The organism is Methanoregula sp. (assembly GCF_035543475.1).
In the GTDB taxonomy this organism is placed as follows: Archaea; Halobacteriota; Methanomicrobia; order Methanomicrobiales; family Methanospirillaceae; genus Methanoregula.
Map to the genome: position 1 here is coordinate 1 of NZ_DATKKA010000023.1, position 54,780 is coordinate 54,780.

Below are 54,780 nucleotides of genomic sequence, written 5' to 3' on the forward strand. Positions count from 1 at the left end.
CCAAGGGACGCACCCTTGCCGCCCACGGAGGCGATATCCTCCTTCCTGATCTCTTCGAGCCATAGAATATTGGGCACATCTTTCATGCTCGCACCACTTATGATCTCACCTCCCCCCTGTTTAAGTATTATCATCTGCCGGTACCCCTCCCGGTGACGCCAGCGGGGATCGTGGAACCGGAGTAAGAATAACCCTGATTAGGTAGTGCGCAGATATTGTATGGGTTTTTATGGCAAACGCGAGAGTGCTCGTCAGCGATCCGCTGGCGGAAGAAGGGCTTGCGATCCTGAGAGAGGCCTGCACAGTTGACGTCAAGACCGATCTCAAGGAGGACGAGCTCTGCAGGGTCATCGGGGAGTACGATGCCCTGATCGTGCGGAGCGGCACCGAGGTCACCGCAAAGGTGATCGCAGCCGGGAAGAATCTCAAATTTATCGGCCGTGCCGGTGTCGGCGTGGATAATGTAGACGTGGACGCTGCCACCCGGCAGGGAGTCATCGTGGCAAACGCCCCTGAGGGAAACACCCTCGCGGCGACCGAGCACACGATGGCGATGATGCTCTCGCTTGCAAGGAACATTCCCCAGGCCAATGCGAGCCTCAAAAAGAAGGAGTGGAAGCGCTCGAAGTTCATGGGCGTGGAGCTCAACGAGAAGACGCTGGGGATCGTTGGCTTCGGCCGGATCGGGCGCGAGGTGGCAAAACGGGCAAACGCCATGGACATGAAATGCGTTGCCTATGACCCGTTCATCTCGAAGGAACGTGCAGCCCAGCTCGGTGTCAGGGTGATGTCCCTCGATGAGCTCTTCACGGTTGCCGATGTGATCACGGTGCACACACCGCTGATCAAGGAGACAAAACACGTGATCAACGCGAAGAGCATTGCCACCATGAAGGACGGCGTTCGCATCATCAACTGTGCCCGTGGAGGGATTATTGACGAAGCGGCTCTGGTGGACGCGATCAAGAGCGGCAAGGTTGCCGGTGCTGCGCTCGATGTCTTCGAGAACGAGCCTCCCCTTGAATCGCCGCTGCTCTCGCTCGATAACGTGATCGTGACCCCGCATCTCGGGGCAAGTACTGTCGAGGCCCAGAAGAACGTGGCAATCCAGGTCGCAAAGCAGTGTGTCGAGGTCATGAACGGCGGTTCTGCAAAGTACGTGGTGAATGCACCGATCGTCCCGACCGAGCATGCCGAGGTGCTTGAGCCGTTTGCCGAGCTTGCCGAGAAGATGGGACGCTTTGCGATCCAGACCGTGGAAGGCCGTCTCGCCTCCGTTGAATGCATCTATGGCGGTGAGCTTGCTGCCTACGCGGGAAGTATGAAGTTTGTGACCCGCCTTGTCCTCAAAGGCCTGCTCGACCCGATCCTCCAGACGCCGGTCAATATCGTCAATGCCGAGTTTGTGGCAAAAGAACGCGGGATCACGATGAGCGAGACCGTGACCGAAGAGGCCCACGGCTTTAAGAACCTCATCACGATCAAGGTCAAGACCGACAAGACCGAAGAGACCGTATGCGGGACGGTGTTCGTGAAGGGCCGCAGCCGGATCGTCTCGGTTGACAAGTACACGATGGACCTGATCCCCGAGGGCTATGTCATTGTCTCCCGGCACCTGGACAGGCCTGGCGTGATCGGCAGGGCGTCGACAATTCTCGGGAAGTGCAATATCAACATTGCCGGCATGCAGGTCGGCCGGATCAACCCCGGTGAAGAGGCGCTCATGGTCCTGAACGTGGACAGTGCGGTGCCCGAAGACGTAATGAAGGAGATCCGCTCGATGCCGGGCATCTTCTCCGCAACGTTTGCCAGGATATCATCAAAGAAGATCTGAATTTCTGAAATATTTTTTCTGCTTTTTTAATGCCCGTCATGCCCAACACCTTCAGGTGTTTATTCCCTGGGAGAGAAAAAAGTGGATGATACCCCACTGACGGGGTGATGTCAGGGTGCCTGCAGTTCTTCTTCGAATATCCTGACCGTCACCGGCAGGATGCTGGGGCGCCTGTCATTGATGATGTAGACGTAATTCATCACATGGACAAGATACTCCAGGTAGCCTTTGGCGAAGTTGGAGAGACCCTCATGCCGCCTGGCAAGGATCAGAATGTGGAACCACTGGATAAACAGGCAGATGAAGGCAATAATCCCATAGATCCAGACAACAATTCCAATCAGGATCCAGTAAACAATACGGATGAGCAGTTCCAGACGGCTCGCATCATGTACGTAGGTAAAAAGCTGGGTTGGGGCGGGGTTCGTTCCATCGGTCATGATATACCAGACACCTTCTTTGAGACTGAGGCTGATAAACTGACCGGTCTTTTTGTGTGCCCCGTTCCGGGTCAGGGGGATAGGGCCGTGCCAGTATCCGGCAACGGGTACACTATTTTTTAATAATAGGATGACAGATGTTATAGAGCATCATCCCTTCGCGGGCTCGTGGTCTAGTTGGCTATGACGTCGCCTTGACATGGCGGAGATCCTGAGTTCGAATCTCAGCGGGCCCATCTCTCTGTTTTTTGGTTTTATGGTGCAGGGATTTATCCGGATCGCTGCGACAGGGGTACCACATCCCGTTTCCGTTCCTACCCGTGCAGGTTATCTGTTGTTTTTTCCGGTCTCTTCGTAGAGCAGCCAGAGGGCATAGAGCATCGAAGCACAGCCGGCAAGAAGGATAACCGCATTCAGGCGTGGAAGCCCGGAAGGATAGAAGACACGAAGACTGTCAAAGAGGGCAAAGAGGGCGAACGTGATTGCGATGAGCCAGCCGTAAGCCTTTCCGCGACAAGTCGCGAGCAGGATGGCAAGAACAAGAATGGTACATTCAATGAGAATACTGAGAACCGTGATCAGTTCGAAGAGATCCATGCTTCAGGATACGCTTCTCGGGGAATATCACTTTTACGGCAGGATTGCCTCATTTTCGTATCAAAAAAAAATTATGCCGTGTATCCGGCGTAGTTGGCGGCGATCTCTGATGTAGTCAGGGCCCGGTTGTACAATGCCGTGGATCCGATATACCCGTTGTAATAGAAGTCATTGCCGGGACTCGCTGCATTTTGTTCCCCGATATTTACATTATTATTATTATTCTCAAGGTTTACCGTCACTGGTCCGGACACCGGATTGCTATAAGGAACATTGCTATTGTCATAGACAAGGGGCTGGGCTACCCCATTATCATAGATTGTCAACTGGCCGCCTGAAACGGTTGCAGTAACGTAATTCCACTGGTTTGCCTGGACGGGGGTCGTGGTGGTGATGGCCTGGTAGTGCTGGCCGGTGACAGCATCGTTCCATTCAAATAACAACTGGTTTCCGAGCTGGAAGAGCTGGTAATTGTCGTTCTCATCTGAAGAACTGCTCCCGGCGCTGTTGGTCAGACCTTTCCCGATAAGCTGCTGCCATCCGGAGCCGCTCGAACTGTACGGAACAGCCTCGCTGGGATTAAACCACATGGAGATGGACATGTCCCCGGTAAAACCAAGCCCCGTGGAATCCGGGATGGTGATAGACGATGCTCCATTAAAATGGGTGACCGTCATGTTTCCGGGGCCGGTGTTTGATGTGGTCAGTGCCCCGTTGACAATCTCTGTTATGGGATTACAGTTCACGTCGTAAAACATTCCCGTACCACTGGTTAAAAATCCCCCGGCTACAGGGAGTGCCGTTGCACCATTCTTCACCTGGCCCGTATAGCTCCCGACAATCACGTTCACGGCCGGGTCGATCATCCTGACGGTCCAGGTACCCAGTGCCATGGGCCGGAGTGCTCCGGTCGGGGCACTGGTGGAGATCGCATAGTTACACTGGGTAGACGAGGGGGTGTTATTCGGGTAGATATAGAGGGTTTTCCCGTACAGCGTCCCGTTTAAGCTACTGGCATCCGGGTACAGCACCTGGCCCGTGGGGCTGATTGCCTGGAGCGTGACCTGCCTGCCGGTGGCTCCCGAGGTCTGCCCGGTCAGGTAGAAGAGGTCTCCTGCTTTTGGCAGGAAGGTGAGCACATCATCCGAAATTCCCCCGGACTGCGGAATGGTGGCTATCCCTGCGCTTCCCGCAACATATACGCTTTTCTTGGTGAAGAGGGGATTAAGCGCACCGCTGAATGCCCCATAGGCGATTGCGGCGATCACGAGCACGAGAAGGATGATCATGATCTCCGCGGAGATCTCGGAGATACCCCGAGTTGTCTTCGGATCCCGTTTGGTCATTGTTCTTTATGATTTGATTTTTCCATGATATGTTTCTATTTGTATGCACAACCGCGACCTGAACCATCGTGCTTCTCGTAATACTGCTGATGGTACTCCTCAGCCCGCCAGAAGACGGTAGCGGGAACGATCTCGGTGACAACCGGTCGTTTAAACCGGCCCGACCGTTCGAGTTCCTCTTTTGAACGGAGAGCTGTTTCTTTCTGCCCGGGATCACGGTAAAAGATCACCGAGCGGTAGTTGGTCCCGAGATCGGGCCCCTGCCGGTTTTTCTGTGTGGGGTCGTGGATCGACCAGAATATATCGAGCAGCGCCGGGTAGCTCACGACGTCCGGATCGAACAACAGCCTTACCGCTTCTGCGTGGCCGGTACGGCCGGTGCAGACCTCCTCGTACCGCGGGTTCCTGGTTGTTCCTCCCGCATAGCCGGCTTCGGTTGCCATGACGCCGGGAATCTTCCGGAATGCCGCCTCAACACCCCAGAAGCAACCGGCGCCGAACGTGGCAGTTTTAAGGTCGCCCATAGTATCCTCCTTTCCAACGGTATCCTCTTTGTAATACCCTTTAATATTTGCGGCTGGCCCGTACCATGGTCACGAGAGCAACCATCTTAATCGATTACAGCGCATCCTGTTCTGATATTAGAGGGGGCAGCGGGAGGTGCCGGGACCGGGTGCGGGTCTTCGTAAGCGCTTTCCGGATCCCGGCAAAGAGAACAGGCGCCGCCGGAGCCGGTTCTGTCTGTGGGGAAACGAGGGAACATGCGGATACTGTTTGTCGTTTGCGGGGAGGGGCTGGGGCACTCGTCCCGGTGTATCCATCTTGGCCATTACCTGGAGCAGCAGGGACACTCGGTCAGTTTTCTTGCGTACGGGAAATCCTTCGATTTCTTCCACGACCATGGGTGCGTTACGGTCTACCGGGGGGAACGTGAGGTCAGCCTCGAGGGTGAGAATGGTTTTTTCTCCCTGAAAAAGACCCTCTGGTGTTCACGGTGGATCGCCCTGAACATGGTCCGGTCAGGGCTGAAAGTCCGACGGTTGATCCGGGATAACGGGATCGATCTGGTGGTCTGTGATACGATGTACGCCGGGGTCATTGCAGCCCGGCTCCGGAAGGTCCCGGTGGTTTTTATCACCAACCAGAACCGGTTCACCGGTCCGGGGGGCGAAAAAAACCCGGTCTGGAGCGTGTTAAATTTCCTGATCCGCCGGTACCTGAAGCTGGCCGGGGCAGTGATCGTCCCCGATTACCCGTCCCCGGACACCGTCAGCGAGTACAACCTCCTCATCCCGGAAAAAGAGAAGCCGCACTATCATTTCACCGGGCCCTTCCTGGAGATCGATCCCAGCCGGTACCGGTTCTCGCAGGACACGATCTTTACCAGTTTCGGGGGTGAGCCCTACAAGCTCCCGCTCTACCGGCTGCTCCGGACCATCGCCGACAAGAGAAAGGATCTGATCTTTGATGTCTTCTATACGGGTGCAATCCTTCCCGAATCCTCGGACAATTATCTCTCCCACGGGTATGTGCCCAACCTCTACGAGCATCTGGCCGAGGCACGGATAGCCATTGTACACGGCGGCCTGACAACGCTCCACGAGGCGTTGCTTTTCAATAAGCCGGTGCTCATCATCATGGACCCCGGCCACCCGGAACAGCAGAATAATGCAAAGAAGATCGTTGACATGGGTGCGGGAATGTCCATCGACGGCCGGACCATCACCAAGGAGATCCTTGAACGTAAGATCGCGGAGACGCTTGCGCTCCCCCCTCGCACCAACGGACGTGCCCTGGCCGCAGTGAACGGCAGGAAGAACGCTGCAGCGGTCATCGAAGCTGTTGCCCGCAATGCGCTGAACCGGAAGGCTGAAGCTGCGTCATCAGAACAGGGGAAGTAACAGTCATGGGGATTTCCGCGGAGATTACACCGATAAAGCCGGGGGAGGACCTTCATGTCTGCCCGGCCTGCGGGTACGAGTACGGGTTCCATACTTCTTTTGTAAGGGTGAATGCCGCAAAGGACGGAAAGGTGAGCCCGGTGAAATCCACCCGGGATCTCTACCGGGTGATCCTGATCTGCCCGGAGTGCGGGGCACGGTTCGATGCAGGCTGGAGGATCTCGTTTGCCGATGAGGAGAGCCACGTTGTCCTGTCGACCACGTTCCTGCATTAAGGGACCTGCCGGTATACGATACCTGCCTGAAGTCCTGCACGGAGGGATCCCCGGATCGCGGAGAGTGGCCTGATGCAGTGTATCCAGTGCAAGGGAAAAGGGCTGTGCGGCCTGCCGCGGTGCCCGATTACGAGCAGGTTCCTTGCACAGGCCACCGTGAAACCGTCAGCAAGCTACCAGGGCAGCGCACCCTCGGTCTTTGTCGGGAGCTTCGGGTACCCGGACGTCCAGGGAGGCCCGCTCCTTATCGATGACAGCGACCATCCGCCGGACTGGCTGGCAAAGGATCTTGGGATCGAAGATGTCGTGGCCATCCGTGCCCGGACGATCCGCGGGCGCTCCCCGGCCCGGCAGGTAACGGGAGGGCTCCAGGAGATTGCCCTCTCGTCCCGGCCGCTTGACGTAGACGTTGCGTTCTCCCGACCTGTCTCCTTTGCGATGACATTTGACGGGACCGTGGCACCGGTGGGGTTCTCAGGAGAGATCCGGCGGCTTGACGTGGTAGGGAGTGCGAGTGTGGAGCGTCTCGTTGACCGGATCACCTCGGATACCGATCTTGGTGCAACTGAGGCCTGCGTGGAACTTTCGCGGGGAGGGAACGATGTATACAGCATCGCCAAACTCATGACCTCCGGACTTCTCGGGCGGCGCCGGCATTTTGTCCCTACCCGCTGGGCGATCACCGCAGTCGATGATACGCTGTCTGTGGCGCTCAAAAAAGAGATCGCACGGCTTCCCCCCATTGATGAGTTTCTTGTCTTCTCCGGAGAGGTCTTTGCCAACCGGATCGTCTGCATCCTTGCCCCGGGCGATTGGCGGTATGAGATGATCGAGGTCTGGGGAAAACAGACCCTCTGGGCCGGGGACACCGAGGCAATTGTGCAGGATCGCGAAGGGATAAAAAAGCAGGGTTATTCCCCGATTTCCGGGGCATATTACTCGGCCCGCCTTGCGGTCACGGAATACCTCACCGGCATACGGCGCTCGGCCCGGGTCATCGTGCTGCGCCATATTTCAAGCGATTACTGGGCACCGCTGGGAACCTGGGTGATCCGGGAAGCGGCAAGAAAGGCGATGGCATCCCCGCCGGTCTCCCGCGAATCGCTGGATGCTGCCGTAGCGGTCGCGTCGGCCCGGATCGGGTTTTCGCACTGGCAGGAGCACAGCACACTCCTCCCCGAGATGCGCACCCAGCGAACCCTCTTCTCTTTTTAACCATGTCATCCGGTATAGGCCTGCGCGGACTTTGACTGCCGCTGGTACCGTTCTTTGAGGCCGTCGAGGGTCTCGATCTCGGTTGTGTCCTTGTCATCCCGGATCCTGACAAACCGGGGGAACCGGAGGGCAAAACCGGCCCCGTAGGTGGGGCTGACCTGGAGTTCGGCATACCCGACCTCGAAGACCAGCTCCGGCTCGAAGCGCACCTCTTTTCCGGAGTGTGAGATCACCGTATCCTTAAGGAGATCGTACACCTCAGCCAGCTGTTCGTCAGAAAAGCCGGTGGCAACCCGGGAGAGAGGGACCAGTCTTCCCTGGTCCTGGCAGGCCACAAGGAATGACCCGAACACATGCGCCCGTTTTCCCTCGCCCCACTCTGCCCCGATAACGGCAAGGTCGAGCGTGTCCACATCAGGCTTGATCTTGATCCAGTTCTTCCCGCGCTGGCCCGGGGTATAGGTGGAATCGCGGACCTTGATCATGATCCCTTCGTGGCCGGCCGCGAGCGCGTCGTTGTAGGTTTTTTCAATCACGGCCGGATCGCCGCTTACCACCTGCGGCGCTACATACTGCGTGACTGTATCCGCAAGGATTGTACGGCGTTCGTGGAACGGGAGATCGATCAGGGTTTTGCCATCAAGGTACAGGATATCGAAGACATTGGGAACCATCCGGATCTCCTCCTGGGCCTCGGCCACATCGTGGCGCCGCCGGAACCGTCGGAGCACGGACTGGAACGGCATGGGCCTGCCCTCCTTGATGGCGATCACTTCACCATCGAGAATCACATCGTGTGTGGTTGCAGAAGAAAGAAGTGCGATCACGTCAGGGAGGGCCGCACTTACATCCTCCAGCCTGCGGGAATACATGCCGGTCCGGCTGCCCTGTTTATGAAACTGGAACCGGGAGCCGTCATACTTGAACTCTGCTGCCACCTCGCCGTGCTCCTGCACCATGCCGGCAATCGATCCCTGCTGGGCAAGCATCATCCTTACCGGGTGGAAGGGGGTGATCCTCACATCGCGAAGGGCTGCCTCACCGGCTTTTGCAAGCCTTGCCACCTCGCCAAGGTCGTTTATCGCCTGCATTGCGTGCTCCACGAGCGCCGGTTCGACAGAGAACGCTTTTGCAATCGCCTCCCGGACGCTCCCCTCGCCGACACCGATCCGGAGCTCTTCGAGCATGATCCGGGAGAGGTAGCGTCCTTCGAGCGGGGATGCGTCGCCCAAAAGCGACATAATTGTCCTGACTTTGACCTTCTGGGAGGTTGCCCCGCCCCGGGCAGCAATGCCGATGAGCTTTGTGTAGACTTCGGTGATCTCAAGATCCTGCTTTGAGAACGAGACCTGTGTCTTTTTTGCCAGCAGTTCCTCAATGGCAGACCCCACATCGCCGGTCCGGTTGATCCGGTCGACAACAACTTCCTTTTTTACCCCGGCGACCTGGGCGACTGCCTCGTAGAGAAGATTGGGTCCGATCCCCAGCTTCTGCGGGCTCCAGTCCGGGAAGATCCTGCCCATGACAAACCGGACAAAAATAGGCAGCTCTTCCTCTGACAGGCCCGGCAGCTCCCGGCTGATGATAGCGATCATATCGAGTCGGCCGGAGATGCCTTCGAGCTTTTCGCAGCACCGGGCGAAGTCCAGAAAGAGCATAAAATGTCTGTTTTTCCGTATGACGAGATGAGCATTAACAGTTTGCCTTTTTTGTCAGTAAAAGGGAGCGTTTTCCTTTCCGGTACAATGCTCCTGCCATCTGCCGTCAAAGGTAAAGGTTTTTTTAATGCCCTGCCGATAGTAGATGCAGTGCAGATCGCGGATTTTTATGGGTGACGAGTGGCAGCCCGAAGCAGTAGTAAGGGTCAGACTGGACCGGCTAAAGAAGGAGTTCAGCGACTACATCACGGTCAACAGCGAAAAGATTGATGCAAATATTCCGGTATTTTTCGGCCAGGTCATCGCCTCCCTGGATAAAACGCTTCCCGGCCTGAGCGACGAGCTCTTTGACCAGTTCATCGACGCCATGGCATTTGCGGTTCTTGAAACCTCGAAAAAATCCGAGGACATCCCCTTTGTCGAGAAACTCTTTGATTATGCCATGCGCAACAAGCGCGGAAGCCGGAACCGTGCCGTCTATGATATCCTTCTGGGCATGAAGATGATCAATACCGGCAAATACGCTGAAGGTGCCGAGCAGCTCAAGAAATACCGGTCCGTGGATATCATCATCTGCCCGGCGATTGCGTACTGCTATTTCGTCCTCTCCACCCAGCAGAACCCGATCGAAAGAAGCGGAGAGAACCAGCGGCTCAAGGACATGGCGCTTGCGGCACGAGAACAGATGATCGAGATGGTCCGGCTCAACCCCCCCATAAACCGGCTCCAGGATCTTGAGATCTCTGAAGACCCGCGGATCAACAAGATCTTCTGGTTCATGATCAAGCAGGCGATCGACTGGTTCCCCAGCGAGCGCGAGTTCCTTCGCATCGGGATCGAGAAGGCATCCAAGGACGGGAGACGCGACCTCAAAGAGGAGCTCCTCAACATTGCGATCGAACGGTTCTATAATGACATGTTCTTTTTACGGGAGCTCTATAAACTCAAGCTCGAGAACCGTGATGCCGGCGGGGTTGCCGGGGTTGTCAAGCAGATGACCCAGCAGTACCCCGACGAGATCGAGCCCATCTACTATGGCCTCAAGCTCTCGATTATCACCAGCCGGATGGATACGTATTTCCGGTTCCGGAAGCTTGCCGTTGGCAAGAATATCCCGCTGCAGGCCCTGCTCCTGCTGGATTACTCGTTCGAGGTGATGAGCGGAAAACAGGCCGATGCGGCTGCGTGCATGGATGAGATAAAAAAACGATTTGGCCCGCAGCACTTTTTTGTTACGCTGCTGGAGTACGTGGCCCATGATTATCACTCGGATGATCCAAAGAAAGTCAAACGATCAAAGAAGGCAATCTTTGATGCCGTCGATCAATATTGTATGAAACTGCTCAAGATTGAGGTATTATAATGGCAAGATTCCCCAAGGGATGCAAAAAGACCCCCTCATCATCCATGGTGCGAAAAACAGCCCATGATATAAACAACTCCCTTTCCTCGGCACTCGCGAATATCCAGCTTGCACGCCGGTCCTGTGCACATGAGGAAGGTGTGCGCCGGCATCTGGAAGAGGCTGAAAAAAGCATTCTGCGGGCACGCGACCACTCCGTCCAGCTGCTCGATCCCTTACAGGGCCGCGAGAAAACAGAAGCTGTGGTGCCAAAAGCAAAGCTGCCCCACGCTCATCCGCAGGGATTGCATGGTAGACAGAAAGGTTCCGCAGCCGGGTACAGGATCCTCCTGATGGATGATGAGGACGCAATTCTCTCGGCAACAAGTGACATGCTCTCGTTTTTAGGCCACACGGTCACGGCCGCAAAATGTGGAGAAGAATCCATTGAATTGTACAGGAAGGCACATGCAGCGGGTTCGCAGTTTGATGTTGTTATCCTTGATATTACGGTACCGGGTGGGATCGGTGCCGAGGAGACCCTTCCCCTGCTCAAAGAGATCGATCCGCAGGTGCGTGCGATCGTCTCCAGCGGGTATGCCACGCATCCCCTGCTGGTCAATTTTGCTGCAAGCGGGTTTACCGCAGCCCTGATCAAACCGTACGGGTTCAAGGAACTTGAAGAAGCCCTTGCGCAGGTGCCTGTCCCGAAGTGATTATAACCGGATCTCCTGCGGGGCGCCGGGGGTCCAGCCGTGCTGCGTTGCGACGATCAGGTTTTTTTCCTCAAAAAAGAGCCCCAGCCCGTCCCGTGCACTTGCGCGGGCACGTTCCGGCGTATTATTGATCTCGCTCAGGTGCGAGAGCACTACCTGGGGCACATCCCTTCCCAGTGCCTGGAGCACGGCAGCGGCAGCGGGATTTGAGAGATGCCCCCGGCTCGACCGTATCCGCCTTTTTAAGGATTCCGGATACGGGCCGTTTGCCAGCATATCAGGGCAGTGGTTGCTCTCCAGTACCACCCCGTCACATCCCCTGAGCAGGCTGAGGATGTGGGGGCCGACCACCCCGGTATCGGTGCAGTACCCAAGCCTTGTCCCGTTCTCCTGCAGGATAAAACCGCAGGGTTCTGCAGCGTCGTGGGAGGTGGCAAAGGGTGTGATGGTAAACCCTGCAACGGTGAAGGGATGGTCGTACCGGCAGGCGTGCGTTTCCAGTGATTTATCCGAGGTGCGCCGGTGGCCGCAAAAATCTGCCAGAGTTCCCCCGGTCCCGTAGACCGGGCAGGAAATCTTTCGTGCAAGAACATCCAGGCCCCTGATATGGTCCGTATGCTCGTGGGTAACGATAATCGCGGTGACGGATTCGGGATCACACCCGCTCTGTCTGAGGCGGAGGAAAGTCTCCTTTGCGCTCAGGCCTGCGTCGATGAGAAGGGCACCGTCGTCCCCGGAAACACAGGTACAGTTTCCTTTACTCCCGCTTGCAAGGATCGTGCATCGCATCGCACCGTACCATTGGTGCCGGTTGTATTAACCAGCTTTCTTTTGCGGTAACGGGAAAAACGGGATAAAAAGAGCGCTGTTATTTTTTAGCCTTTAATGTCTCGTATTCCGCGAGCACGGGGGCAATGGTCTTGGTGGATACGGACCGCCGGACAAGGACGGCGAGCTTCCGGCAGTACCGGATATGGGCGATCTGGAAACTGACGATCAGGCCGAAACAGAGGCATGTGACACCGATCAAGGAATAACTTACAATGTCAACCATACCGATCCCCTCATGTCTCCCGGGCCAGTTCGTCCACGAGCGGGACAACGGAGTCTGAATCGGAGCAGTTTTTTGCCAGGAGCATAAACCGCTTCGTGTAGTACATCGTCAGGCACTGATCCCCGATAACCATACCGATAACAAAGGTGATGATTCCAAAACCGATATAGATGAGAAGATCCGTCAGCAGGTCAGCCATGGTGAACCACATTGACTGTTACGGCGGGATGGTGATAAATATATTGAATGCCGTTTTTTCTGCCGGGCCGGAGCAAAAAAGCGATCAGAAAAGAGGGATCCCGCTCTTCCGGCCTCCGTTGACCTGACCGTAAGTTGCCGGGAGAATTTTTCAGCGGAAGAGGCCCGGATAACGAAACCTTAACAAACTATCCCGCCGATTTTTCCTGCTATGTGGAGCGCGGTCGATGTCGAAACATGGGTCTCCCGGCGCACGTCCCGGCTGGATGAGGTGCACGGAACCGTTCAGGAGATCATCGAAAAGGTGAGAACGGGAGGAGATGCGGCCCTCATCGAGCTCGCCGAAAAATTCGACAAGGTGCATCTGGATACGCTCGCTGTTGATGAAGACACCCGGGAGTCTGCCTACGAACTGGTCGATGCACAGATCACCGAATGCCTTGTGGAGGCAGAGGAGCGGATCAGCAGGTTTCACGAGCTCCAGAAGCCACGGGGCCTCTGGCTCTCCGAGATCGAGCCGGGCATCACGCTCGGGGTGAAAACCACCCCCCTTTCACGGATCGGGGCATATGTGCCCGGGGGACGGGCCGCGTATCCCTCCACCGCCCTCATGTGCACGGTTCCCGCACGGATCGCCGGCGTCCCCGAGATCTGCTGCTGTTCCCCCCCACCGATCCAGCCCCTCACCCTTGTGGCGCTTGACATTGCCGGTGTTTCCGAGATCTACCAGTGCGGCGGGGCCCAGGCCATTGCTGCCATGGCCCTCGGGACCGAGTCCATCGAGCCGGTGGAAAAGATCGTCGGGCCCGGGAACGTGTATGTTACCGCGGCAAAGATGATGCTGCGCGAGTATGCCGAGATCGACTTCCCTGCAGGGCCAAGTGAGATCGCCGTCATCGCGGACGAAAGTGCTGTCCCGGCCTATGTGGCGGCAGATATCCTCGCACAGGCCGAGCACGATCCGCATGCGGCCTGTGTACTTATCACGACCTCATCCATGCTGGCTGACCAGGTCGGCACAGAGATCAAAAAACAGGCAGAGCACGCCCCACGGAAGGAGATCATGGCCCAGGCGCTCAAAAATTCAGGCTATATCCTTGTCGGGGACCTCGATGAAGCGATCGCGATCTCAAATGCAGTAGCACCGGAACATCTCTCCCTCCAGGTTGCCGATCCCCTGCCGGTTCTCGGCAGTGTCAGGAACGCGGGTGCCATCTTTGTCGGGCCTTACACCCCGGTCGCCTGCGGGGATTATGCATCGGGCACCAACCATGTCCTCCCCACGGCAGGGTATGCACGGCAGTATTCCGGCCTTGACGTCCATCACTTCTGCAAGACATCTTCTGTCCAGTACCTCACCCGGGATGGGCTCGAAAGCATCGGGGAGATCATAGAAACACTTGCCACCGCAGAAGGTCTGGCCGCCCATGCCGGATCCGTAAAGGTGCGGTTCAGGGGGGCTCACCCCCACCGGAAGAATAGTTCCGGGTGAAGCGGAACGAACACTTTTTTCCTGACTTTTTAATCGCCTTTTTTCAGCCGCCGGATTGCCACGGAACCGGCGGCGATCCCCAGAGCCACGACCGCAATCCCGGGAAGAAGTGGGACGGGGGTGGGGCTGTTTACCGGTGGAAGAAAGGTGACTTGTGCCGAGTCATATCCCCCGCTGCTGAACCGCTCGCGGTCGACCGGCGACGTCACGACATAGACCGTGTACTTCCCCGGGTTCATGGTGCCAAGGATGACCGAGGTGTCCCAGGTATATTGCCAGGTCCCGTTCTCCAGGTTTACCGGTGCCGTGGTAAAGAGTCCATGCCCCGTCGGGATGTTGAGGTTTTCCAGCGTCACTCCCCGTGAATCCAGATCGGGACCGATAACAAAAAGGTAGACCGCGATGGTGTGGATGCCCGAGACTGTACCATTAAGGAGGACCGTATCCCCTACGTGGACCTCGGCAGGGGCAGCCGTGATCGTGACAGTCTGTGCCCCGGCAAGCGAACCCCCGAGAAGGAAAAGGAGGGTGACTGCAGCAAGAAAACAGGACCGCCCGCGCATGCCTGTACCCTTCATTGCCGAACGATAAAACTGTATCAGTGCCGGTTAAAATTCAACGACCATGACGGCCTCTTCCTCTGCCCTGAGGTCACCTTTCAGGTGTCCCGCATCAAATTCGTAAGCATCTGCCGGGTTGTAGTCTTCGTAGATCTCGCACTTGTCCAGCACATCGACAAACTCCTTGAGGAAGATCCGCGGGATCACATCCACCCTGCCACCGAACCGGGAGGTGATTTTTTTGATCATGGCCCGGATGAAACGGTGGGAGACCCGCTCCCGGTCCACCTCCCGGTATGCCTGTGAGTACACATCGATTACTTTGAGGGCCACCCGCTCGAGTTTACCGGTGTCAAACCGCAGGAGCTGGATCTGGGGCTGGCGGGGATTTTTATATGAATCCGTCTCTGTCACGCTGATCCGGTCATAGAGCGGGGTGAGCGATCGTATGCCCCGTGAACTGTCGAACAAGGCCGGGGTTCCGGTGAACAAAAAATAGCAGTGCGGCATCCTTCCGCCGTCAAGTGCATCAATGATCCGCGCCAGCGTCTGGTAACTTCTTTCCCGCTGGTTCCGCTGGAGCCCCTGCAGGGTCTCCAGTTCATCGATCGCCACCGCAAGCCCGGCATATCCCGCGCCATGGATGATCTCAACCAGCCCGGAAAGGAAGGAAAACGCCAGGGTGTCATCCACGTCTCCTTTGATCCCTGCTTTCTGCTTGAAATCCCGGCCTATGGTGGATTCTGCGGCAATCCAGCCTATAGCGGACTGTGCTGTCGGGAAATCCCCGGCATTGTTGGCGCGGTAATAGGTCCGCAGTGCGGCGGCAAGGCCGGTGCTGGTCCCGCTGATACCGGCCAGTGCCGCTTCGATCTCCTTTTCCGCGTTCACTTCAAGGTCGGCCTCTTTCTCGCCATCCCTGCCGGAGGAGATCAGCCGTTCTTCGATCGCAAAGAGCCAGTTATCGATGATCGTCTTGAGTGCGTGATCCGTCTCGTTTGTCCTGAGACTGGCACAGATCTGCTGGTAGAGTGCTTTTGGCTTTGAGAGGGAGGTGGCAGGAGATACAAAGATATGGGCCGTGGCAAATCCTTTGTCCGCTGCAATTTCGAGAGCCCGTGCGACAAAGAACGTTTTGCCGCTCCCGAAATCACCCCTGATAAACTTGAGATCGCCACCCCCCTCGGCGACATAGTCCAGCTGGCGGCCGATCACGCCCTCTTCCACTTCCAGCCCCACGACGATACGGGTGAGACCGTCCGCGGGAACGGTTCCCCGCCTCAGGGCATTGATAATATTGAGGCTTTCATGCCGGCGCCGCTCCTTCTGTTCAGGGTCCGCAGTAGTCATAAACCTCCCCCTCTGTAGTCATACCTTTTTTCTCTATGAGCATAATCCCCTGTGCTTTTGCTTTCCGGATCAGCAGGTTGACCATCCCGGCAACCCGCCGGGTCTTGAGCAACCGGCGCAGATCCGTCTCGCTTGCCCGCCTGTGGGTGGCAAGGAACAGCACGATTTTCTGCTCCGGGCCGGAGAGCGCCATACGGTCCATGACTGCCTGGAGCGCCTCTTCGGATCCGGCGTTCTCTTCTCCTGGAGACCTCGTCATGACCGGGATATCTGTCGGCATCCGTTCCTTGATACGGTTAATCAGAAAGAGAAAATCCTCGGCATGACACGTGCAGGAGTATGCAGGCAGTACATCCATCCCCCGGAGGCAGTTATACATCCCTGCCGCATAATCCTCCCGGGAGAGTGCATCGGTGGCTTCACGCAGGTACGCTGCAGCGAGGTACTCCCGGTCCTCTGAGGTGAGGGTCTGCCGCCGCACCTCAAGGATCCGGATCAGCTGCCGGGTGAGGCGTTTCATGCACCGGAGCCTGCCATCGAGTTCTGTCACGGCTGCGGCAACACGGCTGAGGTCACTGGTTTTCTTCACATTTGCAAGGATGTGGAGGAGGATCTTCTCGCACTCCCGGGCATCACCGCGGGAGGCAAGGAACCCGGCATACGCAAGGCCGCCGTTGAGATAATCTGCGCGGTATGCCCGGTAATACCGGGCTCCCGCCTCGGTGTCATCGCCCTGCTGGTGGTACATCCTCGCCATCTCTTCAAGACACGTGGCCTCTGCGTCGTCGGAGACGTGGGTGAGGAACCGTTCCCGGACTTCCGGAAGAGGGAACTGCGTACTGATATACCCGAGATACGAGCGGAGGATCTGCCGGAACCCTGCGGATACGGCTGGTGCCTGCAACTCGTCCCGGATCAGGGTTTCATATTCCCTGAGGGCATTTGCGGGATCTCCTGCCGCCGCATACAGTTCGCACGCGATGCGTCGGAACTCCGGTTGATTATCGAGTGCGATCAGTTTGTTTATCGTTGCAAGTGCACGGAGCGCTTCGCCACGTTCCTGCAACAGGTGCGTATAATCCAGATAGATACCGGGATCGGGCACCTCTTTGAGAAACGAGGCATAGGTCGCAGGGGCGTTCGTGGTATCCGTCCGGGAGGATGCACGCAGGTGAATCCTGAGAACAGCAGGGTCGCGGGTCTCACCATAGAGTCTCTTTGCCTCTTCTGCGGCTTCGCGGAATCTTCCGCATGCCAGAAGTGCCTCGGCATACTCCCGCCGCGGGATCAGTCCCGATCCCTCCGTTTCACAGAGACGACAGGCCTCCCCTGCATGTCCTGATCGTATGAGGGCGATGAGCAGCTGCCGGAGATCATCAGGGCGTTTCCCGACCCTGTAAATCTGTTGCAACGCCGGGAGCGCTCCCCGCTCATCATGCCGGGCAATAAGGCCTGCAGCATAGCAGCGCAGGGCATCCTGGTTTGCGGGGTCCAGACGGACGGCAGTTGCAAACTCTGCAATTGCATTCTCGTCATTTTTATGATCGAGCACCTTCCCCAGATAGCTGTGGACATGGGATGACTCCGGCATTCTCCGGGCGAGGTCATGGAAATGGACCTCGGCATCATCAAATCTTCCCAGAGAGAACAGATTGGTGGCAGCGAGGATCTCAAGGGCGGGGTCCCTGCTGGTCTCCAGTAACCGGGTGCAGACAGCGAGGGATTCTGTGTACTTCCCGGAGTTGTAGAGCGCAAATGCCTCTTTTCTGTCCTCTTCCGCCGAAGTCGGTATCATGTCGCGGCCGGATGAAGCCTGATCCGGAGAAGGCCGAAAAACATCCTCAGCATGTCCCCTTTCCTGACCCGGGAATCCCCTTTGTTCTGCCATGCGATGGGAACCTCCTCGATCCGGGCGCCGGCCCTTAGAAGCCTCCAGATCAGCTCGACATCAAACTCAAAACCCTGCGAGATGAGGTAAGGCAGTACAGCATCGACCGCGGATTTTTTAAAGACTTTCGCGCCGCACTGGGTATCATGAAACGAGAGCCCGAACAGTGACCGGATGAGGAAGTTGAACCCCCGGCTTTCCAGCCGGCGTGCCCAGCTCTGCCGGATTGCAGGCATCGATCCCGGGATCCACCGTGATCCCATAGCGGCATCCACAGGCCCCAGATGCCCGAACAGGCGTATCATCTCATCGATACCGGTTGAGCCGTCTGCATCCACATATCCGATCAAGGGCGCCCGTGCGGCACGGAACCCGGCGATCACCCCTCCGCCCTTCCCCAGCCGTGAGGGAAAGCGGATGCAGCGGATACAGAGATCGGGCCTCTTTTCCGCGATATCCCCGATCACGTCGGCCGTATGGTCGCTGCCGTCACAGATGACGATAAGTTCGCCATCGAACTGTGGGATTGCATCAAAGAGGCCCGCTATCCGCTTCTCCTCATTGTAGGCCGGGATGACAAGGCTGTACCTGGGCAGGGGGGATGTGGTCATGGTACGAATGTACAAACGCCCGGTATTTCCCGCAACCGGCCAAAACCCGGGCTCCGGCAGCGGATTAGTCCTGTACTGTTGGGAGGAGATCGCCCATAATGTTACTGGTGTTTTCCCAGATGCCGGGCAAGGGCGGTTTCTTTATGGTATTTCTCCGCAATCGCAAGAGCCGTCGCACGGAGGTCACGATGATCCACAAGACAGCTGTCAGGTGGCGGGGACTTGCGCAGGATGGCGGAGGTGTTCTCGGTCACCTGGATAAGTTCGGTTGCAATCAGCGCGTTGAGCCAGATCAGGTCGGCAAGCATTCCCTTGAGTTCTGCATCGTCCATAGATCCTGTTGTAAGGGATGCCTGTATTTAAATGAGCGGAAATGGCGGGATCTTTATGAGGTCTCTCACCCCTTTGGTGGAAGTGCCCGTTTGCGGTTCCGCAGGGCAGCAACTTTAATGGTCTTCACCCCCAGACATTCTGCCAGTACCATGACCTACCTGGAAAACATAAGAAAGAACGGGAAGTACGCCAACCCGTTCTTTGGGCTCACCGGTATCGATGTTGTCAGCATGGGGGAGGGTCGGGCGATGCTGAAGATGGCAGTCCGGCAGGACATGCATAACGGGGTCGGCTGGCTGCAGGGCGGGATGCTCGTGGCGCTCGCAGACGAGGCGATGGCACTCGCACTCTATCCCCTGCTCGAAGCGTCCGAGGGAATTGCCACCATATCGGAATCCACGAGTTTTATCAAGGGGGTCCGCGAGGGGACGCTCATTGCCGAAGGCCGGGTGATCCGGAAGGGCCGGAGGGTGGCGTTCTGCGAAGGGGAAGTCAGGATCGATAATACTGAAAAGACGGTGCTCTCACGGACAACAGCGTCTTTTGCCGTGACCGCCTGCACCTGATAAAAAAGGTTATTTCTTTCTGTTTTTCTTTGATCCGGTTTTATCGGGCTGTTTATCCTTGTTTGTTGCGTTTGCGGGGCGCTTTTTCAGGACATAATACGCCACTCCCCCTATCGCGATGATCACGATAACGCCAATAATGATAAGGTTTGTCTGCTGCGCCGCTGCAGCCTCGTTCTGGGCATTGGCAAGCTTGGCCTGGGTCTCGTTACTGCCGGGATTGCCTGCCAGCGCTGCCGTATATGCGGTTACGGCGTCCTGGTAGTTCCCCATTTTTTCAAGGGCATCGCCTTTATTGACCAGGGCCGTGGTGAAATTTGCGTCGTTTGCGAGCGCATTGTTGTACGAGGTTACCGCATCTTTGTAATCCCCGTTCCTGAACTGTGCATATCCCTTGTTATTCCACAGGTTTTCATCCGTGGGGTAAACTGCAAGTCCGGTATTGAGGGTATCTATCGCACTGGTATAGTTCCCCAGCTGGATCTGGGCATAGGACTTACCCTGATAGATATAGAGAAGTGCATCGGATTCCTGTATCTCGGTCGTGTTCGAGCCAAGTGCCTTGTCGTATAGTGCGATCGCATCCGTATAGTTTCCGCTCGCCGTTAACTGTGCTGCATAATTGTAATAGTCCGTTGCAGCATCGCGGGTTGAAGGGACGGATGTAGTTATATTTTCTGCTATGACGGGAATGACGGTTATGGCACACACCAGGAGAAGTGCCAGGATTCCAAGAATCTGCCCTCGCTTCATGCCCTGTATATGGGCGCTGTCCTGACATCAATCTTGCTTTCCTGGTCCTGAAATGTTCGGAAGCGACGGAATATGCAGCAAATTCAGTGCAGGTACCAGATAAAAAGGATAAGGGAACCGCAGTATGCTCCCCCGGCAAGGAGGGCGATCGTGAGAAGGGAGGGATTCAGCAGGTTCTCCTTAAAGAGCATTTCCTGGTAGCCGGGCGGGAAGGTTGCCATAAAGCCGATCGCTCCTACTACGAGAAGAAATGAGATCCCGGCCACAATGGCACACATCTCCAGAAACGGTATAAGGCTCCCGGCATGCATACAGCATACTATTTTCAGGGACTTATAAAACAGTCGTTAGAAATGTATCCGGGACTGAACTGTTTCAGGGCGGTTCTATCCCGTCGTTAAGATAATAATAATAGGGAATGCGGCTCAAATGGTAAAGCAATCGGGGAGATCACGTGAAGTATATTTTTATCACCGGCGGTGTCATGAGCGGCTTGGGAAAAGGGATCACGGCTGCTTCGGTCGGGCGGATCCTGAAAAACCGGGGGTACCGGGTTACAGCGGTCAAGATCGACCCGTACCTGAATATCGACGCCGGCACGATGAACCCGGCCCAGCATGGCGAGGTCTTTGTCTTAAAGGACGGTAGCGAGGTCGACCTTGACCTCGGTAACTACGAGCGGTTCCTCGATATCGAGCTGACCGCCTCGCACAATATCACTACCGGTAAAGTGTACCGCACGGTGATCGAGAAGGAACGCCGGGGCGATTTCCTGGGTGAGACCGTCCAGATCATCCCCCATATCACCGACCAGATCAAGACCTGCATCCGGCAGGCGGCCGAAGAGGATTTCCCTGACGGTACCAAAGCAGATGTCTGCCTGGTGGAAGTGGGCGGCACTGTCGGTGATATCGAGAGCATGCCGTTCTTAGAGGCCGTCCGCCAGATGCGGGGGGATCTTCCTCCCCACGATTACGTCCTGATCCATGTGACGCTCATTCCGGAGGATGCGATGGGGGATTTAAAGACCAAGCCCACGCAGCACTCGGTCAAGGCACTCCGGGAGCTCGGGCTCCATGCAGATGTTATCGTCGGCAGGAGCGAGCGGGTGATTGGCGCTAACACCAAGCGCAAGATCTCGGCTTTCTGCGACCTCCCCATCAGCGCGGTTATCTCGGCCGCTACGGCACGCGATACGTACGAGGTGCCCATGGAGATGGAGAAAGAAGGCATCGCCGATGTCCTCTCCTCCATCCTCGGCCTTGAGAAGAAAGAGACGGACCCTTCCTGGTACCGTCTCGTAACCAAGGAATATACCAACCGGGTCACCGTTGCGATCGTGAGCAAGTACGGTATCGAGGATGTCTATATCAGCATCAAGGAGGCGCTCAAGCATGCCGGCCGTGCCCTCTCGACCGAGATAAAGATCGCGTGGCTTGATGCAGAGCGGTACGAACGCTGCTCGCTCAAGGACTACGATGGCATACTCATCCCCGGCGGGTTCGGGAAGCGGGGCATCGAAGGGAAGATCGAGGCGATCCGGTTTGCGCGGGAGAACAAGGTGCCGTTTCTGGGCCTCTGCCTCGGATTCCAGCTCGCAACGATTGAGTTTGCCCGGAACAAGTGCGGGATCGCTGACGCAACGAGCGAGGAGTTCGGCGAGGGCTCGCACGTGATTGCGCTTCTCCCCGAACAGGAGAGCGTGACCGAACTTGGCGGGACCATGCGGCTGGGGGATTATACCTCGGATATCAGGGACGGCACGCTTGCCATGAAGCTCTACGGCCAGCAGCAGATCGTTGAACGCCACCGCCACCGGTACGAAGTAAACCCCCACTACATCCAGAAACTGGAGAAGGAGGGACTGGTCTTCTCGGCAACCAACAGGAACCGGATGGAGTGCCTGGAACTCCCCGGCCACCCGTACTACTTTGCGACCCAGTTCCACCCTGAATTCAAATCCCGGCCCACCCGGCCATCACCGCCATACCTTGGATTCGTCGAGGCATGCCGGGCAAACAAGCGGACACAATAGGCAGGCAGCACCATGGTAAAAATTGAGAAGTTCATCCCGCAGGCGATCGAGGAGATCAAAAAAGATGCAGGGAACGAGAAGGTTGTGATGGCACTCTCGGGAGGTGTGGACAGCTCGGTCTGCGCCGCACTTGCAGCAAAGGCGATCGGTGACAGGCTCATCCCGATCTATATCGATACCGGCCTGATGCGGAAGGGAGAGACGGAAAGGATAAAGACCATCTTCGGGAACATCCGCCTCCAGGTGGTCGACGCGGGTGATGAGTTTATCGCGGCGCTTGCCGGCATCACGGATCCCGAGAAGAAGCGCAAGGCGATCGGGGAGCGGTTCGTCCGGGTCTTCGAGCGGGAAGCAATGAAGTCGGGAGCGACCTGCCTCTTACAGGGCACCATCTACCCGGACCGGATCGAGAGCGAAGGGGGCATAAAAAGCCACCACAACGTCGGGGGCATGCCGCTTGAGACGGCATTTAAGAAGGTGATCGAACCGATCCGCGACCTCTACAAGGATGAGGTACGGGATGTGGCAGGAGCGCTCGGGCTGCCCAGGGAGATCCAGCACCGGATGCCCTTCCCCGGCCCGGGCCTTGCCGTGCGGATCCTCGGCGAAGTCACGAAAGAGAAGGTCGCGGTGATCCGGGAGGCCAACTGGATCGCTGAGGCAGAGATCGTGGAGCAGTACCGCCCGTGGCAGTGCTTTGCAGCGCTCATCGGCCTCGGGACCGGGGTCAAGGGAGACAACCGGATCCACGGCTGGATCGTTGCAGTCCGGGCCGTGAACTCCCGGGACGGGATGACTGCCGACCCCCTCGATATCCCGTTTGCCGATCTGGTGAGAATCGGGTCGAGAATCACCGCAGAGATCCCGAGTGTTGCCCGGGTGGTCTACGATATCACCCCGAAGCCACCGGCGACCATCGAGTACGAGTAATAATAACCGCTAAAAAGCGGAACGAACAGGACCTGAAATTATAGAGTAAAAGGACACCAGCATCAGATCACGTGATATCCATGAAAAATACCGATATAACAGCCCAGTACAAGGCGCTTGATGACCAGTACTTTATGCCTGCCTTTTCGCGGAACATGGCGATCGTCCGCGGCAAAGGCTCGATCGTCTGGGACGGGAACGGGAAGGAGTACATTGACTGCGTGGCGGGTATTGCCGTCTGCAGCACCGGGCACTGCCACCCGGCAGTGGTAAAAGCGATCTGCGAACAGGCACACGAGCTCATCCACTGCTCCAACCTCTACTACGTCCCCCACCAGGGCGAGATGGCAAAGAGGATCACAGAGATAACGGGCATGAAAAAGGCGTTCTTCTCGAACTCGGGAGCCGAGGCGAGCGACGGCGCCCTGAAGCTTGCCCGGGTCAGGACAAAGAAGCGGAAATTTGTCGCGTTCACCCACGGGTTCCACGGCAGGACGATCGGGTCGCTTGCGGTGACCCACAAGCCAGCCGCCCGTGAGCCTTTCGAACCCCTCGGTCTCCCGACCACGTTTGTGGAGTACGGGAATCTCGATGCCTTAAAAAAGGCTGTCGACAGCGACACAGCGGCCGTGATCGTCGAGCCGATCCAGGGCGAGGCCGGTGTCATCATCCCCCCGGACAGTTTCCTTGAGGGCATCCGGGAGATCTGCGACAAGACAGGGACGTTTATGATCGTTGACGAGGTCCAGACCGGGATGGGCCGTACGGGCACGTGGCTTGCCCTCCAGCACACGAAGGTACAGGCCGATATCGTAACCCTTGCAAAGGGCATCGCGAGCGGGTTTCCCATGGGGGCGCTTGTGGCCCGCGACGGCCTTGAGTTCGGGAAAGGCGAACACGGCAGTACGTTCGCAGGAGGTCCCCTGGCCTGCGCAGCAGGGCTTGCAACGATCGGCGTCCTTGAGCAGGTCCTTCCGGATGTTGCCCGCAAGGGCGAGCGGTTCCGGCAAGGGCTTGCGAAGTACCACCCCCGCGTCCGCGGGCTGATGATCGGGATCCCCGTCGGGGAAAAGTGCCCGGAGGTCCAGGCCGAATGCTTAAAGAACGGCGTGATCGTGAACTGCGCCGCAGACGGGAACCTCCGGTTAGTCCCGCCCCTCGTGATCTCTGACGCTGAGATCGACCGGGCGGTGAAGGTGATCGATGGAGCGCTTGGTAAGGTCGTGCTATAAGCAGGGCGGGTATGTTTTCGCAAAGAAGGCGGGCGGCCCTGCACACGGTGCGGGCAACGAGCGTATCGCCCGTCTTGCCAGCAACGAGAACCCCGAGGGGCCGTCGCCGGCAGCGGTAAAGGCGGCGCAGGAGGCCGTCCTTTTTGCCAACCGGTACCCCGACGAGCGGGTGGACGTGCTCGTCTCGGCGCTCCGGGCCCACTACGGGGACTATACCTTTGTCGCCGGCGTAGGCATGGACGGGGTGATCGAGACCCTGATGCGGACTCTCGTGGATCCGGGAGAAACGGTTGTGGTTTCGACCCCGACCTTCTCCTTCTACGGGCTTGCCGCACAGGCACAGGGGGCAAAGGTTGTTCCGGTCCCGCGCCGGGCAGACTTTTCCGTTGATACGGATGCCCTTATCCGGGCAGGAAAGGACGCAAAGATCGTGGTGCTCTGCACCCCGAACAATCCGACCGGCAACGCGACAAGCGCTGAGGACGTCCGGAGAGTGCTCGACGGGATCAATGGTCTCCTTTTCCTCGACAATGCGTATGTCGAGTTCTCCGGGATCGATTACCTTCCCCTGATGAAGAAGTACGAGAACCTCGTGATCGGCAGGACATTCTCGAAGGTGCACTCGCTCGCCGGCCTCCGGATCGGGTATGCATTTGTCCCGGCCTGGCTCCAGCCGTTCTACCTGCGGGCGGGGACACCCTTTACCGTGAACTCGGTTTCGGCAGCGGCGGCAGCGGCAGCGCTGTCCGATACGGACCATGCGTCCCGCTATATCCGGCAGGTAAAGACATGGCGGAAGCGGTTTGCCGCAGAACTGAAGTACCCGGTCCTCCCCTCGGATGCCAACTTTGTGATGGTTGACGTGGCGCCGCAGACCGGCGACGAGGTCGTGGAGAAACTGGCTGCACGGGGCGTGCTGGTGCGCTCGTGCAGGAGTTTCACCGGTCTTTCCGACCATTATATCCGGGTGAGTATCGGCGAGGACTGGGAGAACGAGCGGTTTGTCCGGGAGGCAAACTCCCTATGATGTACGGTATTACCGGGACCCCGGGGACCGGAAAATCAACAATTGCCGACGAGCTCGCCCGACGCGGGCATAAGGTGGTCCATATCACAGAGATTACTCCTCCCTACGTGCTGGGGAAAGACCCGGAACGGGACACGCAGATTATCAACACTGACCGGATGGCTGACGAGTTTGTCCCGTTCGATGGTTTTGTCGAGGGCCATTTTGCCCACCTGCTTCCCTGCGACCGGGTGGTGGTGCTCCGCCTGCGGCCGGATCTGCTCGCCGACCGGCTTGCCGCTCGCGGGTATCCAGCGGAGAAGGTCCGGGAGAACCGGGATGCCGAAGCGCTGGACGTCTGCCTGATCGAGACCGTGGAGCACTACGGGCCCTCGGAGGTCTTCGAACTCGACACGACCGGCCTTGACCCGGGAGCCTGCGCAGATGCCATTGAAAGGTTCTACCGGGGCGAGGTCCCGGCCTCGTTTGGTTCCATTGACTGGTCGTCCTATGCAGAGGTGTTGCCATGACGCTCGACCAGTACCGTCCGCACGTGAAGGTGTACTTCGATCCCCTCGTGCGGTTTGCCATCCGGTGCAGGATTACGCCCAACGTCCTGACCATTGCTGCGCTTGTTGCATCAGCGGTAGCCGGTATTCTCTTCTATTTCCGGCTCGAGCTCTGGGCAGTCCTTGCGGTCGCCGTCAATGCGTTCTGTGACGCGATGGACGGGGCGGTTGCACGGGAGATGAAAAGCCAGAGCCTCCGGGGCGATTTCCTGGACCACGCGGTCGACCGGTACGCGGATATCTTCATCATCACCGGCATCTTTGCAAGCGGCCTGGTGCCCTGGCCGATCGGGGTGCTCGCCCTCACCGGTGTTTTGATGTCCTCGTACCTGGGTACGCAGGCGCAGGCAGTCGGCGTGGGCCGGTACTACGGCGGTGTACTGGGCCGGGCCGACCGGCTGGTTCTCATCATGGTCGTCGGGATCGTGTACATCCTCTTCCCGGTGACCGTCTGGGGCCTCAACTTTTTGGGCTGGCTGCTCCTCCTCTTCGGCGTCTTCGGCCACGTGACCGCGTTCCAGCGGTTTGCGTACGTCTGGCGGAAGATGGAGTAACTTTTTTTCGATATTTTTCAGGCGCACCCTGACGCTCTTTGCGGCTCTGCATCCTTGCTCCCGCTGCCGGGGCATCTCTCCCTGTAGAGCGATAATGCTGTATTACCCGGACCCGATAATGCCCCCCATAGAGGTAATAACAGAGGCATCGCACTGCGCCCGGCTCCCCTCGGGGGATTGGTGGCGCAAGAGGAAGGCGGCTTATTTTAACGTGGTTCTCTTCAAACCGTTTTGTCAACCAGTTTAATTTATTTCCTTCAGTACAGGCATCCAGGGGTGAGAAGCGATATCCCTGGTGCAACGGTTTCACTCACCTTTTCCTGTTAATTCCCGGACGTACTCCAACGCCGCGATTGCGTCCTCCCGCTTCTGGTCCGCAGGGTTTGATGCAGCAAAGGCGAGAAACCGCTCCCGTGTCATGGGATCAAGAAGGTTTCCCGCAGCGGCTGCGATCTTCGGGTAGGTGCGCTGCGGGTAGAAGACCGAACGTGCCGCGGCGAGCAGGGCCGCACGGTCTGCCGGCGTGATGATGCCTGCTGCCTCTGCCTGCACCAGCGTGCAACGGATATTGATCAGCGGCTCGGAGAGGGCGTAACCGGAGACCGGATCAAAGACAAGCGCCACCTCATCGTCAGAGACGAGCCTGCCGTCACGGTACATTTCATAGACTCTCCCGATACCGGTCATGCCCAGCGTGTGCATCTCGGCTGCCCGGAGCGCCCCCATGCTCGAAGCGCCGACCACAATTACGCCTTTTTTTACCGCGGCAAGGATCTCCCGGTGGGCGACAGCGGAGTCCTGGTGGAAGACCCCGTCGATAAGGATAATGGTTTTTGCCCCATCTTCAACCGCACGGAGGAGATCGCCCCTTTTTGCCGGCGGACGGTACTCTGCAGCGAGGATCTTCTCCGCCGATGCCCGGTCAAGGCTTGGCCCGAGAAAGACGATGATTCCTGGCATGTCTGAGACGCGTCCCCCTCCGCTCCGGGTCCATGGCGTACACCTCGAGGCCCGGGACGATAACCCGGACCACCGGCACCCCGATCTCTTCGCGGGTCAGGTCAACAACGATTACCCGGGAGAGGCCCTGTTTTTTGAGGGCCTCTACGGCAAACCGGATATCCTTTGCAAAATCGTCGCTGTCAAACGACTGCAGGGAGGCGTAGTCCACGGTCCCGTTGTCCTTGAACCAGTACGCGTTGATCCTTTTTACCCGGTCGTAGCCCATCTTCTTCCTCAGGTCCGCGGTCACCGTGTCCTCCCGCGCCCCGTGGATCTGGGTAAGCCGGCTCTGCGCCACCTCGGTGAGCGCCCGCATCACCGCAATCCTCGCGTTCGTGTGGGTGCCGATCCCGATGGTCAGAAGCGAGGGATCCTTCAGGAGCACGTCGTCTGCTATGGCTGCCATCGTGGGAATGCCGACATCGCTGGTGATGTCCCGCACAATCACCTCGACCTGTGCATCGGCAAACTTTTTCTGCATTTCCGCGAGCATCGGGTCGTCGATTTTGACCACTGCCGGACCGGTATCCCGGGTGGCCTCGACAAGCGACCATGCATCCCGTTCGATCACCTCGCAGAGGGCGTGGAAGATCGCCTCCTCCGGGGTATTCCCCGAGGCAAGGCCGTTTGTGGACGTGCGGAAGATCTGCCGGAAGTTCCGCGGAAGCGGGTGGAAGACGGCCTGTGCCGGCACGAGCACCGGGGCATCGTTTGCGATGTCCCAACCCTCGACCCAGGGAAGCACATGGCCGGGCTCGGTGTCTGCGGGAAGGATCAGGTGCTGCGGGTTGATCACCGGCTCCCTCCCTTCGAGCATCTCGTAGGTGTCCAGCCGGATCTTCCGGTCATGGATCTCCGAGGAGTACCGCTCGATCCCCTCCATGATCCCCGAGATTTTTGATTCCTCAACGGTCGCCCCCTTGCCGTTGTAGACGGTGATCGCCCCGTCCTCGGCGGTCGGCCGGATACAGGAGAAGACGGGGATCCCGATCCGGTCGAGGTTCGTGATATCGGCCACCCGGGTGATGCCGGCGGCAGGAACCTTGGGTTCGATGCGGGAGAGGGTCTCAGAAAGCGGAACGGCACGCTGGGTTTCGTAACGGTAGGTCTTCTTGCAGGACGCGATCTGCATGGGGGTCACCGGTAGTCCCGTACGGCCGGGACAGGTCTGTTTCTCTTTGTGAGATTTCAAGCTGCTCGTGTTTATACATGTTCATCTGTCCGCAACGCCCCGCGACCCCCGCCGGGTATATCTGCCCTGCCGGCTCAGGATCGTGTGAACGATGAATTATTCCTACCTGGCCCTGAAATTTCTTTTAGGCGGTGGCATCATCGTAGGGGTGACGTTCCTTGCCGAGCAGGCAGACCCGAAGTACGGGGGGATCCTTGCGGCTGCACCCATTACGACCACCCTTGCCATCCTCTTTACGTATTCAGAAGCCGGGCAGGCAACGGCGCAGCAGCTGGTGATGGATGCATTCTGGTTCGTGATCCCGACCATGCTCTTCCTGCTCGTACTGTACCTGCTCCTGACCCGGTACCCGCTCACCCCCAGTTTAGGCGGGGCCCTGGCGGTTTGGATCGGGGCCGTACTGCTGGTGAACCGGGTACTTGCCGCGGGCTGACCACAAAGACCTGCGGGAACCGTATTCCCGGTTCAGCCCTGTGGCCGGATAAACCGGTACGCACCCCTGGGTACCTGGATCTCGAAGCGCAGTCCCGTTGCGGGATCCCCGGTCTCCCGGACACTCATCCCGGAGAATGCCAGGAGATCGTGAATAAATTTCGTATAAAAATTGGTGGAATTTACGATCTTTTCCCTGAACAGGCGCTCTTTTCTGGCATGGGGGATCCCGGGACCGTTATCCTCGTATACCAGCAGCAGGCCGTCTGGATTTTCGGCACAGCTCAACCGGATCACCGGTGCAGGTCTCCCGCTTTTGAGGATATTTTTTACCAGGTAGGTAAACATCCGCTCGATAGCCGGGTCAGCATAGATCTCCAGCAACGGGACATCCCCCTCCAGGGTGAGTGGCCCGGTCTCCGTGACGGACAGGACTGCACGGATCGTTTCCTTTACCTTGATCCATTGCGGGGGCTTTTCGCCGATCTTCTGGTAATCCATCGTGCATACCAGCAGATCGTGGATCTTTTTGAGCAGCATCTCCTCTGCCTCAAAGCATTTTGCCGACTCTCCCTGCGGGGTGATCTCTTTTGAAAATTCTATATACCCGCGGAGGCTGGTGATCTTGTTCTCGATCTCATGCCAGGCAATGCTGTTCATGAGCTGGAGTTTTTTATTGGAAAGGGACAGAGCACGCTCCATCAGCCTGAGTTCCGTGAGATCCTCAAGACTTTCGATCGTCCCGATAACCATGCCGGTACTGTCCCGGACGGGCACCGCGGTAACATGCAGCCATTTCCCGCTCTTTCCCAGGCCGGGGAAGAAGTCTATGGCCTCATAGGCCTTTTCAATGCACTCCGACTCCGTCCATTTGTCTTGGTACCGGTGGGCGATCTCCGTTGGTGCCTCATCCACCACCAGATCGGCAAGGCAGGGACGCTGTGTCCCGTAGAATGCCCGCCAGTGCCCGGTTGTCCCGCACAGGGCCTCCTCCCGGATCCCGGTCAGTTCTTCCAGCGCCCTGTTCCAGGCCACCAGGATATGGTTACGGTCGATCAGGAACTGGGGGACTGCAGACATCCTGACTACCGTGCCTATGACGGCCAGGATATCGCGTGACCGATCTGCACCCGGGGAGACGGCCGGGGCGATCCTGTCGCTCTCTTCTTTCTGGCGTTCCAGGATTGTGGTCATCTCACCACATCTGTCGTGTACCGGCATACTGTTCTGCCCTGAAGGGAATAGGATCCTTCGGACTGTTCCTCTGGAAAAGGGCCGGGGATGCGTGCACACCTGGTGGGAAAGGGGCACGCGAGACCGCGTTCGCTGTCCGGCACCTGTTCCAAAAAAAATGTCTGAAATCCAAAACTGGCATATGTTTCCCATCTTCCTGCATCATCTTATGAGGGAAAACCATAGGGAAGGACCTGTGTGCTTGGTCTGTGATCATACGCGCTGGTGTTTCTGGAGATCAGACATTACAGTGCATATCGGGAGGGGACGAGTATATTATTACCTGCCGGTAGGATTTCAACGACGTTAAAATTTTTAACAGCGTTGTAATTCCCCACGACGGGCGGTTCCTGCGTATCCTGTACCCGGCCCTGCGGGAGATCCTGCCAGGATCGGCAGGGAATTTTTTCCTGGATTCCCTGCATACCAGCTCCTTTCCGGCTCCCAAAAACCGTTCGCACACCCGTCCACCCCCTTGGAGGACAGGAATTGGGCCGGGAGCATTTTTAGGAGGGTTTTTCATACGTGATGGCAATATTACACTATCACAGAAAAAAGACTCCGGAACGGTGGAACATGAGCGATCTTCTGAGTATCATCTCGGCATCCGATAAACGACGGAACCTCCTGGTCCTCTTAAATGGCGGCCCCAAGGAATGGGATGAGATCAAACAGGTGCTCCAGGTCACTTCCACCGGGATGCTCCCCCAGGTCAAGATCCTCGAAGAGGAACACCTCATCGAGCGTGATGGCAGGAAATTCTCCCTCACCCCTATGGGAAAGGTCCTCACCGCCCATATGGTCCCGCTCATCAGAACAATGGAGGTTTTTGACAAGCACAAGAAGTTCTGGCAGGAGCACAACCTCGAGGTCCTTCCCCCGGAGATCCTGTTCGATATCCGGGACCTGGGGAATTACCGGATCATTGAAAATTCCGATGAGGAGATCTTTGATATCAACACGTTCCTCTCCAACCTCTCCCATTCAAAGACCCTCAAGGGGGTCTCCCACACGATCCATCCCCGGTACCCTAACTTTTTCCTGGATCTTGCAAGTAAAGGTACGGAGACTTCGCTGATCCTGACCCCGGGGGTGTACAAGATCGTCAGGGAAAAACATCCCGGACAGCTCGAAGAGTATATCCGGTGTAAGAATGCCAGCCTCTTTGTCAGCAGGGATGACCTCAAGTTCTCGTTTGCGGTCAGCGATTCCTATTTCTCGATCTCGCTCTTCTACACAAATGGCGTGTTTGACTCCAAACACGATGTTATCAGCCGCGATCCTTCGGCCCTCCGGTTGGGAGAGCGTATCTTCTCGCACTTCCGGAAACAGTCGGAAAAAGTGGAATCCCTGGATTAAACGGGAATGCAGGCCCGGAGGGCCAGGGAAAAAACATACTCCCCGCTGATCACGCATTCCCTCAGTCTCCGGCAGAGGATCTGGGGTTTCGTCTCGAACGCCGGGGTGTAGACGATCAGAAATGCGATGGAGAGGAGCAGGCCAAAGAGCAGCACCAGCCATTCATTCCCGATGATCCCGGAGAGCAGCGCGTATGCCATAATGCCGTGCATCACGAGGAGCACCGCGATCAGCACTTCTTTTGTCCGGTTCTCGCCCAGGCAGACCGGCAGGGTCCTGATCCCGGCGGCGAGATCGCCCTGTACATCTTTGAAATCGTTCACGCACGAGGTGACAAAGACTTTCATGGCAAAAAAGAGGAAGATGATCAGGACGGTCTCAGCGGCACTGCACCAGCGGCTCACAATCAGCGCGATGGTCCCACCCCACGTGATACCGATGATGATATTTTTTATCCCGGCCCCGGCCTTGAGTTTGAAGGTATGCGTCCCGATCCTGACCCCATGGGTGTAGAGGTACCCGACCACAAAGGGAAAGACCGGGGCCAGGTAGATCCCATCCCTGGCGAGCAGGACTGCGCCCAGGATGAAGGTGAGGACACAGGCAAAAATCCCGACCCTCCCGTCTGCTCCGCAGAGTTCGGACCGGTTGATGGCATCTTCCCTGCAGTCGAGGGCACGGTCCAGGGTGTACGTTGCATAGGTGATCAGGGCAAGGGCACAGTACTCCGGGACCCTGATGGCAAGACCTGCCAGGAGAAAGGCGATGTGCAGGCGGAGCCCCCCCGACAACGCGACTACGGTGGATGAATTGAGGAGCTGCAGGGTTGGTTTGCCAGAGAATGTCACACCAGAGAAAATTTTGCCCGGCTCTATTATTACAAACGCATAAAAAATTTCAGCCGCGTTGTAATTATGTTAAATAAAATTATATGTTTGACTGGATTTTATGGGGTTATACCCGGCAGGTCTTTCCCGGGAAAAACCCCGGATCCCGGGCACGGTTCAGACCTGGTTAAGGCTTCCCCGCTGTTTCACAAACCGGTCCCAGTTCCATGGTTCGTCAAGCACGTTCACGGTCACGTGCTCAATACCGCAGACCCCCAGTGCCCTGCGCTGTACCTGCCCGGAGAGGTGATCGGACAGGGGGCATGCCTTGCAGGTGAGCACCATGTCAATTTCCACGCCGGAGCCCTTCACCCGTATCTCCTTGATAAGCCCGAGGTCAACGATATCGATACCTACCTCGGGATCAATGACTTCCCGCAGTGCATCACGGATCTCGTTCTCGCAGACAATCTCCTGCCGGGCTGCAGGAGAGATCGGGCCGGGCTGCGCCTGCTCGAAGGCGCGGAGCCTCGCTTCAAGCTGGTTCTGCCGGTCCAAAAGCCGGCTCACCACCCGGAGCATCGGGTCCGGCATGACTTCTTCGATGGTCTCTACTGCAGAACCGTGCTCCGGGCCGGCGATCCTGCCCGGGACACCGACCACCGTCGCACCCGGCGGGGCGGAGCGGACCACGACCGACCCGGCCCCGATTTTTGCCCCCCTGCCAATTCGTATCGGGCCAAGGACGATGGCGCCGGACCCGATGATCACGCCGTCCTCGATAGTCGGGTGGCGCTTGACATTCTCGAGCGCTGTTCCGCCCAGCACCACTCCCATGTAGATAAGGACGTCGTTTCCGACCTCTGCAGTCTCGCCGATAACAACCCCCATTCCATGGTCGATCACTACCCGCCTGCCGATCACGGCACCGGGATGGATCTCAATTCCCGTGAGGAACCTGCTGATATGGGAGACAAACCGGGCCCAGAATTTCAGGTTGTGGGCATGGAGCCAGTGGGCCCTCCGGTGGAACCAGAGGGCGTGGAGCCCCGGGTAGCAGACGAGGATCTCAAGCGTGGAACGGGCGGCGGGGTCCCGGGAAAAGATGGCCCGTATATCTTCCCGGATGCGGTCAAAAAACATGGTCTTGCTCACTTATTCCCCAAACAGGTCAGGGATACTTAAGTAACGTTCACCGGTATCCGGCAGGATAACGACAATGGTCTTGCCTTCGTTCTCCGGGCGTGCTGCCACCGCAAGTGCCGCATACGTCGCAGCGCCGCTGGAGATCCCTGCGAGGATCCCCTCCTCTTTTGCGAGTCTCCTGGTCGTTTCGAATGCATCCTCGTTTTTGACACGGATGATCTCGTCCACGAGCTCGCGTCGGAGCACTGCCGGGACAAACCCGGCGCCGATCCCCTGGATCCGGTGGGGACCGGGAGCCCCGCCGGAGAGGACCGGTGATGCATCGGGTTCGACGGCGATTGCCTTAAACGAGGGTTTCTTCTTCTTGATCACGTCTGCGATGCCGGTGATCGTTCCTCCCGTTCCCACACCGGCAACGAGGATATCGACATTCCCGTCCGTATCCCGCCAGATCTCTTCTGCAGTGGTCTTCCGGTGAATGGCGGGGTTCGCCAGGTTGTTGAACTGCTGGGGAATGTAAAAATACTTCGGGTTTTCTGCTGCCATCTGCTCGGCCCGGGCAACTGCCCCCTTCATCCCTTCAGCACCGGGGGTAAGCACCAGCTCTGCCCCGAATGCTTTTGCCAGTCTCCTCCGTTCGACACTCATGGTCTCCGGCATGACCAGCGTCAGCTTGTATCCCCGGGCTGCACTCACGAATGCAAGTGCTACGCCGGTGTTGCCGCTCGTTGGTTCGAGAATGATCGTATCCTTTTTGATCAGCCCGCGTTTTTCCGCTTCGTCAAGCATTGCAACCCCGATCCGGTCCTTGACACTGCTCAACGGGTTGAATGACTCGAGCTTGGCAAGCACTGTTGCACCGGCACCGCCGGGAAGGCGGTTCAGCCGTACAAGCGGGGTGTTACCGATGGTTGCCGTGATAGTATCATAGATTTTTGCCATACTGTTAGCCTTCATGAATCCGGGATTTTCCCTCACGAACCGTCGGGTTCCCGGAAGTTCACAATTGTTAATTGTCCGGGGCCCGTTATTATACCTTGGTTCCCGGCAACCCGGGCCGCAATCAAGGGAGGTTATTGCCGGGAAAACGGGTAATTTGCGGCAAAACCTGACGCAAAATCAGGATATATCTGCATTTCCCCACCATACTTGAGTGTTCACACCAGTGAACAGGAAAACAGCCATGAACACACACCACGCGAATATCGCTGGACACGCGGCCGGCCCGGGCGTACCCGGAACTGCCGGGAACCTGCCGGGAAAGCCCGCGGTACGGCTCAGCGGTATCCGGAGCTCCGGGCAGTATTGTCGCTGCAGGGAGCTCACGTCAGAAGTGACGACACCTGCACACCGCGTAATCCGCGGACGATCTGCGGCCGATGGTATGTGTCCCCTGAAGAACCGCTCCTGATGTCACGTCCTCACCATCCCTGGATCCACGGCAGTACCACAGGGTTGCCGGGATCCGTACGGGGAATATCGCCTCATGCAGCACACGCACGCACCCGCTGTGCTTCCGGGGATTTGTCCGGTTCCCCGAACCCATCCTTTTTACCTCCCATCCCCCTGTCCGGGAGTACAAGGGTACCGTATCGCATCAAAGAAACGATCATTGGGCCGGTGTGGCAGAACGGTTAATGCCTTCGCCTGCAAAGCGAATGTCTGGGGGTTCGACTCCACCCGCCGGCGTCTCCCAAGGAATAGTGATACCATGAAGCTGTACAGCACCCTGTCGAAATCTGTCAAGCCGCTGGAGACCCTGCACCCTGAACGGGTCTCTCTCTTCGTCTGCGGCCCGACGGTCTACGACTACCCTCACCTGGGCCACGCCCGGACCTATGTGGTCTTTGACGTACTGGCAAAGTACCTCCGCTGGACAGGAAAGGAGGTCTTCTATCTCCAGAATATCACGGACGTGGATGATAAGATCATCAACCATGCACGCGAGGAGGGCATCTCCCAGTCCACCCTTGCACGGAGGTTCGAGACGGAGTACCTCCGGGACATGCAGAGCCTCGGGATCGATGCGGTCAGTTACTATGCCCGGGCCACGACCCACATCCCGGAGATTATAGGGCAGATACAACGGCTGGTCGACCGGGGTGCCGCCTATATCACTGAGGCCGGTGTCTACTTCAACGTGGATACCTTTGCCCATAACGGCGAGCTATCCGGGCAGGAACGTGTACAGCGTGTCAGCCGGGTCTCCGATACCACCAAGCACAACCCGCTTGATTTTGCGCTCTGGAAACTCGGGGAGTACGGCGAGTACACCTGGGACTCTCCCTGGGGCCGGGGCCGGCCCGGGTGGCATATCGAGGACACGGCGATCTCCGAGAAGTACTTCGGCCAGCAGTACGATATCCACGGCGGCGGCCTTGACCTCATCTTCCCCCATCACGAGGCCGAGATCGCCCAGATGGAGTCCCTTGAGGGGAAGCACCCGATGGTACGGTACTGGATGCACACAGGGTTCCTGACAGTGAAAGGCGAGAAGATGTCCAAATCACTCGGGAACTTCATTACGATCCGGGATGCGCTCAGGACCCGGGATAAGAATGTCCTGCGGTACTTCATCCTCCTCTCCCATTACCGGTCCCCCCTCCAGGCCACCGATGAAGGCTTGGCGAACGCCGCAAAGGGACTCGACCACATCCGGGCCATTGCGACCAAAGACAAGGGGGCCGATGCGGAGGGGCGCAGAGCCTTTGTGGAGGCTCTGGAATCCGATCTCAACACACCCGTAGCCCTTGCGGCGATCCAGAGACTTGCAGGAAACGGGGACCTCGGGGCACTCAGGGAATACGGGCAAATCCTCGGGATCAACTTCCTGCGGGAGACGAGCGCACCTTTGAGTGTCCTGCAGGATATCCGGGCGGAACTGAGGGCACAAAAGCAGTTCGCGGTTGCGGACCTGATCCGCGAGCGGATGGTCGCAGCGGGGATGATTATCACCGATGCGCCCCTGTAAGGATGCCTGCAGCCTTGCGGGAGCACCTGGCGGTTTCCCGGGGAATGCCCGGGGAGCACGCATCGCACAAACGGATCAGGAAAAATGGCAGGGTTACCCGGGCCGGGCCCAGCTCATGAGATTTACGGGTACCGGGAAGACATCATACGGCGATCCCTTCCCCCCGGGGGACGTTCAGCCCGTACAGGCTCTGCCGGGCGTCCGTGAAATAATACCGCTCGACAACGATCTGCTCTTCCTTGAGCCGTCCCAGCGCATACCTCACCGTCCGCGACGGCAGCGAAGTCTCCCGTATGAGATCCTTCTGCGTGAGGCGGTCTCCGTTTTCCAGTACCTTGTATACGAGCTTGGCCGATGGCGGCAGGTGCCCGATTCCCTTATTGCTCTTTTCGCTGGTGTTTACAACAAAAACGATCCCTCATAGTGGATCACCAGTACCTGATAGGAATTCACAATTGTTAAGTATTTCGGTGTACCGGATCGAAAAACCGGTTACTCCTGTAAAAACAGTATAAGCCTCGTGCGCCAGGAGGTTTTCGGGAAAAACACGCCCCCGCGGTCCGGTGGTATGCGGCAGGTGCCTGCCTCCTCTTCTTTACGGATAATTCGATCACCCTTATTATCCTCTCCAAGAATATTTAGTGCGTGTTTAATATCCTTCAGAGTCATGAAAATAACGGGCATAAAAATGCGTCTCCGACGTAAAATGCGATCAGGAAAATCCTGCCGATGCCAGAACATATAAATATTCACGATTGTTATCTAGTATAGTCAAAATCACAATCGTGAATACATACAACAAGCCAGTGTGGCGGAGTGGTTACGCGGTTGACTGCAGATCAACTACACCCCGGTTCAATTCCGGGCGCTGGCTCTGCACATAAAAAAGGTGACACACCATGAGTATCCGAATCCAGAAAACATTCGAAGCGCTCTTTGCTCTCGAAGAGATCCGCGGGCTCTTCCGCGAGTCCCTGCCCACCGGCTTTGACCCTGCGGAAGAGGCAGCGTTCCGGCAGAAAATTGCTGAAGCAAAGGCAATCCTTGCCGATCTCGAGGCAGGTACCGGCTCGCCGAAGGTCACAAAGATTGCCGGCTCCATCGACCTGCGGACCAGGGAAGAGGAGTCCATCAACATCCAGCCGATCCAGGCCGCGGGCCGGCTGACCACGGAGGCGAGGAAGGCACTCATCTCCTACGGTGACGGGTACTCGACTTGTGATGCCTGCAGAAAGCCGTTCCGGCTGGACAAGATATCCCGGCCGGGTATAGCGGAGTTCCATGCGGACCTTGCGAAGTTTGTTAACATGGACCAGGCCCGGGTCGTTCCCGGTGCACGCCGGGGGTTCCAGGCGGTTGCAGGAACGCTCGTGAACAAGGGCGATTCCGTGATCGTCTCGGCGCTCGCCCACTACACCGAGTTCCTGGCCGTGGAAAATGCCGGCGGTATTGTAAGGGAAGTGCCGCTCAACAATGAAAATATCGTGACAGGCGAGGCAACGGCACAGAAGATCGAAGAGGTCAAATCTGAGACCGGAAGACTCCCGGTGCTCGTCATGATCGATCACTTCGACTACCAGTTCGCAAACGAGCACGAGATCAGCGCAATCGGGAAAATCGCACACCAGTACGACATCCCCCTCCTGTACAACGGGGCCTACACGGTTGGCGTCCGGCCGGTTGATGGGAAGAAGATCGGGGCAGACTTTGTCGTCGGCTCCGGACACAAGAGTATGGCATCGGTCGCGCCGTCCGGGGTGCTTGCAATGACCGATGAATGGGTGCCAAAGGCACTCCGCACCACCGCGATGGTCGGCGACCTTACCAAACGGAAGTTTGGCATCAAGGAAGTGGAAATGCTCGGCTGCACGCTGATGGGCGGGACGCTGCTCTCGATGATGGCATCGTTTCCCGCAGTAAAGGAACGGGTGCTCCACTGGGATGAAGAGGTGAAACGCTCCAACTTCTTCATCGACCGGCTCCTGAAAATTGAGGGGAGCCGGGTGCTCTCCGAGTACCCGCGTAAGCATACGCTCACCAAAGTCGACACCACTGGAAGCTTTGACACGGTCGCACAGACCCACAAGCGCCGCGGTTTTTACTTCAGTGATGAGCTGTCGTCCCGCGGGATTGTCGGCGAATTTGCCGGGGCAACCCGGACCTGGAAACTGAACACCTACGGCCTGTCCGAAAAGCAGGTCCACTACCTTGCCGAGGCCTTTACCGGGATCGCAGAAAAATACGGGATCCCTGTTGCAGCATAACGCCGGATATTTCAGGTATCCCCTCAGGAATCAACCCGTGATAAAATCCGAAAAAGATGCCAGGATAAAATCCTGTACAAAAGACCGCAGAGAAACCAGCCATGTCAGCAAAGAAGATTCATCTTGGAACCCTCGCCCTCCACGCAGGGCAGGAACCGGACCCGACGACCGGGTCACGGACTGTACCGATTTACCAGACCACCTCCTACGTGTTTAAGAACACGGAGCACGCCGCGAACCTCTTTGGCCTGCGCGAGCTCGGGAACATCTATACCCGGCTCATGAACCCGACGACCGATGTGTTCGAGAAGAGGATGGTGGCCATTGAAGGCGGGACAGGAGCGATAGCGACAGCCTCCGGTCAGGCTGCGATAACCTACGCGCTCCTCAACCTCACCCGGCCCGGGGACGAGATTGTCTCTGCCGACAATCTGTACGGGGGCACCTACGAGCTCTTCCACCACACGTTCCCGAAGCTGGGACGCCACATCGTCTTCGTGGACTCGTCGCGGCCTGAGGAGTTCAAAAAGGCAATTACCGGGAAGACCCGGGCCATCTATGCCGAGACCGTGGGCAACCCGAAACTCGACACGCCCGACTTCGAGGCAATCTCAAAGATCGCCCACGAACATGGCATCCCGCTGGTTGTCGATAACACCACCGGTGTTGGCCTTGTCCGCCCGATTGACCATGGAGCCGATATCGTTGTCCACTCGGCGACCAAGTACATCGGCGGCCACGGCAACTCCATCGGTGGGGTTATCGTAGACTCGGGCAAATTTGCCTGGAACAACGGCAAGTTCCCCGAGTTCACCGAACCCGATCCGGGCTACCACGGCCTGAAGTACTGGGACGCGTTCGGGGACTTCCCGGGCCTCGGGAACGTTGCCTTTGTCTTCAAGATCCGGGTCTCCCTCATGAGGGATACCGGGGCGGTCCTCAGCCCGTTCAATGCCTGGCTCTTCCTCATCGGCCTTGAGACCCTCCACCTGCGGGTCCCCCGGCACTCGGAGAACGCGCTCGCCGTTGCGAAGTACCTCAAGGGTCACCCGAAAGTTGCCTGGGTCAACTACCCCGGCCTGCCTGAACACCCGAGCCATGAGCTGACAAAAAAATACCTCCACGGCGGCTTTGGTCCCATCGTCGGCGTCGGCATCAGGGGAGGGGAGACGGCAAGCAGGAAGTTTATCGACTCCCTGAAGCTCTTCAGTAACCTCGCGAACATCGGCGACTCAAAGAGTCTCGTCATCCACCCGGCAAGCACGACCCACCAGCAGCTTACCGTTGAGGAACAGGCAAAGACCGGTGTCACCCCGGATGCCGTCCGGCTCTCGATCGGCACCGAGGACATCGAGGATATCATCGAAGACCTTAATCAGGCCCTTACCCAAGTCTAGGATATGAGTATGCTCCGTGGTTCGCTTGGCATTGTCACAACCGGATACGCAGACCTCCCCGGTCCCTTCACCCTTGAGAGCGGAGCGGTCCTGCCCGGGGTGACCATCGCCTACGAGACTTACGGCAGGCTCAACAAAGAGAAGAGCAACGCGATCCTCATCTGCCACGCCCTCTCGGGCGATGCCCACATCGCCGGGTTCCACGAAGGGGACGAAAAACCCGGCTGGTGGGACGCGGTGGTCGGGCCGGGCAAGGCCTTTGATACTGACCGTTACTTTGTGATCTGCAGCAACGTGCTCGGAGGGTGTAAGGGCTCGACCGGCCCTTCCTCCTTCAACCCCGCTACCGGCAAACCCTACGGTGCAACCTTCCCGGTGGTGACCATCCGTGACATGGTCAACGCCCAGAAACTTCTTCTCGATGTCCTTGGAATTCCCGAACTCTACGCGGTTGCCGGGGGATCGATGGGCGGCATGCAGGCGCTCCAGTGGGCGGTCTCATACCCGTTGCTGATGAAGAAGGTGATCGTGATCGCCGCGACCGGGTACTCGACGCCCCAGCAGATCGCGTTCAACGAAGTGGGGAGAAAAGCCATCCTTTCCGATCCTGCCTGGAATGGCGGGAATTACTACGGCAGGGACATGCCTGCCCACGGCCTCGCCCTCGCCCGGATGGTCGGCCACATCACATACCTCTCCGACGAGTCGATGCATACGAAGTTCGGGAGGGCACTCCAGGGAAAAGACCAGGTGGGCTTTGATTTCTCGACCGAGTTCGCTATCGAGAGCTACCTCCACCACCAGGGGGATACGTTCACGAAAAGGTTCGACGCGAACTCGTACCTCTACATCACCAAGGCGATCGACTACTTCGATCTCACCCGGGAGGGGTCCCTTACCACCGGCCTTGCAGCGGCAAAGGCGGCGTTCTTTGTTATCTCCGTGACCTCGGACTGGCTCTACCCGCCCTACCAGTCGCAGGAGATCGTGACAGCGCTCACCGCAAACGAGCGCGAGGTGCACTACTGCGAGATCCGGTCCAACTACGGCCACGATGCCTTCCTCCTCGAATCCGGCCAGATCAATTACCTGATAACACGGTTCCTCTCCCACACGGTTGTCGGGGACGTGATGACCCGCAATGTCGAGTGCATCGAGGAGGGCACCACGATCGCGGTTACCGCCCGGCGGATGATCCGCTGCAGCGTTAATCACCTGCCCGTTCTTTCTGCCAACGGCCAGCTCGTGGGGATCGTGACCTCGTGGGACATTGCAAAGGCGGTGGCATCCAATTTCCTGTGGCTCGACGAGATCATGAGCCGGGACGTGGTCACGACCACCGAGAACGAGCCCGTGGACGAGGCGGCCCGGAAGATGGAAGCCCATTCCATCTCGGCGCTGCCGGTCGTCAATGCCAACAGTCGCGTGATCGGGCTGATCACGAGCGATGCGATCAGCATGCTCATCGGCAGGCAGATTCCATGACCGGGCCGGTTGCACCCCCGGAAAAGGCAATCATCGTGCTCGGCTGCCCCGAGGTGCCGGTGCAGCAGGCGCTTGCGCTCTATGTAATATCCGGCCTCCGCGACCGGGGGACGGACGTGCTCGTCACCGGGAACCCCTCGGTGCTCGGCCTCCTGAAAGTATCAGACCCGAAAGGTGTGTACATCACAAAGACGCTCGTACTGGAGACATGTATCGGGGAAATTATCGAGAGAACGCGGGACTGCACCCTCTGCATCGTTTTTGCACACAACGACGCGGCCATCGCGTACGCGGCGACACTGCGTCATCTGCTCCCAGAGAGCAGGTTTGTCGTGGTCGTCTTCGGAAAAGATCCGGAACCGCTCGCAGCGGAGATCAACTTTTCCTGTGAGACGATCACGGAAAAAGCGGTGCACAACCCGGCGCAGCTCAAGGCAAAGATCAACAAGGTGCTTGGATGGGCTGTATCGAGAACCTGAAGTACGAGAAGATCCTCCCGCTGGGCGCTTCCTTCAAGGAGTGCCGGGAGTACGTTGAGAAGAACTATACTGAAGTCTGGTACGTGGAGCCGGGGTACAAGCTCTTCGACGAGTACATCATTGGTCTCCCGCCTATCGTACTTGGGATCGAAGAGGAGACGAAGATCACGTTTCCGTATACCAAACCCTGCCATGGGACCTATCTCCTGCGGATCGAGGGAAAAGAAGAAGTTGAACGTGTCCGGAAAACGGCAAAGACGAAAAAACAGGCCTGTAAGACAAGGTGAGATGTGATGACAACAAAATGGCTGGTCCGGTATTCGGAGATCTTCTTAAAATCGGACCCGGTGCGCCGGCACTGGGAACGCGTGCTGATCAATAACATCCGTGAGCAGCAGCCCGGGGTGAAGATCAGAAGCGAACGCGGCCGGATCTGGTTGACCGGCACGGTTGACCCGGTAAAACTGCAGCATGTCTTTGGGATCGTCTCGTTCTCACCGGTCGAGCACGTGGCCCGCGATGCCGCCCTGGAAGACGCCGTGATCGAGTACGGCAGGGCCCACGGCCTTGCTGCCGCAAAGACGTTTGCGCTCCGGATCAGGCGGGTGGGCAGGCACGACTTCTCCTCCAACGACAAGGCGATCGAACTGGGGGATGTGGTCCGGAGGGCCTTCCCGCACCTGAAAGTCAACCTCGCCACCCCCGAGGTGGAGATCCATGTCGAGATCCGGCAGGACGAGTGCTACCTGTATGACACGGTGATCAAAGGTGCCGGTGGCCTTCCGCTCGGGGTGGAAGGGACGCTTGTAGCCCTTGTCTCGGGCGGGATCGACTCCCCTGTTGCGGCGTACATGATGATGAAGCGGGGCTGCACCATTGTCCCGGTCTTTGTCGCCCTCGATACTTTCCTTGACGAGACGGTGCTTGCCCGGGCAGAGCGGGTGGTGGAGATCCTGCGGCAGTACCAGCCCGATATTGCGCTCCGGGTGATCCCCGATTCGTACCTGGCTGCCGCAAAGAAGGAACTGGTAAAGAACCACCAGGAGAAGTACACCTGTCTCTTCTGCAAGCGCCGGATGTACCGGATTGCGCAGGCGGTTGCCGGGGAGGTGGGGGCCAAGGGCATCGTGACCGGCGAGTCGCTCGGGCAGGTGGCCAGCCAGACGCTCGATAACCTCGTCGTACTCTCCGATGCAGCCACGATCCCGGTCTACCGTCCGCTCATCGGGTTTGACAAGGCGGACGCGATCACGATCGCCCGGGAGATCGGGACGTACGAGGAATCCGTGAGCAAAACAACGGGATGCAGGGCGGTGCCCAAGGGCCCGTCAACAAAAGCCCGGCTGGCAGAGATCCGGGAGATCGAGCAGCAGATGGAATCGGCCACGATGTCCCTGCCGGTATGAGGGCGAACTCTGTTATCTCGTATCTCTAGCCCCAGAACACGCGACATGTCTGTCATGTGAAGAGCCGGGTATTGTTTCTGGTCCGCTCCTCTCACATAGTGCCCTATTTTTGGAAAATGATGGGCCTTTCCTTTTTGGATTTATCCCCGTTAGGCGAAGAGTGAAAAAAATTCCTGTCCCCTCAATCAAAAAGGAGTAATGTATATATATAATCCAGATTTAGTATATATTCAATCAAAAAACTATATTCTCATGGCACGAACCGTTGATCCCTGGACTGATGCAACGCACCTCGATCTTACCGATCTTGCGGCCCTTCGGATGGGTCTCTCGCGTGCCCAGCAGGGAGTTCTTCACAGGTATGTCATGGTTCCCGATCAATGGGGCCTGCTGGATAAGATACGACACTATATGCCGCTGTGTGCGTTTTTTGCCGGCGAACTGACCCGGGACGCAATTTTTGCTGCAAAAGATGCCTCAAGTGAAGAGTGCGGGTTGGTAAAACTTGCGTATGGAATGCATTTCCTTCAGGACGCTGGGAATCCATGGCATGCCCTGCCACTCCTCCCCCGGTACCAGAAAAATCATTCTGTCTATGAGGACTATGTTGCCCGGAACATGCAGGAAGGTTTCCGGTTTCATCGTGCCCTTATGAAAACACCCGACTGCGGAATCATGCGCTCCCGGTTTACCCGGAGAATCGGAGAGGGTACTGCACAGCTGGCCCGGCAGGCAGTCCAACACTTTCCCTTCCTCGACAAACGCATCCGGACGGATCCGGCATGGCAGGAATGTGATGAGGTAGCCCGGGTCACGCTTTCCCTGCTTTCTGCATGCCTGCAGATGTGTGAGACGCAAATTCACTCGTTTTCTATCCGGGCGGAGGTGCAGGCAGTCCGCCCGATTCGCCTGCCGGTAGCAGTAACATGGACGTTCCTTGGATCTGATAAGCGAAGGCTGACGACGTAAGGACTCCTGGAGCCGGCAGAGCAGGGATATGGGGATCGGTGTCTGATGGGATCGGTATTTGTTTCTCCCCTGAACTGGGGCCTTGGTCATGCATCGCGGGATGTACCTGTCATCCGCGAGCTGCTCAGCAGGGGACATCATGTGACGGTTGGAACGAGCGGCAACGCGCTCGCATTTCTCAAAAAGGAATGTCCGGAATGTACGTTTATCCCGTTCGAAGATTACCCGGTCCCCCATAACAACGGACGGATCTTTTTACCCACGTATACCGCATATATTCCTACGTTGATCGATGCGTATGTTTCTGAGAGGAAAAAAGCAGAAAAAATATTCTCTGAAAACCACTATGATCTCATAATCAGCGATTCACGTTCCGGCGTCTTTTCAGAACATATTCCCTCAATCCAGATCACCCACCAGCTGCACCAGAGTCTCCCCCTGATTGCATGGCCGCTCGAACTTCTGGGAGTTTACCTCCAAGCTGACGCATTTTCCCGGTTTACCCGGATCGTGATCCCCGATAATCCCACTGATCAGGACGCCCTTGCAGGAAAATTATCGCGGAGCCTTATCTCCGGGATCAACGATCGGCTGTATTATTGTGGCGTCCTCGCAAGTACCAGGAAAGAGCCCGTGGAAAAGGACATTGATTACCTCATCGTTATCTCGGGAATGGAACCCCAGCGGACTGCTTTGGAAAAGATCCTCCTGCAGCAGGTCTCTTGCCTTCCGGGAAAAAAAGTGGTTCTGCTCGGCAAACCGGCACAGAACCAGAAAAAAATTCTTGAAGATGGGACTGAGGTGTTTTCCTTTATATCGAGCCAGGAAAAATCGCAGTTCCTGTCCCGTGCACGGTTTATCATCTGTCGTTCCGGGTATACTTCGATGATGGACATAGCGGAAGCGGGATTGAAAAAAGGTCTCTTTATCCCGACTCCGGGCCAGTGGGAACAGGAATATCTCTCCCGGTACTATCATGAACGTGGCTGGTTTTATTCCCGGAGCCAGTACGGTATCAGGCTCTCCAGGGATATCCAAAAGGCGGATTCTTTCTCGGGATTTCCCTCAATGTCTTCCACCCGGGAGAACGTCCGCAGGTTATACCGTTCTGTACTGGCAGAATATCTTTGAAAGGTGTGTTACCCATGGAAGAACCTTCACTCGATTATGCTCATGCGGATGCGAATCCTGGAAAGCCGGAGTCTCTTGTTGTTCAGGTACTGGATAATCTCGCACTGATATGGAGCATCGGTATCGGTATAGGGTACGCGTTTCTCGTTGCGTTTGTCTGCTGGATAGGCTACCGGTGTTTTCTTATCTACCATGCGTACGTGAACGGGGATATGGTGTTCATCATTGAAGAAATGAGAATCGATCTGCTCATCACTGCCGTATATTTTGGTGTTGCAGCTATCCTCAGAAGGAAAGGTATAATCTGAAAAATCTGATGACCGGAAATAGTTACTGCTGTTCCTTCCTGCATACGGTCGAAAACTCCACGTGCAAAATATATATTTCTTCGTTAAGTCTATATATTTTTGAATACAAGTATGTATTTGATGAGGGGCAGGACCTGTCCTTCCCGGAGACGATTCGCATGATCAGTTCATACCGGATTCATCAGGAACAGATAAAAAAAGTCGAGCAGAGTCTCAAAGCGCCCTATCAGCGTTATTCCGCGGATACCAGAGGGATCAAATCTTCCGGCAGAGGTGCGGTACGGACAAAACAAACCCAACAGGATCCCCCCCACCTGCCACCACCGCCTGTTCCTGCACTACGATGTGTGCAATGCCATAAGCGCATTCACGAGATGGATTACCATTATACAGAACATACCGGATTATGTATTACCTGCTGGGAAGCACAGGAGGCCTGACATGGCGATAAAAAAGAAGAAAGCAAAAAAGGCATCACTATCAGGGAAAAATACCCTGACACAATCTGCATACACTCATGATACATCCAGGAGACCGCACCTTCAGTCGCCCATTGGCACAGGTGCGCCTTTCGGAGCCCTTGTCTCCCGGGTAAAATCCTATTTCAATCTCGGTAAAACCGCAGAGGCATAAATAAGGCAGGACCGGAAAATCGGGGTTACCAGAAACCTCTCCGTTTCATGAAATACAGGCCGGATAAGGAGGAGGGCGTTTCCCTGTACAAAAATTATTTTCCTGAAGATTTCCTGCGAAGCGACCGGTCCTCTTCGACTATGTAATTGATCACGTTCTCGGAAATATCCGCTGAGTACTCCCCGGCCCTGCGGATACTCTCAGAGATGTAACTGACTGCAATCGCTGCCATGGTCTCCTGCTTGAAGGCCATGTTGCTGATATCCCCGCAGACATGCTCAAGCGCCGAAACAGACTCGATGGTTTTGTGGGCCTCGCGGATATCTGCATTGAAAAACGAGATGATGCTCTTGTCGAAGATCTGCATGGAGAGGACGCTCGCCTTCTTTAATGCGGCTACGATCTTCGGGTCGAGATCGGCGTCCAGCACCGGTTGGGCATTCTCCGCAATCCGTACTGCATGGTCCCCGATCCGCTCAATGATCTTACTGATCAGGTGATAGTACATGGCCATGCCTACTGACACCTCCATTTTCCGGGAAAGGGATGGGTTCTGCATGATCATGTTAGTCTGGCGGGCGATCAGCCAGTTAAGCCGGTCAGAATCCATATCCCGGTTGATCACGTCACCGGCGAGAGTATGGTTATGAGTCTCAAGAGCGGTAATTGCATCCTCATGCATATTCCTGACAATCACAAACATCCGTTTTATGGTGTTGTCAAACGGCATCTCCGCAGGGTTGAGGAGATCCTTTATCATGATGAGTGTATCCGTCTCTTCTACGACTTCCTGCCCAATCGTCATCTGGGTGAAATCCCTGACAACGGTCCGTACAAAAGGCGGAAACCGTTGTTTCGATGTGATCCGGATGGTTGTGAATCCTGTGATGTAGGTTCCGATCAGCATCCGGAACAGGAACGAAGGATCCGTGATATGCCCGATATCGATCTCCTTGACCCGCTGGAGCGGCTCGTCCGTGGTCTTTTTTGTGACCAGAAGCGTCCCATCAGGCTGTGTGATCAACCCAACCGGATCGTTCTTCTTTATGCGCATCTCCTGGACCCAGTCTTTGGGCAATGTGACTACAAATGATGACCCCCCGGTCATCTGTACCCGGCGTATTTCCATTTTTGTTACACCTCACAGATAGAGTAATATGATAAATATGCTTGGCTCTATTTTCTTTCTACTTGTATATATAAATGCATAGTTTATGTCGAAAAACTGTATATGACTACAGGGTAAAAGCCTGTTGAGATTAGATGGGGGTATCAATGGCATCAGGGAAAAACGAGCGCGTCATTTTTATCTGCTCTTTCAATTCTGTCCGATCCCCTATTGCAGAAGGATTATTCCGGCAGAGAACAAACGACTGGAACTATACGATTTTTTCCGCGGGCATTGCGCCTATCCGGGTTCGTCCTTATGCAGTCAGGATTATGCAGGAGAGTGGTATCGATATATCGGGCCATGTTCCTGCATCATTGTACCAATACCGGAACTCCCATTTTGATTATGTAGTTACCCTTTGCGATAATGCACGCACGACCGCTGAAGACGTATTATCCGACAGTGACCATTTCCTTCACAAAAACTTCGTCAGCCCCCAGGAAATTGGCAGATCTGCGGAAGAAACCCTGATAGAATACCGGCAATTGCGGGATCATATCGCAGCATGGCTGGAGGATATTTTTCCTGGTCATCTGTCCGACCCGGGAAGAGAGTACCTCAGTGAACCTGAACTACACGATAACCCGGCCCGTGTTGCCTGATACCTGATCTCTCACCAGAAAAACGACCTTGGGCACGCAGGATTAAAATGACCTATAACGCCTCATCGAACATGCTCAACCTTGATGGCCCCCTCATCCAGATATTCGTGGGATTTCTGCTTGCCATCATAGGGTGTATCCTTCTGATAAGTGTACCGGATTATTCCCAGGTTTCCTATCTCCTGTTTCTTGTAGCCGGTGTCCTGGTTGCTCTCGCGATGATCTTCCTTGCGGGTGCCTGAAACCCACAGATTAAATAGAGTAAATGGGAAGAATATATATTATTGAGTGATGACTATTTAGACAGTCACCCGGAAAATTATTATGTCCACGCCAAACGGGTAAAAGAGGGCCAATCGTACAACGCGACAACCGGAGTTACCATGTACCATCTGACCTCGAAAATAACTACCAACCCGATAAACCAGGGGGGGCTTATCGCCGGGGCAATCGGGGGTGAGTCCGTTGTGCTGGTTGTGCTGGTAAACACGCTCCTTTTAACAACCTTTTCGCAGGACAGCATTCCCCTCACTGATCCAAAAGTCATTGCGTGGAACGCAGCGTACCCTTTTCTCATTATTACCATCTTTGAAGGGTGGGGAGTTTTTGCTGCATGGCTGTCAATTTCGGCAATGAAGAACAGAACCGATGCATTTATGGCGGGATTCATTGCAGGCATTATGATCGGGATCCTCCTTGAGGTGATGTGGGTAGCACAGCTCGTCAGCCTCGTATCTCACGGGATAAGTTCCTATATCGGAGCCGTATCATGGCTCGGGAATTCTCTCGTTACCGTCGTTGTCCTGATCATGTTTGTCATCATGGGAGGGGTACTCTCGGGATTCGGGTCCTCTGTTTTCTATATCTTCAGATCAGAACAACATCTTCCCGTTTCATATGAATGAGGCGATGCAAGTCTTTGAGCCGGCAGACGCCGTTTTTCGTGTGTCGCCCGGAGCATATGTCCCGACCGGATCCGGTCGATACTATATAGAAATTATTTTAAGTATATACTACAAGTACAAACTATGTGTTTATGCCTCCAGCCCTACCGGCACAACACCCGGCTATGCGCCGATGATCCTATTCCCGATCGTGATACCGAAGACGCTCTTCCGGAACTGAAGGGAGCGGATATCCTCACTGACAACCACGGCCTGACCTATATGTCCGTCAGGAACTGCGATCTGGATCGATTCAGTGCAAAATAACTCACGAGTGTGATCTCTGTGCAATCCCCGATCGAACAATCTGATCTGCCTGCCCGTCAGAAAACTGGTTTTCCTGCATCAGTTGGGAAGCCTGGCGGTGCTGCTGCAATGGAGAAGATGCATCCTGATGATCTCTCCGGGCTTCGCGAATGGGTATGTGCCAAACACCATGAGTTCTCCCCGCGGGATGCGTTCCGTTGCATGTATACTGCTCCCTGGCGGGTGGGATAGCCAAAGAACAGGTATGTGCAAACGCAAGAAAAGGCCGGGTATAAAAAAATCTGTGGGGGATTTGCGTGGTGCAAATCAATGAAACGCCTCAAGAAGACTATTCTTCTTGATACTCTATAATTTGCATACTAACTATATAAATACATTTCGATAACTATGGTAGCAGAAACGGATAGTTTTGAAAGGATTTTTGAGACGTACAAGCGTTTCTGCTATACTTTCGGCCGCTCCTTCGATCGGAACCCAAACCGCGATATTATCAAACTGATCTACCAGGCCGATCTCGAAATGACGCCGGGAATGTTCACCTCCTTATGGATAATGACAACCATCCTTACCGGGGCAGTCATGATAATGATTGCCTCATTCATCTTCCTGCTCCCCCAGAGCCCTTTTGCGATACCTGCCCCTGCACCTTATATCCTGCTTTTTGCCCTGATTGGTTCGGCAGCGATCGCCATCGGCTTTCCGTTTTACCTGCAGAACCAGATCGAGAACAAGAAACGGGACATCGACACCCAGATCCCGTATGCCCTCTCGTTTATGTCGATCCTTGCCAGTTCTGGTGCAACACCGCTCGATATTATCCGGAGAATCGCACGAGAAGAGTACGGGCAGATCTCCAACGAGTTTCGTAAGGTCCTGTTCCGCGTGGACGTACTCGGTGAAGATGTGGTCACCGCGATGAACGGATTGATACAGAACACGCCCTCCGACCTGTTCCGGGATATCTGTATCGATATTACGAACATTATTTACGGCGGTGGCGGATTGAAATCCTATCTGGAAACAAAGTCGAAGGAACTCATGGCTATACGGCGCCAGACCTACAAGGAGTTCGTGGAGTCCCTGGCCGTCTTCGGGGAGGGCTATCTGGGGGGGGTCGTCATGACGATCACCCTCGCCATTCTCGGTGTTGTAATCTCCGGGGCACTGGGTATCCAGCTGGGGCCATTTTCTGCGCATGATATGTTCAACTACCTCATCTACCTGATGATCCCGCTCATCAACGTGATCTTCCTGCAGATGCTTGCCGTAAAATATTCGACAAATCCCTGATCAGCCATGCAGACACCACAACGAAATCCCCCGGTTCGCAAAAAGATGGACGAGCTCCACGAGATTATAGAGCGGATACGGATCAAGTACAACCCGCCCAGGGAAATTTTCACGATCGCAATCCCGGTTGCCATAGCCCTGCTGGTTGTCCTCGCTGCCTTCCTGATGGGGTACACTCTGCACACCACGGAAAAACAGCAGGCATCGGCAACCACAAGTGACAAGGAACAAGCCCTCCAGGCATACCTTGCCCAGATGAATGCTGAGAACGGCAATGCCACCACAGCTGCTGCAACACCGTCAGCACCCGCTGCACCGACCATGGGCCTCGATGAGGTAATGGTCTTTGCCCTGATCATCGCCATTCTCCCCTATTCGATCGATATCACGCTCCAGAAACGGGCAGTCCGGAAAAAAGAGGAACTCTATACGGAGTTCCTTTTCAAGCTCTCGGAACTGATGAGAGGAGGACTTGATCCTATCAAGGCAGTTAAAGAGCTTGCAAAGACCGATCTCGGGGTACTGACCCCCCATATCCGTATTGCATCAACTTCGATGGTCTACGGGAAGTCCTTTGAAGAGGCGATGAAGGCAATGGCCAAATCGCTTCATTCGGACCTGATAACGAGATACACGCTTCTGGTGATCCAGGCCTCGTATTCCGGGGGATCGGTAGCTGACCTTATCCTCAAGGCATCGGAGGACATGCGGAGTATCATTTCCATCGAGCGCGAGAAAGAGGGAAATCTCCACCAGTACGTGATGATCTTTTACTTTGCGCAGGCCATTATCATCTTTATTGTTTACATCCTGACGACCAGCCTGCTCCCGTTTGTCCAGCAGCTGGGCGCCACCCAGATGTTTGGCAAAACGGATATCGGAAATATCGATTTTGCCCGCGGATTCTTCCACATGATTATCCTCAACTCCATCTTTGGGGGACTGATCATCGGCAAGATCAGCGAAGGGGATTCACGGTACGGTCTCAAGCACGTGGTTGTCCTTGTGGCTGTAGGGTATCTTGCATCCGCCCTGTTTATTCTTCCTCCACCGGTTGAACAGGTGGGGCCCAAAGTTAACATTACGGTAATTTCAGGCGGACAGCAGGTGGGCTTGGCATCGTTGCCCCTCGCAAACCCGATCGTCTTTAAGCTCACCGACGCCGCAGGTAATCCGGTAAACAGCACCTCGGTTCAGTTCAGTATTACACCAAGCGGGAGTGTAAGTCCCCTCACAGACACATCAAATAATGATGGGCTCGTCCAGGTTAAACCGGTATTGGGTGCAGATCCGGGGACCTACTTCATTGTAGCTAAGGCAAATGGGGTAACAGTATCAGTACCAATAACCGTAAGCAATGGAGGAGCAGGAGCCAATCCTGCTGCTTCAACTGGGGGTTGAATCCATGTCAGAAGGATTGTTACTTAAAATGGGTATGGGTATTGGGTTGTTGCTCTTCGTTGTTTCGATAGGATGTACCTCCGCAGGAGTTTCAGGTATCGGCATAACAGCAATTCAACCGGATCCTGAAACCGGTATTGTTTCATGGATAAATGCAGTGAATCAAAAAGATGTGCACCAGATTTACATTCTTGCGCCGGGCGATATTAAAAAGCAGATATCTTATGAACAATTTGCAGCGGCCAATGAAAATAACGCATTGCTGACAAATCCCAACTTGAAATTTTCAGGTTACGAGATTCTTAACAAGACCTCAAATCAATCCACTGCTAAAATCAGCGCCATGCTGGTTATGCAGAAACCGGTATCTGAAAATTCTACGCAGGTGGAATCCGTCCCGGTCTTTTATACCTTCATTTTGACATACGAAGATAATCAATGGAAAGTCTGGACAATCTAGTCAGGACATTTTCTGTTGACAAACCTTTTTCCCTGGTCTGGGTTTTCCCTTGCGGTGACCGCCCCATCGTCTGGTAATGGTCAGATTCCCTGAACAAAGTGATGGCATTTTGGACAGACCCACCCGACCGGGATCATCTCGCCGCGTTCCTGCGAAAATGTCCGGATCATGGAAGTGCCACAGGAGCAGATGGGCTGGTGTGCAACAGCCTGCTGCTCCATGAACTGATCAATCCTGCGTTTTTTGTACAGGGCACTCTCGATACTTGCAAAGAGTTCCCGGGTATTGATAGGCTTGACCAGGTACCCGCTTGACTCTGTCAGAACCACCCGGCGGATTGTTTCATCATCGCTATAGGCAGTAAGGAAGATAACCGGGGTGCCGGACTGCCCTTTAATCTTCTGGGCCGTCTCGATACCGTCCATATCTCCCTGAAGGTGGATATCCATGAGAACCACATCCGGCTGCTGCTCACTGATAAGTGCAAGGGCTTCCTCACCGCTCATGGCAATACCGGTCACGGAGTATCCGATCCTTCTGAGCGTTTCTTCAAGAGTGACGGCAACCAACCCTTCATCTTCTACAATAAGGACCTTCTTTTCCGCGGGATTTACCAGATTTTTGATCATGGTTCGCTGGTGAAGTATTGGGGTGCAGACTATATTTAGTTGTCTTTAATATAGAGAAAAGCACTAAACTATTTAGCAGAGTAGGCAGATGAACGATCCGAAACCTGTCAGTTCTCCGGGAAAAGGAGAGATAAACCCGTTTGTGCAGATCCCTGAAGATCCACGGAGTATGGGCCTGTTAATCATCACGATAACAGGCGCGATCATAGTCATAGCGGTCATCAGCCTTGTTTACGGGATTGGTGACCTGTACGAGTTTCTCTTCCTCCTCCCTATTGTGATGACCGCGTATTTCTTCCCCCGGTACGGGATTGCCACATCGGCGGTCATGGGGATTATACTCATCGTCCTCAATCTCATTTTCCTGGGAAGCGGTATGCAGGTACTCTCCCTTTCATCATTCACGTTCGCGGTATTCGTGGGAATCGGGGGAATCGTTACCATGCTCTCAGAGAACATCTCCGGGCTGAAAAAACGGTACCAGGATATTTTTTCCATGTCCGAAGCGGGCATGATCATTTTCGACCGGGAGACCGGGATGATAAGTGAGGCGAACCCCAGCTTTCTTACGCCGCTTGGCTATCTCTCTCTTCGTTCCGGCGTCCCCCCGTTCAGTGAGCTGTTTGACCGCCCGGAGCAGTACCGTGATCTGGTGCGTGACGTCTCTGCCGAAGGAAGGGTAACTGACAGGAAGTGCCAGATCCGGACCGCATCAGGCGATATGCGCCAGTTCCAGGTTTCGGCCTGCTTTTTCTTCGGGCAGTATATCCTCTGTACATTTACGGATATCACCGAACGTAAAAAATACGAAGACACCCTGCGCCAGTCGTTAGCGGAAAAAGAGATCCTGCTCAAGGAAGTACATCACCGGGTCAAGAACAATATGCAGGTGATCATGAGCCTGCTCGAGCTGAATGCATTAAAGGCAGAGAACGAGCGTGAACGGGCCCAGTATGCCGAGATGCAGGGGCGGGTCATGACCATGGCACTGATCCATGAGAAGCTGTACCAGTCGCCGGTAGCCGGATCGATTAACGCACAGGATTATTTTGCGGATCTTCTGCAGAATATCATCTCTGCCTCCGCCATGCCTGGTGTACAATGTATTGTGAAAGCATCCGGAGTCCATCTCGATATTGACAAGGCAATTCCCTGCGGGCTCATTATCAACGAACTGACAACGAACTCACTCAAGTATGCCTTCCGGAATACCGCCGGTTCTGAGATCCAGCTCCTGTTAGGTACCGGGGGCAACGGTGTTTGTACCATGGTATATTTTGACAATGGGCCGGGAATCCCGCCCTCCCACGAGATTTCCGGCTCAGGA

The 54,780-nt window shown here is 56.2% G+C and carries 59 protein-coding genes and 3 tRNA genes (1 of these 62 only partly in view); 38 read left to right on the forward strand and 24 right to left on the reverse strand.

What is annotated here, in order from left to right:
• The first annotated feature begins 229 nt into the window (after positions 1–229).
• Positions 230–1,834 carry a phosphoglycerate dehydrogenase gene (gene serA, locus VMS83_RS07430; protein ID WP_325411390.1) on the forward strand — a complete coding sequence of 535 codons (1,605 nt, stop codon included), beginning with the start codon at positions 230–232 and terminating at the stop codon, positions 1,832–1,834.
• Between the two features lie 110 nt (positions 1,835–1,944).
• On the opposite strand, the gene VMS83_RS07435 is transcribed toward serA, so the two are convergent.
• Positions 1,945–2,274: a DUF4389 domain-containing protein gene (locus tag VMS83_RS07435; RefSeq protein ID WP_325411392.1), complete on the reverse strand. Its 330-nt coding sequence runs from the start codon at positions 2,272–2,274 to the stop codon at positions 1,945–1,947.
• Between the two features lie 162 nt (positions 2,275–2,436).
• Between VMS83_RS07435 and VMS83_RS07440 the strand changes: the two genes are divergently transcribed.
• Positions 2,437–2,510, forward strand: a tRNA-Val gene (locus tag VMS83_RS07440).
• 91 nt (positions 2,511–2,601) lie between these two features.
• Here the strand turns inward: VMS83_RS07440 and VMS83_RS07445 are convergent.
• The 3 genes from VMS83_RS07445 to msrA all read right to left on the reverse strand — a co-directional run bounded on the left by VMS83_RS07445 (position 2,602) and on the right by msrA (position 4,741).
• Entirely contained in the window at positions 2,602–2,871 is a 270-nt protein-coding gene (locus VMS83_RS07445; RefSeq protein WP_325411394.1) for a hypothetical protein, read from the reverse strand.
• A 71-nt stretch (positions 2,872–2,942) separates the two neighbouring features.
• Complete coding sequence (locus tag VMS83_RS07450; protein ID WP_325411396.1) at positions 2,943–4,217, reverse strand: LamG domain-containing protein; 1,275 nt, start codon at positions 4,215–4,217, stop codon at positions 2,943–2,945.
• 35 nt (positions 4,218–4,252) lie between these two features.
• Entirely contained in the window at positions 4,253–4,741 is a 489-nt protein-coding gene (gene msrA / locus VMS83_RS07455) for a peptide-methionine (S)-S-oxide reductase MsrA (protein ID WP_325411398.1), read from the reverse strand.
• Positions 4,742–4,978: 237 nt separating this feature from the next.
• Here msrA and VMS83_RS07460 point away from each other — a divergent pair, with 237 nt between their 5' ends.
• The 3 genes from VMS83_RS07460 to VMS83_RS07470 all read left to right on the forward strand — a co-directional run bounded on the left by VMS83_RS07460 (position 4,979) and on the right by VMS83_RS07470 (position 7,608).
• A complete protein-coding gene (locus VMS83_RS07460) occupies positions 4,979–6,118 on the forward strand; it encodes a glycosyltransferase family protein (RefSeq protein ID WP_325411400.1) in 1,140 nt (379 codons plus the stop codon).
• 5 nt (positions 6,119–6,123) lie between these two features.
• The gene (locus VMS83_RS07465) at positions 6,124–6,393 is read left to right on the forward strand and encodes a hypothetical protein (RefSeq protein ID WP_325411402.1); all 270 of its coding nucleotides are present in this window, start codon (positions 6,124–6,126) and stop codon (positions 6,391–6,393) included.
• A 72-nt stretch (positions 6,394–6,465) separates the two neighbouring features.
• Positions 6,466–7,608: a hypothetical protein gene (locus VMS83_RS07470; protein ID WP_325411404.1), complete on the forward strand. Its 1,143-nt coding sequence runs from the start codon at positions 6,466–6,468 to the stop codon at positions 7,606–7,608.
• A gap of 5 nt (positions 7,609–7,613) precedes the next feature.
• On the opposite strand, the gene VMS83_RS07475 is transcribed toward VMS83_RS07470, so the two are convergent.
• Positions 7,614–9,266: an ATP-dependent DNA ligase gene (locus VMS83_RS07475; RefSeq protein ID WP_325411406.1), complete on the reverse strand. Its 1,653-nt coding sequence runs from the start codon at positions 9,264–9,266 to the stop codon at positions 7,614–7,616.
• A gap of 169 nt (positions 9,267–9,435) precedes the next feature.
• On the opposite strand from VMS83_RS07475, the gene VMS83_RS07480 reads away from it, so the two are divergent.
• Both VMS83_RS07480 and VMS83_RS07485 read left to right on the forward strand, forming a co-directional pair.
• Positions 9,436–10,629, forward strand: a complete 1,194-nt coding sequence (locus VMS83_RS07480) for a hypothetical protein (RefSeq protein ID WP_325411408.1) — start codon at positions 9,436–9,438, stop codon at positions 10,627–10,629.
• A complete protein-coding gene (locus tag VMS83_RS07485) occupies positions 10,629–11,324 on the forward strand; it encodes a response regulator (protein ID WP_325411410.1) in 696 nt (231 codons plus the stop codon). Before VMS83_RS07480 ends, VMS83_RS07485 begins: the two co-directional genes overlap by 1 nt.
• Here VMS83_RS07485 and VMS83_RS07490 read toward each other — a convergent pair whose 3' ends face one another.
• The 3 genes from VMS83_RS07490 to VMS83_RS07500 all read right to left on the reverse strand — a co-directional run bounded on the left by VMS83_RS07490 (position 11,325) and on the right by VMS83_RS07500 (position 12,577).
• Positions 11,325–12,113: an MBL fold metallo-hydrolase gene (locus VMS83_RS07490; RefSeq protein ID WP_325411412.1), complete on the reverse strand. Its 789-nt coding sequence runs from the start codon at positions 12,111–12,113 to the stop codon at positions 11,325–11,327.
• Positions 12,114–12,192: 79 nt separating this feature from the next.
• Complete coding sequence (locus VMS83_RS07495; protein ID WP_325411413.1) at positions 12,193–12,378, reverse strand: hypothetical protein; 186 nt, start codon at positions 12,376–12,378, stop codon at positions 12,193–12,195.
• Positions 12,379–12,388: 10 nt separating this feature from the next.
• On the reverse strand, positions 12,389–12,577 hold the full coding sequence (locus tag VMS83_RS07500; RefSeq protein WP_325411414.1) for a hypothetical protein: 189 nt from the start codon (positions 12,575–12,577) through the stop codon (positions 12,389–12,391).
• Between the two features lie 210 nt (positions 12,578–12,787).
• On the opposite strand from VMS83_RS07500, the gene hisD reads away from it, so the two are divergent.
• Positions 12,788–14,068, forward strand: a complete 1,281-nt coding sequence (hisD, locus tag VMS83_RS07505; RefSeq protein ID WP_325411416.1) for a histidinol dehydrogenase — start codon at positions 12,788–12,790, stop codon at positions 14,066–14,068.
• A gap of 29 nt (positions 14,069–14,097) precedes the next feature.
• Here the strand turns inward: hisD and VMS83_RS07510 are convergent, their stop codons facing one another.
• The 5 genes from VMS83_RS07510 to VMS83_RS07530 all read right to left on the reverse strand — a co-directional run bounded on the left by VMS83_RS07510 (position 14,098) and on the right by VMS83_RS07530 (position 18,809).
• Complete coding sequence (locus VMS83_RS07510; RefSeq protein ID WP_325411418.1) at positions 14,098–14,646, reverse strand: hypothetical protein; 549 nt, start codon at positions 14,644–14,646, stop codon at positions 14,098–14,100.
• Between the two features lie 30 nt (positions 14,647–14,676).
• A complete protein-coding gene (gene brxD / locus VMS83_RS07515) occupies positions 14,677–15,978 on the reverse strand; it encodes a BREX system ATP-binding protein BrxD (protein WP_325411420.1) in 1,302 nt (433 codons plus the stop codon).
• The gene (locus VMS83_RS07520; RefSeq protein WP_325411421.1) at positions 15,959–17,773 is read right to left on the reverse strand and encodes a hypothetical protein; all 1,815 of its coding nucleotides are present in this window, start codon (positions 17,771–17,773) and stop codon (positions 15,959–15,961) included. The genes brxD and VMS83_RS07520 overlap by 20 nt, the downstream gene beginning before the upstream one ends.
• Entirely contained in the window at positions 17,770–18,492 is a 723-nt protein-coding gene (locus VMS83_RS07525) for a dolichyl-phosphate beta-glucosyltransferase (RefSeq protein WP_325411423.1), read from the reverse strand. The genes VMS83_RS07520 and VMS83_RS07525 overlap by 4 nt, the downstream gene beginning before the upstream one ends.
• 86 nt (positions 18,493–18,578) lie before the next feature.
• Positions 18,579–18,809, reverse strand: coding sequence for a hypothetical protein (locus VMS83_RS07530; protein WP_325411425.1), 231 nt, complete (start codon positions 18,807–18,809; stop codon positions 18,579–18,581).
• 150 nt (positions 18,810–18,959) lie between these two features.
• Here VMS83_RS07530 and VMS83_RS07535 point away from each other — a divergent pair, with 150 nt between their 5' ends.
• Positions 18,960–19,376 (forward strand): PaaI family thioesterase, encoded by a 417-nt coding sequence (locus VMS83_RS07535; RefSeq protein WP_325411427.1) that lies wholly within the window; start codon positions 18,960–18,962, stop codon positions 19,374–19,376.
• A gap of 9 nt (positions 19,377–19,385) precedes the next feature.
• Here VMS83_RS07535 and VMS83_RS07540 read toward each other — a convergent pair whose 3' ends face one another.
• Both VMS83_RS07540 and VMS83_RS07545 read right to left on the reverse strand, forming a co-directional pair.
• Positions 19,386–20,129, reverse strand: coding sequence for a tetratricopeptide repeat protein (locus tag VMS83_RS07540; RefSeq protein ID WP_325411429.1), 744 nt, complete (start codon positions 20,127–20,129; stop codon positions 19,386–19,388).
• Between the two features lie 83 nt (positions 20,130–20,212).
• A complete protein-coding gene (locus VMS83_RS07545; protein ID WP_325411431.1) occupies positions 20,213–20,407 on the reverse strand; it encodes a hypothetical protein in 195 nt (64 codons plus the stop codon).
• Positions 20,408–20,583: 176 nt separating this feature from the next.
• Here VMS83_RS07545 and VMS83_RS07550 point away from each other — a divergent pair, with 176 nt between their 5' ends.
• The 6 genes from VMS83_RS07550 to VMS83_RS07575 all read left to right on the forward strand — a co-directional run bounded on the left by VMS83_RS07550 (position 20,584) and on the right by VMS83_RS07575 (position 26,455).
• A complete protein-coding gene (locus VMS83_RS07550) occupies positions 20,584–22,164 on the forward strand; it encodes a CTP synthase (protein ID WP_325411433.1) in 1,581 nt (526 codons plus the stop codon).
• Between the two features lie 12 nt (positions 22,165–22,176).
• Positions 22,177–23,094 carry a glutamine-hydrolyzing GMP synthase gene (guaA, locus tag VMS83_RS07555; protein ID WP_325411435.1) on the forward strand — a complete coding sequence of 306 codons (918 nt, stop codon included), beginning with the start codon at positions 22,177–22,179 and terminating at the stop codon, positions 23,092–23,094.
• An 80-nt stretch (positions 23,095–23,174) separates the two neighbouring features.
• Positions 23,175–24,326, forward strand: a complete 1,152-nt coding sequence (locus VMS83_RS07560) for an acetylornithine/succinylornithine family transaminase (protein ID WP_325411437.1) — start codon at positions 23,175–23,177, stop codon at positions 24,324–24,326.
• Positions 24,298–25,353 (forward strand): histidinol-phosphate transaminase, encoded by a 1,056-nt coding sequence (gene hisC / locus VMS83_RS07565; protein WP_325411439.1) that lies wholly within the window; start codon positions 24,298–24,300, stop codon positions 25,351–25,353. Before VMS83_RS07560 ends, hisC begins: the two co-directional genes overlap by 29 nt.
• Positions 25,350–25,862, forward strand: coding sequence for an adenylate kinase family protein (locus VMS83_RS07570; protein ID WP_325411441.1), 513 nt, complete (start codon positions 25,350–25,352; stop codon positions 25,860–25,862). The genes hisC and VMS83_RS07570 overlap by 4 nt, the downstream gene beginning before the upstream one ends.
• The gene (locus VMS83_RS07575) at positions 25,859–26,455 is read left to right on the forward strand and encodes a CDP-alcohol phosphatidyltransferase family protein (protein WP_325411443.1); all 597 of its coding nucleotides are present in this window, start codon (positions 25,859–25,861) and stop codon (positions 26,453–26,455) included. Before VMS83_RS07570 ends, VMS83_RS07575 begins: the two co-directional genes overlap by 4 nt.
• Before the next feature lie 306 nt (positions 26,456–26,761).
• On the opposite strand, the gene VMS83_RS07580 is transcribed toward VMS83_RS07575, so the two are convergent.
• Both VMS83_RS07580 and VMS83_RS07585 read right to left on the reverse strand, forming a co-directional pair.
• Positions 26,762–27,415: a TfuA-related McrA-glycine thioamidation protein gene (locus VMS83_RS07580; RefSeq protein ID WP_325411445.1), complete on the reverse strand. Its 654-nt coding sequence runs from the start codon at positions 27,413–27,415 to the stop codon at positions 26,762–26,764.
• Entirely contained in the window at positions 27,378–28,589 is a 1,212-nt protein-coding gene (locus tag VMS83_RS07585) for a YcaO-related McrA-glycine thioamidation protein (protein ID WP_325411447.1), read from the reverse strand. The genes VMS83_RS07580 and VMS83_RS07585 overlap by 38 nt, the downstream gene beginning before the upstream one ends.
• 151 nt (positions 28,590–28,740) lie before the next feature.
• Between VMS83_RS07585 and VMS83_RS07590 the strand changes: the two genes are divergently transcribed.
• The gene (locus VMS83_RS07590) at positions 28,741–29,082 is read left to right on the forward strand and encodes a GlpM family protein (protein ID WP_325411449.1); all 342 of its coding nucleotides are present in this window, start codon (positions 28,741–28,743) and stop codon (positions 29,080–29,082) included.
• 32 nt (positions 29,083–29,114) lie between these two features.
• Here VMS83_RS07590 and VMS83_RS07595 read toward each other — a convergent pair whose 3' ends face one another.
• Positions 29,115–30,275, reverse strand: a complete 1,161-nt coding sequence (locus tag VMS83_RS07595) for a PAS domain-containing protein (protein WP_325411451.1) — start codon at positions 30,273–30,275, stop codon at positions 29,115–29,117.
• 615 nt (positions 30,276–30,890) lie between these two features.
• Between VMS83_RS07595 and VMS83_RS07600 the strand changes: the two genes are divergently transcribed.
• Positions 30,891–31,673, forward strand: a complete 783-nt coding sequence (locus VMS83_RS07600; RefSeq protein ID WP_325411453.1) for a winged helix-turn-helix domain-containing protein — start codon at positions 30,891–30,893, stop codon at positions 31,671–31,673.
• On the opposite strand, the gene VMS83_RS07605 is transcribed toward VMS83_RS07600, so the two are convergent.
• The 3 genes from VMS83_RS07605 to cysK all read right to left on the reverse strand — a co-directional run bounded on the left by VMS83_RS07605 (position 31,670) and on the right by cysK (position 34,588).
• Positions 31,670–32,521 carry a UbiA family prenyltransferase gene (locus VMS83_RS07605; RefSeq protein WP_325411455.1) on the reverse strand — a complete coding sequence of 284 codons (852 nt, stop codon included), beginning with the start codon at positions 32,519–32,521 and terminating at the stop codon, positions 31,670–31,672. The two genes, VMS83_RS07600 and VMS83_RS07605, sit on opposite strands and share 4 nt — an antisense overlap.
• 156 nt (positions 32,522–32,677) lie before the next feature.
• Positions 32,678–33,643, reverse strand: a complete 966-nt coding sequence (gene cysE, locus VMS83_RS07610) for a serine O-acetyltransferase (protein WP_325411457.1) — start codon at positions 33,641–33,643, stop codon at positions 32,678–32,680.
• 12 nt (positions 33,644–33,655) lie between these two features.
• Positions 33,656–34,588, reverse strand: a complete 933-nt coding sequence (cysK, locus tag VMS83_RS07615; protein WP_325411995.1) for a cysteine synthase A — start codon at positions 34,586–34,588, stop codon at positions 33,656–33,658.
• Between the two features lie 241 nt (positions 34,589–34,829).
• Here cysK and VMS83_RS07620 point away from each other — a divergent pair, with 241 nt between their 5' ends.
• From VMS83_RS07620 to cysS, 3 genes are all read left to right on the forward strand, one after another.
• On the forward strand, positions 34,830–35,057 hold the full coding sequence (locus VMS83_RS07620; RefSeq protein ID WP_325411459.1) for a hypothetical protein: 228 nt from the start codon (positions 34,830–34,832) through the stop codon (positions 35,055–35,057).
• A 205-nt stretch (positions 35,058–35,262) separates the two neighbouring features.
• Positions 35,263–35,335 (forward strand) — tRNA-Cys (locus tag VMS83_RS07625).
• Between the two features lie 22 nt (positions 35,336–35,357).
• Positions 35,358–36,617, forward strand: a complete 1,260-nt coding sequence (gene cysS, locus VMS83_RS07630) for a cysteine--tRNA ligase (RefSeq protein ID WP_325411461.1) — start codon at positions 35,358–35,360, stop codon at positions 36,615–36,617.
• Between the two features lie 142 nt (positions 36,618–36,759).
• Here cysS and VMS83_RS07635 read toward each other — a convergent pair whose 3' ends face one another.
• Positions 36,760–37,032, reverse strand: a complete 273-nt coding sequence (locus VMS83_RS07635; protein ID WP_325411997.1) for a winged helix-turn-helix transcriptional regulator — start codon at positions 37,030–37,032, stop codon at positions 36,760–36,762.
• Positions 37,033–37,419: 387 nt separating this feature from the next.
• Here VMS83_RS07635 and VMS83_RS07640 point away from each other — a divergent pair.
• The 10 genes from VMS83_RS07640 to VMS83_RS07685 all read left to right on the forward strand — a co-directional run bounded on the left by VMS83_RS07640 (position 37,420) and on the right by VMS83_RS07685 (position 46,056).
• Positions 37,420–37,491: transfer RNA gene (locus VMS83_RS07640), tRNA-Cys, on the forward strand.
• Positions 37,492–37,516: 25 nt separating this feature from the next.
• Positions 37,517–38,881, forward strand: coding sequence for an O-phospho-L-seryl-tRNA:Cys-tRNA synthase (gene pscS, locus VMS83_RS07645; RefSeq protein ID WP_325411463.1), 1,365 nt, complete (start codon positions 37,517–37,519; stop codon positions 38,879–38,881).
• Between the two features lie 101 nt (positions 38,882–38,982).
• Positions 38,983–40,278 carry an O-acetylhomoserine aminocarboxypropyltransferase/cysteine synthase gene (locus VMS83_RS07650; RefSeq protein WP_325411465.1) on the forward strand — a complete coding sequence of 432 codons (1,296 nt, stop codon included), beginning with the start codon at positions 38,983–38,985 and terminating at the stop codon, positions 40,276–40,278.
• A gap of 9 nt (positions 40,279–40,287) precedes the next feature.
• Entirely contained in the window at positions 40,288–41,763 is a 1,476-nt protein-coding gene (gene metX / locus VMS83_RS07655) for a homoserine O-acetyltransferase MetX (RefSeq protein WP_325411999.1), read from the forward strand.
• The gene (locus VMS83_RS07660; RefSeq protein ID WP_325411467.1) at positions 41,760–42,242 is read left to right on the forward strand and encodes a DUF1890 domain-containing protein; all 483 of its coding nucleotides are present in this window, start codon (positions 41,760–41,762) and stop codon (positions 42,240–42,242) included. Before metX ends, VMS83_RS07660 begins: the two co-directional genes overlap by 4 nt.
• On the forward strand, positions 42,221–42,529 hold the full coding sequence (locus VMS83_RS07665) for a DUF1894 domain-containing protein (protein ID WP_325411469.1): 309 nt from the start codon (positions 42,221–42,223) through the stop codon (positions 42,527–42,529). Before VMS83_RS07660 ends, VMS83_RS07665 begins: the two co-directional genes overlap by 22 nt.
• Before the next feature lie 6 nt (positions 42,530–42,535).
• On the forward strand, positions 42,536–43,648 hold the full coding sequence (gene thiI / locus VMS83_RS07670) for a tRNA uracil 4-sulfurtransferase ThiI (protein ID WP_325411471.1): 1,113 nt from the start codon (positions 42,536–42,538) through the stop codon (positions 43,646–43,648).
• Between the two features lie 252 nt (positions 43,649–43,900).
• Positions 43,901–44,617 (forward strand): hypothetical protein, encoded by a 717-nt coding sequence (locus VMS83_RS07675; RefSeq protein ID WP_325411473.1) that lies wholly within the window; start codon positions 43,901–43,903, stop codon positions 44,615–44,617.
• 45 nt (positions 44,618–44,662) lie between these two features.
• Entirely contained in the window at positions 44,663–45,748 is a 1,086-nt protein-coding gene (locus VMS83_RS07680) for a hypothetical protein (RefSeq protein WP_325411475.1), read from the forward strand.
• A gap of 14 nt (positions 45,749–45,762) precedes the next feature.
• On the forward strand, positions 45,763–46,056 hold the full coding sequence (locus tag VMS83_RS07685; protein ID WP_325411477.1) for a hypothetical protein: 294 nt from the start codon (positions 45,763–45,765) through the stop codon (positions 46,054–46,056).
• Positions 46,057–46,783: 727 nt separating this feature from the next.
• Here VMS83_RS07685 and VMS83_RS07690 read toward each other — a convergent pair.
• Entirely contained in the window at positions 46,784–47,818 is a 1,035-nt protein-coding gene (locus VMS83_RS07690) for a PhoU domain-containing protein (protein WP_325411479.1), read from the reverse strand.
• A gap of 146 nt (positions 47,819–47,964) precedes the next feature.
• Here VMS83_RS07690 and VMS83_RS07695 point away from each other — a divergent pair, with 146 nt between their 5' ends.
• From VMS83_RS07695 to VMS83_RS07725, 7 genes are all read left to right on the forward strand, one after another.
• On the forward strand, positions 47,965–48,462 hold the full coding sequence (locus VMS83_RS07695) for an arsenate reductase ArsC (RefSeq protein ID WP_325411481.1): 498 nt from the start codon (positions 47,965–47,967) through the stop codon (positions 48,460–48,462).
• 47 nt (positions 48,463–48,509) lie between these two features.
• Positions 48,510–48,704, forward strand: coding sequence for a hypothetical protein (locus VMS83_RS07700; RefSeq protein WP_325411483.1), 195 nt, complete (start codon positions 48,510–48,512; stop codon positions 48,702–48,704).
• Between the two features lie 42 nt (positions 48,705–48,746).
• Complete coding sequence (locus VMS83_RS07705) at positions 48,747–49,367, forward strand: hypothetical protein (protein WP_325411485.1); 621 nt, start codon at positions 48,747–48,749, stop codon at positions 49,365–49,367.
• A 123-nt stretch (positions 49,368–49,490) separates the two neighbouring features.
• A complete protein-coding gene (locus tag VMS83_RS07710) occupies positions 49,491–49,673 on the forward strand; it encodes a hypothetical protein (protein ID WP_325411487.1) in 183 nt (60 codons plus the stop codon).
• A gap of 387 nt (positions 49,674–50,060) precedes the next feature.
• Positions 50,061–50,963 carry a type II secretion system F family protein gene (locus VMS83_RS07715; protein WP_325411489.1) on the forward strand — a complete coding sequence of 301 codons (903 nt, stop codon included), beginning with the start codon at positions 50,061–50,063 and terminating at the stop codon, positions 50,961–50,963.
• 6 nt (positions 50,964–50,969) lie between these two features.
• Positions 50,970–52,364 (forward strand): type II secretion system F family protein, encoded by a 1,395-nt coding sequence (locus VMS83_RS07720; RefSeq protein WP_325411491.1) that lies wholly within the window; start codon positions 50,970–50,972, stop codon positions 52,362–52,364.
• Positions 52,321–52,824, forward strand: coding sequence for a hypothetical protein (locus VMS83_RS07725; protein ID WP_325411493.1), 504 nt, complete (start codon positions 52,321–52,323; stop codon positions 52,822–52,824). Before VMS83_RS07720 ends, VMS83_RS07725 begins: the two co-directional genes overlap by 44 nt.
• An 80-nt stretch (positions 52,825–52,904) precedes the next feature.
• Here VMS83_RS07725 and VMS83_RS07730 read toward each other — a convergent pair whose 3' ends face one another.
• Positions 52,905–53,453, reverse strand: coding sequence for a response regulator (locus VMS83_RS07730; RefSeq protein ID WP_325411495.1), 549 nt, complete (start codon positions 53,451–53,453; stop codon positions 52,905–52,907).
• 169 nt (positions 53,454–53,622) lie between these two features.
• On the opposite strand from VMS83_RS07730, the gene VMS83_RS07735 reads away from it, so the two are divergent.
• Positions 53,623–54,780 carry the 5' portion of a histidine kinase dimerization/phosphoacceptor domain -containing protein gene (locus tag VMS83_RS07735; protein ID WP_325411497.1) on the forward strand. 180 nt of this gene lie beyond the right edge of the window, so 1,158 of the gene's 1,338 nt are visible here — the first part of the coding sequence; its start codon is at positions 53,623–53,625; the stop codon falls past the right edge of the window.

What these genes read in the sequence shown, in the direction of transcription:
- serA (WP_325411390.1), top strand. Translation starts at nt 230, where the DNA reads ATGGCAAACGCGAGAGTGCTCGTCAGCGATCCGCTGGCGGAAGAAGGG.
- VMS83_RS07435 (WP_325411392.1), bottom strand. Translation starts at nt 2,274, where the DNA reads ATGACCGATGGAACGAACCCCGCCCCAACCCAGCTTTTTACCTACGTA.
- VMS83_RS07445 (WP_325411394.1), bottom strand. Translation starts at nt 2,871, where the DNA reads ATGGATCTCTTCGAACTGATCACGGTTCTCAGTATTCTCATTGAATGT.
- VMS83_RS07450 (WP_325411396.1), bottom strand. Translation starts at nt 4,217, where the DNA reads ATGACCAAACGGGATCCGAAGACAACTCGGGGTATCTCCGAGATCTCC.
- msrA (WP_325411398.1), bottom strand. Translation starts at nt 4,741, where the DNA reads ATGGGCGACCTTAAAACTGCCACGTTCGGCGCCGGTTGCTTCTGGGGT.
- VMS83_RS07460 (WP_325411400.1), top strand. Translation starts at nt 4,979, where the DNA reads ATGCGGATACTGTTTGTCGTTTGCGGGGAGGGGCTGGGGCACTCGTCC.
- VMS83_RS07465 (WP_325411402.1), top strand. Translation starts at nt 6,124, where the DNA reads ATGGGGATTTCCGCGGAGATTACACCGATAAAGCCGGGGGAGGACCTT.
- VMS83_RS07470 (WP_325411404.1), top strand. Translation starts at nt 6,466, where the DNA reads ATGCAGTGTATCCAGTGCAAGGGAAAAGGGCTGTGCGGCCTGCCGCGG.
- VMS83_RS07475 (WP_325411406.1), bottom strand. Translation starts at nt 9,266, where the DNA reads ATGCTCTTTCTGGACTTCGCCCGGTGCTGCGAAAAGCTCGAAGGCATC.
- VMS83_RS07480 (WP_325411408.1), top strand. Translation starts at nt 9,436, where the DNA reads ATGGGTGACGAGTGGCAGCCCGAAGCAGTAGTAAGGGTCAGACTGGAC.
- VMS83_RS07485 (WP_325411410.1), top strand. Translation starts at nt 10,629, where the DNA reads ATGGCAAGATTCCCCAAGGGATGCAAAAAGACCCCCTCATCATCCATG.
- VMS83_RS07490 (WP_325411412.1), bottom strand. Translation starts at nt 12,113, where the DNA reads ATGCGATGCACGATCCTTGCAAGCGGGAGTAAAGGAAACTGTACCTGT.
- VMS83_RS07495 (WP_325411413.1), bottom strand. Translation starts at nt 12,378, where the DNA reads ATGGTTGACATTGTAAGTTATTCCTTGATCGGTGTCACATGCCTCTGT.
- VMS83_RS07500 (WP_325411414.1), bottom strand. Translation starts at nt 12,577, where the DNA reads ATGGCTGACCTGCTGACGGATCTTCTCATCTATATCGGTTTTGGAATC.
- hisD (WP_325411416.1), top strand. Translation starts at nt 12,788, where the DNA reads ATGTGGAGCGCGGTCGATGTCGAAACATGGGTCTCCCGGCGCACGTCC.
- VMS83_RS07510 (WP_325411418.1), bottom strand. Translation starts at nt 14,646, where the DNA reads ATGAAGGGTACAGGCATGCGCGGGCGGTCCTGTTTTCTTGCTGCAGTC.
- brxD (WP_325411420.1), bottom strand. Translation starts at nt 15,978, where the DNA reads ATGACTACTGCGGACCCTGAACAGAAGGAGCGGCGCCGGCATGAAAGC.
- VMS83_RS07520 (WP_325411421.1), bottom strand. Translation starts at nt 17,773, where the DNA reads ATGATACCGACTTCGGCGGAAGAGGACAGAAAAGAGGCATTTGCGCTC.
- VMS83_RS07530 (WP_325411425.1), bottom strand. Translation starts at nt 18,809, where the DNA reads ATGGACGATGCAGAACTCAAGGGAATGCTTGCCGACCTGATCTGGCTC.
- VMS83_RS07535 (WP_325411427.1), top strand. Translation starts at nt 18,960, where the DNA reads ATGACCTACCTGGAAAACATAAGAAAGAACGGGAAGTACGCCAACCCG.
- VMS83_RS07540 (WP_325411429.1), bottom strand. Translation starts at nt 20,129, where the DNA reads ATGAAGCGAGGGCAGATTCTTGGAATCCTGGCACTTCTCCTGGTGTGT.
- VMS83_RS07545 (WP_325411431.1), bottom strand. Translation starts at nt 20,407, where the DNA reads ATGTGTGCCATTGTGGCCGGGATCTCATTTCTTCTCGTAGTAGGAGCG.
- guaA (WP_325411435.1), top strand. Translation starts at nt 22,177, where the DNA reads ATGGTAAAAATTGAGAAGTTCATCCCGCAGGCGATCGAGGAGATCAAA.
- VMS83_RS07560 (WP_325411437.1), top strand. Translation starts at nt 23,175, where the DNA reads ATGAAAAATACCGATATAACAGCCCAGTACAAGGCGCTTGATGACCAG.
- hisC (WP_325411439.1), top strand. Translation starts at nt 24,298, where the DNA reads ATGGAGCGCTTGGTAAGGTCGTGCTATAAGCAGGGCGGGTATGTTTTC.
- VMS83_RS07570 (WP_325411441.1), top strand. Translation starts at nt 25,350, where the DNA reads ATGATGTACGGTATTACCGGGACCCCGGGGACCGGAAAATCAACAATT.
- VMS83_RS07575 (WP_325411443.1), top strand. Translation starts at nt 25,859, where the DNA reads ATGACGCTCGACCAGTACCGTCCGCACGTGAAGGTGTACTTCGATCCC.
- VMS83_RS07580 (WP_325411445.1), bottom strand. Translation starts at nt 27,415, where the DNA reads ATGCCAGGAATCATCGTCTTTCTCGGGCCAAGCCTTGACCGGGCATCG.
- VMS83_RS07585 (WP_325411447.1), bottom strand. Translation starts at nt 28,589, where the DNA reads ATGCAGATCGCGTCCTGCAAGAAGACCTACCGTTACGAAACCCAGCGT.
- VMS83_RS07590 (WP_325411449.1), top strand. Translation starts at nt 28,741, where the DNA reads ATGAATTATTCCTACCTGGCCCTGAAATTTCTTTTAGGCGGTGGCATC.
- VMS83_RS07595 (WP_325411451.1), bottom strand. Translation starts at nt 30,275, where the DNA reads ATGACCACAATCCTGGAACGCCAGAAAGAAGAGAGCGACAGGATCGCC.
- VMS83_RS07600 (WP_325411453.1), top strand. Translation starts at nt 30,891, where the DNA reads ATGAGCGATCTTCTGAGTATCATCTCGGCATCCGATAAACGACGGAAC.
- cysE (WP_325411457.1), bottom strand. Translation starts at nt 33,643, where the DNA reads ATGTTTTTTGACCGCATCCGGGAAGATATACGGGCCATCTTTTCCCGG.
- cysK (WP_325411995.1), bottom strand. Translation starts at nt 34,588, where the DNA reads ATGGCAAAAATCTATGATACTATCACGGCAACCATCGGTAACACCCCG.
- VMS83_RS07620 (WP_325411459.1), top strand. Translation starts at nt 34,830, where the DNA reads ATGAACACACACCACGCGAATATCGCTGGACACGCGGCCGGCCCGGGC.
- cysS (WP_325411461.1), top strand. Translation starts at nt 35,358, where the DNA reads ATGAAGCTGTACAGCACCCTGTCGAAATCTGTCAAGCCGCTGGAGACC.
- pscS (WP_325411463.1), top strand. Translation starts at nt 37,517, where the DNA reads ATGAGTATCCGAATCCAGAAAACATTCGAAGCGCTCTTTGCTCTCGAA.
- VMS83_RS07650 (WP_325411465.1), top strand. Translation starts at nt 38,983, where the DNA reads ATGTCAGCAAAGAAGATTCATCTTGGAACCCTCGCCCTCCACGCAGGG.
- metX (WP_325411999.1), top strand. Translation starts at nt 40,288, where the DNA reads ATGCTCCGTGGTTCGCTTGGCATTGTCACAACCGGATACGCAGACCTC.
- VMS83_RS07660 (WP_325411467.1), top strand. Translation starts at nt 41,760, where the DNA reads ATGACCGGGCCGGTTGCACCCCCGGAAAAGGCAATCATCGTGCTCGGC.
- VMS83_RS07665 (WP_325411469.1), top strand. Translation starts at nt 42,221, where the DNA reads ATGGGCTGTATCGAGAACCTGAAGTACGAGAAGATCCTCCCGCTGGGC.
- thiI (WP_325411471.1), top strand. Translation starts at nt 42,536, where the DNA reads ATGACAACAAAATGGCTGGTCCGGTATTCGGAGATCTTCTTAAAATCG.
- VMS83_RS07675 (WP_325411473.1), top strand. Translation starts at nt 43,901, where the DNA reads ATGGCACGAACCGTTGATCCCTGGACTGATGCAACGCACCTCGATCTT.
- VMS83_RS07680 (WP_325411475.1), top strand. Translation starts at nt 44,663, where the DNA reads ATGGGATCGGTATTTGTTTCTCCCCTGAACTGGGGCCTTGGTCATGCA.
- VMS83_RS07685 (WP_325411477.1), top strand. Translation starts at nt 45,763, where the DNA reads ATGGAAGAACCTTCACTCGATTATGCTCATGCGGATGCGAATCCTGGA.
- VMS83_RS07690 (WP_325411479.1), bottom strand. Translation starts at nt 47,818, where the DNA reads ATGGAAATACGCCGGGTACAGATGACCGGGGGGTCATCATTTGTAGTC.
- VMS83_RS07695 (WP_325411481.1), top strand. Translation starts at nt 47,965, where the DNA reads ATGGCATCAGGGAAAAACGAGCGCGTCATTTTTATCTGCTCTTTCAAT.
- VMS83_RS07700 (WP_325411483.1), top strand. Translation starts at nt 48,510, where the DNA reads ATGACCTATAACGCCTCATCGAACATGCTCAACCTTGATGGCCCCCTC.
- VMS83_RS07710 (WP_325411487.1), top strand. Translation starts at nt 49,491, where the DNA reads ATGTGTTTATGCCTCCAGCCCTACCGGCACAACACCCGGCTATGCGCC.
- VMS83_RS07715 (WP_325411489.1), top strand. Translation starts at nt 50,061, where the DNA reads ATGGTAGCAGAAACGGATAGTTTTGAAAGGATTTTTGAGACGTACAAG.
- VMS83_RS07720 (WP_325411491.1), top strand. Translation starts at nt 50,970, where the DNA reads ATGCAGACACCACAACGAAATCCCCCGGTTCGCAAAAAGATGGACGAG.
- VMS83_RS07725 (WP_325411493.1), top strand. Translation starts at nt 52,321, where the DNA reads ATGGAGGAGCAGGAGCCAATCCTGCTGCTTCAACTGGGGGTTGAATCC.
- VMS83_RS07730 (WP_325411495.1), bottom strand. Translation starts at nt 53,453, where the DNA reads ATGATCAAAAATCTGGTAAATCCCGCGGAAAAGAAGGTCCTTATTGTA.